This is a genomic window from Modestobacter sp. VKM Ac-2984, assembly GCF_026967985.1.
Taxonomy (GTDB): Bacteria; Actinomycetota; Actinomycetes; order Mycobacteriales; family Geodermatophilaceae; genus Modestobacter.
The window spans coordinates 1-57671 of sequence record NZ_JAPVBJ010000008.1 but is presented as its reverse complement, the minus strand read 5'-3'; the positions used below and the strand labels follow the sequence as shown (position 1 = coordinate 57671).

General features: G+C 74.7%; 53 protein-coding genes and 1 riboswitch. Of the genes, 25 read left to right on the top strand and 28 right to left on the bottom strand.

All coding sequences use genetic code 11. From position 1 onward, the window contains the following. Positions 1-132 precede the first annotated feature (132 nt). From sepH to O2W16_RS16255, 4 genes are all read left to right on the top strand, one after another. Entirely contained in the window at positions 133-1134 is a 1002-nt protein-coding gene (gene sepH, locus O2W16_RS16270) for a septation protein SepH (RefSeq protein WP_269159859.1), read from the top strand. A gap of 69 nt (positions 1135-1203) precedes the next feature. After that, positions 1204-3033 carry an ABC transporter ATP-binding protein gene (locus O2W16_RS16265; protein WP_269159858.1) on the top strand — a complete coding sequence of 610 codons (1830 nt, stop codon included), beginning with the start codon at positions 1204-1206 and terminating at the stop codon, positions 3031-3033. Beyond that, positions 3030-4898: an ABC transporter ATP-binding protein gene (locus O2W16_RS16260; RefSeq protein WP_269159857.1), complete on the top strand. Its 1869-nt coding sequence runs from the start codon at positions 3030-3032 to the stop codon at positions 4896-4898. Before O2W16_RS16265 ends, O2W16_RS16260 begins: the two co-directional genes overlap by 4 nt. A gap of 231 nt (positions 4899-5129) precedes the next feature. Further along, complete coding sequence (locus tag O2W16_RS16255; protein ID WP_269159856.1) at positions 5130-5603, top strand: general stress protein; 474 nt, start codon at positions 5130-5132, stop codon at positions 5601-5603. An 8-nt stretch (positions 5604-5611) separates the two neighbouring features. Here the strand turns inward: O2W16_RS16255 and O2W16_RS16250 are convergent, their stop codons facing one another. Both O2W16_RS16250 and O2W16_RS16245 read right to left on the bottom strand, forming a co-directional pair. Then, positions 5612-5821, bottom strand: coding sequence for a hypothetical protein (locus O2W16_RS16250; RefSeq protein ID WP_269159855.1), 210 nt, complete (start codon positions 5819-5821; stop codon positions 5612-5614). 53 nt (positions 5822-5874) lie between these two features. After that, complete coding sequence (locus tag O2W16_RS16245) at positions 5875-6684, bottom strand: TrmH family RNA methyltransferase (RefSeq protein ID WP_269159854.1); 810 nt, start codon at positions 6682-6684, stop codon at positions 5875-5877. A gap of 65 nt (positions 6685-6749) precedes the next feature. Between O2W16_RS16245 and O2W16_RS16240 the strand changes: the two genes are divergently transcribed. The 8 genes from O2W16_RS16240 (at position 6750) to O2W16_RS16205 (ending at position 15618) form a co-directional block, all read left to right on the top strand. Beyond that, positions 6750-7715: an NAD(P)/FAD-dependent oxidoreductase gene (locus O2W16_RS16240; RefSeq protein ID WP_269159853.1), complete on the top strand. Its 966-nt coding sequence runs from the start codon at positions 6750-6752 to the stop codon at positions 7713-7715. Between the two features lie 322 nt (positions 7716-8037). Further along, complete coding sequence (locus tag O2W16_RS16235; protein ID WP_269159852.1) at positions 8038-9291, top strand: sensor domain-containing diguanylate cyclase; 1254 nt, start codon at positions 8038-8040, stop codon at positions 9289-9291. An 88-nt stretch (positions 9292-9379) separates the two neighbouring features. Next, positions 9380-10099, top strand: a complete 720-nt coding sequence (locus O2W16_RS16230) for an ABC transporter ATP-binding protein (RefSeq protein WP_269159851.1) — start codon at positions 9380-9382, stop codon at positions 10097-10099. Continuing rightward, the gene (locus O2W16_RS16225; RefSeq protein ID WP_269159850.1) at positions 10096-10863 is read left to right on the top strand and encodes an ABC transporter permease; all 768 of its coding nucleotides are present in this window, start codon (positions 10096-10098) and stop codon (positions 10861-10863) included. The genes O2W16_RS16230 and O2W16_RS16225 overlap by 4 nt, the downstream gene beginning before the upstream one ends. Positions 10864-10937: 74 nt before the next feature. Beyond that, positions 10938-11507, top strand: coding sequence for a TetR/AcrR family transcriptional regulator (locus tag O2W16_RS16220; RefSeq protein WP_269159849.1), 570 nt, complete (start codon positions 10938-10940; stop codon positions 11505-11507). Positions 11508-11519: 12 nt separating this feature from the next. Further along, entirely contained in the window at positions 11520-12251 is a 732-nt protein-coding gene (locus tag O2W16_RS16215) for an ABC transporter ATP-binding protein (RefSeq protein ID WP_269159848.1), read from the top strand. Beyond that, the gene (locus O2W16_RS16210; RefSeq protein ID WP_269159847.1) at positions 12248-12934 is read left to right on the top strand and encodes an ABC transporter ATP-binding protein; all 687 of its coding nucleotides are present in this window, start codon (positions 12248-12250) and stop codon (positions 12932-12934) included. Before O2W16_RS16215 ends, O2W16_RS16210 begins: the two co-directional genes overlap by 4 nt. Beyond that, on the top strand, positions 12931-15618 hold the full coding sequence (locus O2W16_RS16205; RefSeq protein WP_269159846.1) for an FtsX-like permease family protein: 2688 nt from the start codon (positions 12931-12933) through the stop codon (positions 15616-15618). Before O2W16_RS16210 ends, O2W16_RS16205 begins: the two co-directional genes overlap by 4 nt. 1 nt (position 15619) lies before the next feature. Here O2W16_RS16205 and O2W16_RS16200 read toward each other — a convergent pair whose 3' ends face one another. The 6 genes from O2W16_RS16200 to O2W16_RS16175 form a co-directional block, all read right to left on the bottom strand. Next, the gene (locus O2W16_RS16200) at positions 15620-16444 is read right to left on the bottom strand and encodes a thioesterase family protein (protein WP_269159845.1); all 825 of its coding nucleotides are present in this window, start codon (positions 16442-16444) and stop codon (positions 15620-15622) included. A gap of 56 nt (positions 16445-16500) precedes the next feature. Continuing rightward, entirely contained in the window at positions 16501-17082 is a 582-nt protein-coding gene (thpR, locus tag O2W16_RS16195; protein ID WP_269160058.1) for an RNA 2',3'-cyclic phosphodiesterase, read from the bottom strand. After that, positions 17079-17369, bottom strand: coding sequence for a hypothetical protein (locus O2W16_RS16190; protein ID WP_269159844.1), 291 nt, complete (start codon positions 17367-17369; stop codon positions 17079-17081). Before O2W16_RS16190 ends, thpR begins: the two co-directional genes overlap by 4 nt. 360 nt (positions 17370-17729) lie before the next feature. Further along, positions 17730-19109, bottom strand: a complete 1380-nt coding sequence (locus tag O2W16_RS16185; protein WP_269159843.1) for an MFS transporter — start codon at positions 19107-19109, stop codon at positions 17730-17732. Next, the gene (locus O2W16_RS16180; protein WP_269159842.1) at positions 19106-19540 is read right to left on the bottom strand and encodes a MarR family winged helix-turn-helix transcriptional regulator; all 435 of its coding nucleotides are present in this window, start codon (positions 19538-19540) and stop codon (positions 19106-19108) included. The genes O2W16_RS16185 and O2W16_RS16180 overlap by 4 nt, the downstream gene beginning before the upstream one ends. Positions 19541-19597: 57 nt before the next feature. Then, the gene (locus O2W16_RS16175; RefSeq protein WP_269159841.1) at positions 19598-21151 is read right to left on the bottom strand and encodes an NCS2 family permease; all 1554 of its coding nucleotides are present in this window, start codon (positions 21149-21151) and stop codon (positions 19598-19600) included. A gap of 165 nt (positions 21152-21316) precedes the next feature. Here O2W16_RS16175 and O2W16_RS16170 point away from each other — a divergent pair, with 165 nt between their 5' ends. Continuing rightward, positions 21317-21526, top strand: coding sequence for a DUF2530 domain-containing protein (locus O2W16_RS16170; RefSeq protein ID WP_269159840.1), 210 nt, complete (start codon positions 21317-21319; stop codon positions 21524-21526). A gap of 96 nt (positions 21527-21622) precedes the next feature. Here O2W16_RS16170 and O2W16_RS16165 read toward each other — a convergent pair whose 3' ends face one another. Beyond that, the gene (locus O2W16_RS16165) at positions 21623-22444 is read right to left on the bottom strand and encodes a DUF3027 domain-containing protein (protein WP_269159839.1); all 822 of its coding nucleotides are present in this window, start codon (positions 22442-22444) and stop codon (positions 21623-21625) included. 206 nt (positions 22445-22650) lie between these two features. Between O2W16_RS16165 and O2W16_RS16160 the strand changes: the two genes are divergently transcribed. After that, positions 22651-23151, top strand: coding sequence for a DUF2771 family protein (locus O2W16_RS16160; protein ID WP_269159838.1), 501 nt, complete (start codon positions 22651-22653; stop codon positions 23149-23151). Positions 23152-23215: 64 nt separating this feature from the next. Here O2W16_RS16160 and O2W16_RS21715 read toward each other — a convergent pair whose 3' ends face one another. From O2W16_RS21715 to O2W16_RS16140, 4 genes are all read right to left on the bottom strand, one after another. Next, entirely contained in the window at positions 23216-23599 is a 384-nt protein-coding gene (locus tag O2W16_RS21715) for a cold-shock protein (RefSeq protein WP_269159837.1), read from the bottom strand. Between the two features lie 140 nt (positions 23600-23739). Then, positions 23740-25395, bottom strand: coding sequence for an AMP-binding protein (locus O2W16_RS16150; protein ID WP_269159836.1), 1656 nt, complete (start codon positions 25393-25395; stop codon positions 23740-23742). Then, positions 25392-25613, bottom strand: coding sequence for a hypothetical protein (locus O2W16_RS16145; protein ID WP_269159835.1), 222 nt, complete (start codon positions 25611-25613; stop codon positions 25392-25394). Before O2W16_RS16145 ends, O2W16_RS16150 begins: the two co-directional genes overlap by 4 nt. A 116-nt stretch (positions 25614-25729) precedes the next feature. Continuing rightward, on the bottom strand, positions 25730-26248 hold the full coding sequence (locus O2W16_RS16140; RefSeq protein ID WP_269159834.1) for a hypothetical protein: 519 nt from the start codon (positions 26246-26248) through the stop codon (positions 25730-25732). 66 nt (positions 26249-26314) lie between these two features. Here O2W16_RS16140 and O2W16_RS16135 point away from each other — a divergent pair, with 66 nt between their 5' ends. The 3 genes from O2W16_RS16135 (at position 26315) to O2W16_RS16125 (ending at position 31864) form a co-directional block, all read left to right on the top strand. After that, the gene (locus tag O2W16_RS16135; protein ID WP_269159833.1) at positions 26315-28573 is read left to right on the top strand and encodes a helicase C-terminal domain-containing protein; all 2259 of its coding nucleotides are present in this window, start codon (positions 26315-26317) and stop codon (positions 28571-28573) included. 141 nt (positions 28574-28714) lie between these two features. Continuing rightward, on the top strand, positions 28715-29998 hold the full coding sequence (locus O2W16_RS16130; RefSeq protein ID WP_269159832.1) for an SAM-dependent methyltransferase: 1284 nt from the start codon (positions 28715-28717) through the stop codon (positions 29996-29998). 180 nt (positions 29999-30178) lie between these two features. Next, positions 30179-31864, top strand: coding sequence for a DNA repair helicase XPB (locus O2W16_RS16125; protein ID WP_269159831.1), 1686 nt, complete (start codon positions 30179-30181; stop codon positions 31862-31864). A gap of 109 nt (positions 31865-31973) precedes the next feature. Here O2W16_RS16125 and O2W16_RS16120 read toward each other — a convergent pair whose 3' ends face one another. Both O2W16_RS16120 and O2W16_RS16115 read right to left on the bottom strand, forming a co-directional pair. Next, the gene (locus O2W16_RS16120; RefSeq protein ID WP_269159830.1) at positions 31974-33179 is read right to left on the bottom strand and encodes an aminotransferase-like domain-containing protein; all 1206 of its coding nucleotides are present in this window, start codon (positions 33177-33179) and stop codon (positions 31974-31976) included. A 109-nt stretch (positions 33180-33288) separates the two neighbouring features. Further along, the gene (locus O2W16_RS16115; protein WP_269159829.1) at positions 33289-33855 is read right to left on the bottom strand and encodes a GNAT family N-acetyltransferase; all 567 of its coding nucleotides are present in this window, start codon (positions 33853-33855) and stop codon (positions 33289-33291) included. Positions 33856-34083: 228 nt separating this feature from the next. Here O2W16_RS16115 and O2W16_RS16110 point away from each other — a divergent pair, with 228 nt between their 5' ends. Continuing rightward, positions 34084-35859, top strand: a complete 1776-nt coding sequence (locus O2W16_RS16110; protein ID WP_269159828.1) for a DEAD/DEAH box helicase — start codon at positions 34084-34086, stop codon at positions 35857-35859. Between the two features lie 181 nt (positions 35860-36040). Continuing rightward, positions 36041-36373, top strand: a complete 333-nt coding sequence (locus O2W16_RS16105) for a PspC domain-containing protein (RefSeq protein WP_269159827.1) — start codon at positions 36041-36043, stop codon at positions 36371-36373. A gap of 53 nt (positions 36374-36426) precedes the next feature. Here O2W16_RS16105 and O2W16_RS16100 read toward each other — a convergent pair whose 3' ends face one another. The 3 genes from O2W16_RS16100 to O2W16_RS16090 form a co-directional block, all read right to left on the bottom strand. Next, entirely contained in the window at positions 36427-39408 is a 2982-nt protein-coding gene (locus O2W16_RS16100) for an ATP-binding protein (RefSeq protein ID WP_269159826.1), read from the bottom strand. Between the two features lie 44 nt (positions 39409-39452). Further along, positions 39453-39584 carry a hypothetical protein gene (locus O2W16_RS16095; protein ID WP_269159825.1) on the bottom strand — a complete coding sequence of 44 codons (132 nt, stop codon included), beginning with the start codon at positions 39582-39584 and terminating at the stop codon, positions 39453-39455. A 146-nt stretch (positions 39585-39730) separates the two neighbouring features. After that, positions 39731-40273 (bottom strand): DUF7282 domain-containing protein, encoded by a 543-nt coding sequence (locus tag O2W16_RS16090; RefSeq protein WP_269159824.1) that lies wholly within the window; start codon positions 40271-40273, stop codon positions 39731-39733. 229 nt (positions 40274-40502) lie between these two features. On the opposite strand from O2W16_RS16090, the gene O2W16_RS16085 reads away from it, so the two are divergent. Continuing rightward, entirely contained in the window at positions 40503-41924 is a 1422-nt protein-coding gene (locus O2W16_RS16085; protein ID WP_269159823.1) for a glucose-6-phosphate dehydrogenase, read from the top strand. Between the two features lie 394 nt (positions 41925-42318). Continuing rightward, the gene (locus O2W16_RS16080; protein ID WP_269159822.1) at positions 42319-42945 is read left to right on the top strand and encodes an HD domain-containing protein; all 627 of its coding nucleotides are present in this window, start codon (positions 42319-42321) and stop codon (positions 42943-42945) included. Here the strand turns inward: O2W16_RS16080 and O2W16_RS16075 are convergent. Further along, on the bottom strand, positions 42917-43192 hold the full coding sequence (locus O2W16_RS16075) for a DUF4031 domain-containing protein (RefSeq protein WP_269159821.1): 276 nt from the start codon (positions 43190-43192) through the stop codon (positions 42917-42919). The two genes, O2W16_RS16080 and O2W16_RS16075, sit on opposite strands and share 29 nt — an antisense overlap. Positions 43193-43223: 31 nt before the next feature. Here O2W16_RS16075 and O2W16_RS16070 point away from each other — a divergent pair, with 31 nt between their 5' ends. Next, positions 43224-44219 (top strand): Gfo/Idh/MocA family protein, encoded by a 996-nt coding sequence (locus O2W16_RS16070; RefSeq protein ID WP_269159820.1) that lies wholly within the window; start codon positions 43224-43226, stop codon positions 44217-44219. On the opposite strand, the gene O2W16_RS16065 is transcribed toward O2W16_RS16070, so the two are convergent. The 4 genes from O2W16_RS16065 to thrC form a co-directional block, all read right to left on the bottom strand. Then, entirely contained in the window at positions 44177-45022 is an 846-nt protein-coding gene (locus O2W16_RS16065) for a DUF72 domain-containing protein (protein WP_269159819.1), read from the bottom strand. The two genes, O2W16_RS16070 and O2W16_RS16065, sit on opposite strands and share 43 nt — an antisense overlap. 219 nt (positions 45023-45241) lie before the next feature. Continuing rightward, a complete protein-coding gene (gene groL / locus O2W16_RS16060) occupies positions 45242-46873 on the bottom strand; it encodes a chaperonin GroEL (RefSeq protein WP_269159818.1) in 1632 nt (543 codons plus the stop codon). A 264-nt stretch (positions 46874-47137) separates the two neighbouring features. Next, positions 47138-47338 (bottom strand): cold-shock protein, encoded by a 201-nt coding sequence (locus O2W16_RS16055; protein WP_166753724.1) that lies wholly within the window; start codon positions 47336-47338, stop codon positions 47138-47140. 181 nt (positions 47339-47519) lie between these two features. Next, on the bottom strand, positions 47520-48821 hold the full coding sequence (thrC, locus tag O2W16_RS16050) for a threonine synthase (protein WP_269159817.1): 1302 nt from the start codon (positions 48819-48821) through the stop codon (positions 47520-47522). A gap of 12 nt (positions 48822-48833) precedes the next feature. Further along, positions 48834-48962: riboswitch (SAM riboswitch) on the bottom strand. A 59-nt stretch (positions 48963-49021) separates the two neighbouring features. Between thrC and O2W16_RS16045 the strand changes: the two genes are divergently transcribed. Beyond that, positions 49022-49843, top strand: a complete 822-nt coding sequence (locus tag O2W16_RS16045; RefSeq protein WP_269159816.1) for an HAD family hydrolase — start codon at positions 49022-49024, stop codon at positions 49841-49843. Positions 49844-49860: 17 nt separating this feature from the next. Here O2W16_RS16045 and O2W16_RS16040 read toward each other — a convergent pair whose 3' ends face one another. The 5 genes from O2W16_RS16040 to rarD form a co-directional block, all read right to left on the bottom strand. After that, a complete protein-coding gene (locus O2W16_RS16040; RefSeq protein WP_269159815.1) occupies positions 49861-50748 on the bottom strand; it encodes an ABC transporter permease in 888 nt (295 codons plus the stop codon). Next, positions 50745-53585: an alpha/beta fold hydrolase gene (locus O2W16_RS16035; RefSeq protein WP_269159814.1), complete on the bottom strand. Its 2841-nt coding sequence runs from the start codon at positions 53583-53585 to the stop codon at positions 50745-50747. The genes O2W16_RS16040 and O2W16_RS16035 overlap by 4 nt, the downstream gene beginning before the upstream one ends. A gap of 59 nt (positions 53586-53644) precedes the next feature. Next, positions 53645-55012 (bottom strand): LytR C-terminal domain-containing protein, encoded by a 1368-nt coding sequence (locus O2W16_RS16030; protein ID WP_269159813.1) that lies wholly within the window; start codon positions 55010-55012, stop codon positions 53645-53647. A gap of 206 nt (positions 55013-55218) precedes the next feature. Beyond that, positions 55219-55620, bottom strand: a complete 402-nt coding sequence (locus O2W16_RS16025; RefSeq protein ID WP_269159812.1) for a DUF3263 domain-containing protein — start codon at positions 55618-55620, stop codon at positions 55219-55221. Between the two features lie 153 nt (positions 55621-55773). Beyond that, entirely contained in the window at positions 55774-56685 is a 912-nt protein-coding gene (gene rarD, locus O2W16_RS16020) for an EamA family transporter RarD (protein ID WP_269159811.1), read from the bottom strand. A 63-nt stretch (positions 56686-56748) separates the two neighbouring features. Between rarD and O2W16_RS16015 the strand changes: the two genes are divergently transcribed. Then, positions 56749-57147, top strand: coding sequence for a DUF5313 family protein (locus O2W16_RS16015; protein ID WP_269159810.1), 399 nt, complete (start codon positions 56749-56751; stop codon positions 57145-57147). A gap of 44 nt (positions 57148-57191) precedes the next feature. Continuing rightward, positions 57192-57593 (top strand): Rieske (2Fe-2S) protein, encoded by a 402-nt coding sequence (locus O2W16_RS16010; protein ID WP_269159809.1) that lies wholly within the window; start codon positions 57192-57194, stop codon positions 57591-57593. The last annotated feature ends 78 nt before the right edge of the window (positions 57594-57671 follow it).

The window sequence follows — 57671 nt, the reverse complement described above, 5'->3', positions numbered from 1 at the left end:
ACGTGGCGGTCTCGGGCGCCGCTGTCGAGCCGACGCGCCGTACCGGGCGTGTCGGCGGCGCAGGCCCGCGGGTGCGCCGTTAGCGTTGCGTCGGTCTGCGAACCGCGCCGAACCCTCCTGGAGGTCGCTCCCATGCGCTCACTGCGCCTCGTGGCGCTCTCCGAGGACGGCGCGCACCTGGTGCTCGCCGCGGATGCGCCCGACTCCACCGACGACGAGCGCTTCGAGCTGCCCGTGGACGACCGGCTGCGGCAGCTGCTGCGTGCCGGCGCCCCGGCCCAGCCCCCGGCCCAGGTGGCCCACGACCTGCCCCCGCGGGTCATCCAGGCCCGGATCCGGGCCGGCGAGACCCCCGAGCAGGTGGCGCACGCCTCCGGCACCCGGGTCGAGCGGATCATGCGCTTCGCCCACCCGGTGCTGCAGGAGCGCGCCCGGGTGGCCGAGCAGGCCCGCGGCGCCCGGGTGCGACTGTCCGAGGGCACCCCCAGCGTGCCCCTGGAGCAGTTCATGTCCGAGCGGCTGCGGCTGCTCGGCGCCGACCTGGAGGCCGTCCGCTGGGACGCCCATCGCGCGGAGGACGGCACCTGGCAGGTGCAGGCGGACTGGGAGGCCGGCGCCAAGTCCGGCAGCACCCGCTGGAGCTACGACCTGCCCGCCCGCACCGTGACCCCGGTCGACGCCACGACGATGGACTTCGCCGAGGGCACCCGGCTGGTCCGGGTGGTCCCCGACGTCCCGGCCGGCCTGCCCGCCGCGCCGGTCTCCCGCCGGGGGATCTCCGTGCTCCGCGACGAGGAGGACGTCGAGGTCGAGGCGGCCGGTGACGACGGCGCCGAGCAGGACACCGAGACGGACGACGAGGCGCCGGAGGCGGTCACCGCGGACCCGCTCCCCGTCGACCCGCTCCCCGTCGACCCGCTCCCCGTCGACGAGGTGCCCGAGGACGACGTCGCCCTCCCCGGCGAGGAGCACCCGGCCGACGGGCCGCCGCGTCGCAGCGCCTACGACGCCGTCGACCCCGACAGCCAGGACACCGCGGTGCTGGGCAGCTTGCTCGACGGCGAGACCGAGGACCCGCGCGCCCGCATCCCCGCCTGGGAGGACATCGTCTTCGGGGTCCGCCGGAACCGTTGAGCCCGGCGGATCGGCTCGGCCCGTAATCCGTTCGTCCCCGTCGGTGCCCCGGCATAGCCTGACCCGGCCATGACCGAGTCCGCCGCCGCTGCCGCCGCCGATGACACCCGGGGCCGGCTCTCCGCGCTCACCCGGCTGCTGCCCTTCGCCCGCCCCTACCGCGGGCTCATCGCGCTCACCTTCACCGGCGCACTGCTCGCCACCCTCGCCCAGCTGGCCGTCCCGCTGCTCACGCCGGCCATCGTCGAGGGGCCGATCGCCCGCGGCGACCGTTCCGCCCTGATCCCGCTGCTCGCCCTGGCGCTGCTCTTCGGCGTCGCCGAGGCAGCCCTGTTCTTCCTGCGCCGCTGGGCGATGAACATCAGCAGCCTGCAGATCGAGCGTGACCTCCGCGACACCCTGTACCAGCGGCTGCAGCGGCTGCCGGTGGCCTTCCACGACCACTGGTCCTCCGGTCAGCTGCTGTCCCGGGCCACCTCCGACGTCTCCACCATCCGGCGCTTCGTCGGCTTCGGCGCCGTCTTCCTGATCGTCAACCTGCTCACCTGCGTCGTCGTCGGCGTGCTGCTGGTGGTCACCTACTGGCCGCTGGGCGTCGCGGTGCTGGCCACGACCCTGCCGCTGGTCTTCTTCGGGCTGCGGTGGGAGAAGCGGTACAACGCCGAGTCGCGGCTGGTGCAGGACGAGCAGGGCGAGCTGGCCACCGACGTGGAGGAGGCGGTCCAGGGCATCCGGGTGGTCAAGTCCCTCGGCCGCAGCGGGATGGTCTTCGGCCGCTACGACCGCAAGGCCCTGCGGCTGCGCGACCTGGAACTGGGCAAGGTCCGCACCCTGGCGCTGATCTGGTGCCTGTTCGAGTTCCAGCCCCAGATCACCCTGGCGGTGATCCTGGTGGGCGGGTCGCTGGCGGTCAGCAGTGGTGCCCTGACCGTCGGCGGGCTGATCGGCTTCGTCGCGCTGTTCACCGTGCTGCTGTGGCCGATCCTCTCCCTGGGCTTCCTGCTCGCCCAGGCCCAGGAGACGGCCAGCGCCTGTGACCGGATCGGCGAGCTGCTCGACGCCCCGCTGACCGTCACCGACTCCCCCGGCGCCCGGCCCGCCGCGGTGGGAACGCCGGCCCGGTTGCGCTTCGAGCACGTCGGGTTCCGCTTCCCCGGCGCCGGCGACCCGGTGCTCACCGACGTCGACCTCGAGGTCGAGCCCGGCGAGACGATCGCGCTGGTCGGTGCTACCGGGTCGGGCAAGACCACCATGACCGCCCTGGTCGCCCGGCTCTACGACGTCACCGGCGGTCGGGTCACCCTCGACGGGCACGACGTCCGCGACCTCCCGCTCGCCCAGCTGCGCACCGTCGTGGCCACGGCGTTCGAGGAGGCGACGCTGTTCTCGATGAGCGTCCGGGAGAACGTCACGCTGGGCCGGCCGGACGCCGGGGACGCGGACGTCGCCGAGGCGCTGCGGGTGGCCCAGGCCGACTTCGTGCACGACCTCCCCTGGGGCCTGGACACCCGGATCGGCGAGCAGGGCCTGTCGCTGTCCGGCGGACAACGGCAGCGGCTGGCGCTGGCCCGAGCGGTGCTCGGCCGGCCGTCGGTGCTGGTGCTCGACGACCCGCTGTCCGCCCTCGACGTGCACACCGAGGCGCTGGTCGAGCGCGCGCTGCGCGAGGTGCTCGCCGAGACGACCGCCCTGGTGGTCGCCCACCGGGCGTCGACCGTGCTGCTCGCCGACCGGGTGGCCCTGCTGGAGGAGGGCCGGATCACCGCCGTCGGGCGGCACACCGACCTGCTCGCGCAGGTTCCCGCCTACCGGGCGCTGCTCTCCTCGGAGTCCGAGCTGGCCGGCCTGACCGATCCGGGGTTCGCCGATCCCGACCTGAGCGGGGTGGGCTGCCCATGACCACCCCGGGCACCGGCGCAGCCGTGACCACCACCACCGGTGCACCGGCCGACGCGCACGCCGACTGGCGAGGCGTGGCCGGCGAGGACGCCGACGACCTCGACACCTCCGCCAGCTCCTTCCTGCGCGGCCGCTCCCGGCGACTGCTCGGCGAGCTGCTGCGCCCCCACCGGCGGGTGCTGTGGCAGCTGCTGGCCGTGATCGTCGTGCAGAACCTGGCCTGGCTGGCCGGCCCGCTGCTGATCGGGATCGGCATCGACGTCGCCGTCCCGGCGCTGCTGGACGGTGACCCCTGGCCGCTGGTCTGGATCACGGCGGCCATGGTCGCCGCGGCCGTGCTGGACGCCGCACTGCGCTACCGGTTCCTCATCGGCTCCGGGCGGGTCGGCCAGGCGGTGCTGCTCACCCTGCGGCGGCGGGTGTTCACCCATGTCCAGGGGCTCCCGCTGTCCTTCCACGAGCGGTACACGTCCGGCAAGACGATCAGCCGGCTCACCAGCGACGTCGAGGCGCTCGCCGAGCTGCTGGACGAGGGGCTCGACGGGCTGCTCACCGCCCTGTTCAGCGTGGTGTCCATCGGCGTCCTGATGTTGGTGCTCGACCTGCCCCTGGGCCTGGTCGCGCTGCTCGGCCTCCCGGCGCTGTACCTCGTCGGCCGCTGGTTCCAGCGCAGCTCCACGGTGGCCTACCGGCGCACCCGGCAGAGCATCGCCGCGCTGATCGTGCAGTTCACCGAGACCTTCGGCGGCATCCGGGCGGTGCAGGCGTTCCGCCGGGAGCCGCGCAACGACGGCCTGCACGCCGAGCTGAACGAGGCCAACCGGCAGGCCCACCACCGCGCCTTCTGGCTGATCGCCGTCTTCGTGCCGACGGTGACCATGATCGGCAACCTGGTCACCGTCGCGGTGCTCGGCTACGGCGCGGTGCGGGTGATGGACGGCGACCTGGAGGTCGGCTTCCTGCTGTCGTTCCTGGTCTACCTGCGCCGCTTCTTCGACCCGCTGCAGGACATCGCGATGTTCTACAACAGCTACCAGTCGGCGAGTGCGGCGCTGGAGAAGCTGTCCGGCGTCCTGGAGGAGCGCTCCAGCGTGCCAGAGCCGGCCGATCCGCTGCCGCTGCCCTCGCCCACCGCCGGGGAGGTCGTCTTCGACGGCGTCCGGTTCGGCTACGGCGGCGCGACCGTGCTCCCGCAGCTGGACCTGACGATCCCGGCCGGGCAGACCGTCGCGCTCGTCGGGGCGACCGGCGCGGGCAAGTCGACCCTGGCCCGGCTGGCCGCCCGGTTCTACGACCCGGGAGCCGGTCAGGTGCGGCTGGACGGCGTCCCGCTGGACCGGCTCGCCGACGCCGACCTGCGCCGGGCGGTGGTGATGGTGACCCAGGAGAGCTTCCTGTTCTCCGGGTCGATCGCCGACAACATCTCCTTCGGCAAGCCGGACGCCACCCGCGCCGAGATCGAGGCGGCGGCCCGGGCGATCGGGGCGGACGCCTTCATCCGGGCGCTGCCGGAGGGCTACGACACCGAGGTCGCCAAGCGGGGCGGCCGGCTGTCGGCCGGTCAGCGCCAGCTGGTCAGCTTCGCCCGGGCGTTCCTCGCCGACCCCGCGGTGCTGGTCCTCGACGAGGCCACCAGCTCCCTGGACGTGCCCAGCGAGGTGCTGGTCCAGCGGGCGCTGCAGACGCTGCTGGCCGACCGGACGGCGCTGATCATCGCCCACCGGCTCTCCACGGTGGAGATCGCCGACCGGGTGCTGGTGATGGAGGCCGGCCGGGTGGTCGAGGACGGCTCCCCCGCCGAGCTGGTGGGCGGCGCCGGCCGGTTCGCCGACCTGCACCGCGCCTGGGCCGACAGCCTCGTCTGATGAAGGGGGAAGGACCCCGTCCTCCTCACCCCTCGCACGCTCGGGGCGAGCCTCTGGACGGGGCCTGACCCACCACCAGCAAGCTCGCGGCGGGACCCGGGAGGGGGCCGGAGGAACAGGGCGTCGCGGGTGATCGTTCCGGGTAGTACGCCGGTCGTCGTCCTGATGGATGCGAAGGGTGGCCGGAACGTCCGGCCTCCGCCAGCAGGCCGGCGCGGAACGGAGACAGACATGTCAGCTTCGGTGTCCATGCCGCTCGGCGGCGTCCAGGTGGGGTCCTACGAGGACTACCAGCAGGCCCAGCGGGCGGTGGACTTCCTCTCCGACGAGAAGTTCCCGGTCGAGAACGTGACGATCATCGGCACCGACCTGCGGATGGTCGAGCGGGTCACCGGCCGGCTCAGCTGGGGCCGGGCGATCGCCGCCGGCGCGGCCAGCGGCGCCTGGTTCGGGCTCTTCGTCGGTCTGCTGCTGGGCATCTTCGCCGCCGACGGCGGCGGCTGGATCGGCTCGGTGCTCACCGGCCTGTTGATCGGGCTGGTCTTCGGCGCGGTCTTCGGGGCGGTCGGCTACTCCACCAGCCGCGGGCAGCGCGACTTCACCAGCACCAGCAAGGTGGTGGCCAGCCGCTACGACGTGATGTGCGCGCCGCAGCACGCCGAGCAGGCCCGCGCCGAGCTCGCCAAGCTCTCCCTGCGCGGCTGATCCACGGATCACATGCCGGTCGAGCCGAAACCGGAGCGCTGCCCCTGCCCGTCCGCGCCCCGGTAGGCGTCGACGTTGCCGTGCACGGCGGCGCGGCGCAGACCGGCTCCCACGTCGCCGGACAGCCGGGCCCGGCGGGCCTTCGCCCGGTGGTCCATCAGGGCCATCGCGGCGAGCAGCGCCACCAGCAGGGCCCCGGTCACGATCCAGAACGTCATGGCGGAACGGTAGGGGTCGGAACGGCGCAGCGCGAGCCCCTCGCCGCGAGAGCTCAGCGCAGGGTGGCGAAGGCAACCGCTGCGGCGGCGGCCACACCGAGGGAGTCCACTCCGCTGCGCATCGGGATCCGGGCGCGCACCCGGGCAGCCGTCTTGACCGCGGGGGTGAGCCCCGGGCCCTCGGCGCCGAGCAGGACGGCGGTGCGCGGGTGGGCGGCGAGATCGACGTCGCCCAGGTCGACGGCGTCGGGTGCCGGGGTCAACGCCACCGTGAGGTAGCCGGCGGCGTGCAGCCGGTCCAGGTCGGTGGGCCAGTCGCCCAGGACCGCGATCGGCAACGACAGCACGTGCCCCATCGACACCCGCACGCACCGCCGGTAGAGCGGGTCGGCGCAGGTGGGGTCCAGCAGCAGGCCGTCGACCCCGAGGGCCATCGCCGACCGGGCGATCGAGCCGATGTTCTCGTGGTCGTTCAGCCCCTCCAGCACCGCCAGCCGGCGGGGTGCGGCGGGGTCGGGGCCGGTCAGCAGGTCGTCCAGGTCCGCCGGGGGGAGCCGGTCGGCGGAGGCGAGCACCCCGCGGGTCAGCCGGAAGCCGATGACGTCGGAGAGCACCCACCGGTCGGCCTCGTAGGCGGGCACGTCGTCGGGGAGCTGCAGGTCGGCCACCCGGCCGGGGATGCCGAAGACGCTGCGCACCGGGTAGTCCGAGGCGAGCAGCCGCTGGACCGCCGGCACCCCCTCCACGATCACCGGCCCGGTGCCGCGTTCGGTCCCGGGCTTGCGGTCGCCGGCAAAGAGGTCGCGGAAGTCGGCCACCCGCTCGTCGGCCGGGTCGGTGATCAGCACAGGGAGGACGGGCACGCCGACGATCATCCCCGGCGGTCCCCGGCGCGCACGATCCGGTGGGGGCCACCAGGATCGACCGGGTGACCAACACGGAGACCACGACCGTCGTCGGCGGCGGCATCGCCGGCATCGCCTGCGCCCGGGCCCTGGCCGACCGGGGGCTGCCGGTGCAGGTCCTGGACCGGGGTCGCCGGCTCGGTGGTCGGATGGGCGGCCGCACCCTGCACGGCCGCGCCGTCGACCTGGGCGCCTCCTACTTCACCGTGGGCGAGGACGACGGGTTCGCGCGGGTCGTCGCCGGGTGGGTGGACCGCGGCCTGGCCCGGCCGTGGACCGACACGTTCGCGGTCGCCGGGCCGGACGGCATCGAGCGGACGACGTCCGGCCCACTGCGCTACGGCACCGCCGGCGGTCTCCGCGGCCTGGTCGTCGACCTCGCCGAGGGCCTGGACGTGCAGCTGGAACGGGCGGTCACCCGGGTCGGCGCCGACGGGAGCCCGACGGTGGACGGCGACCCGGCCGCCGCCGTCGTGCTCGCGATGCCCGATCCGCAGGCGGCCCGGCTGCTGGACCCGGGGGCGGGGATCGCCGGGAACCTGCAGGACGCCGAGTGGCAGCCCACGCTCGCCGTCGCCGTCGGCTTCCCCGAGCGGAGCTGGCCGGCCGACCTGCACGGCGTCTTCGTGCACGACTCCCCCGTCCTGGACTGGGTCGCCGACGACGGCGATCGGCGCGGGGACGGCGCTCCGGTGCTCGTCGCACACACGACGCCCGCCTTCGCCGCCGCGCACCTGGCCGAGCCCGACCGGGCCACCCCCGTGGTCCTCGCCGCCCTGCGCGCCCTGCTCGGCCTGTCGGGCGAGCCGGAGTGGACGCACGTCCACCGCTGGACGTTCGCGAAGCCGACCGCCCCGCGGGAGGCGCCGTTCGCCCTGGTCGACGGTGTCGCTCTGTGCGGCGACGGGTGGTCCGCCCCGTCGAGGGTGGAGAGCGCCTGGCGTTCCGGGGACGCCCTGGGCAGCGCCCTGGCCGACGCGACGGGCTGACCGGCCCCGCCGACCTGTCCGAGTGCGTGCGGGGGCGGTCCTGCAGCCGCCCTCGTCGGTGCGGGAGGAGGTGCCGCACACCCGTATCGCCGCCAGCAGGCCTTGCGGGTGCTGGCATCGTGGTCGATCGTGCCGCTGCTCCTGATCACCACGCTGGACGCCGGTGCCTGAGCTCGGCTCTCCCCCACCCGAGGGAGGCCCACCTTCCCGGGGTGCAGCCGCCGTGCTCCGCTGCCGACCTGGTGGCATGGCGCCGCAGCGGACGACAGGTCGGGGGGGCACCCCTGCCCGGTGGTCGGCGTTCGGCCGCCTCGCTGCCGGGATGGCCCTCCTGGGGATCGCCGTGGGCGCCGTCTTCCCGCTGTTCGCCGAGCTGCTGGGCGTGCCCGCCCGGTACGCCGCCGACCCGACCTTCCGCGCCGCCTGCCTCGCCGCCGGGCTGGTGCTCGGCGCGGCCAACTGGCTGCTGGCCCGGCGGGTCATCGGCAGCCGGCTGCGGTTGCTGGCCGACCGGATCGCCGACGTCGCCGACGCGGTCGGCAACCCGGTGGGCACTGCCCAGGCCTCGACCCTGCCGGCCGCCGCGCTGGCCGTCCCGGTGGGCTCGACGGACGACCTGGGCACCACCGCTGCGGCCTTCAACGCCCTGCTGGCGGCCCTGGACCGGGAGCGCCGCTTCCGCTCCGTGGTGCAGGCCACCAACGACGTCCTGGCGCTGCTCACCCCGAGCGGATCCGTCTCCTTCGTCTCCGACTCGGTCTCCGACGTGCTGGGCTGGTCGCGCGAGGAGCTGCTGGGCCGACAGGTGCACGAGCTGCTGCACCTGGAGGACGCCGACCTCTTCACCGCCGACGGTGCGCCGATCACCAATGCCGACGCCCCGTCCCAGGTCTTCCTCGTCCAGGCCCGGCACCGGGACGGCGGCTGGCGGCACCTGGAGGTCAGCTCCTCGGACCGGCGCGACGACCCCGTCATCGGCGGGCTGCTGGTGACCGCTCGGGACGTGACCGAGCGGCTGGAACTACAGCGCCGGCTGGCGTTCCAGGCGACGCACGACGGGCTGACCGGCCTGCCGAACCGGGCGGCGCTGCTCGCCCGAGGGGCCGAGCTGCTGGCCGCCCTGACCCCGCTCGCGGTGCTGCTGCTGGACCTCGACCGGTTCAAGGAGGTCAACGACACCCTCGGGCACAGCTACGGCGACCGCCTGCTCGCCCAGGTCGGACCGCGGCTGCAGCCCCTGCTGAGGGACGTCGACCTGATCGCCCGGCTCGGTGGCGACGAGTTCGCCGTGCTATTGCCACGGGCGACGGCGCAGGACGCCTGCAGCGCGGCGCGCCGGCTCTGCGACGCCCTCGGCACCCCGTTCCCGGTCGACGAGCTCGCGCTGGACGTCGGTGCCAGCATCGGCGTGGCCGTCTCCGGCGACGTCCCGACGGAGATCGGCGCCCTGCTCCGCCAGGCCGACGTCGCCATGTACGTGGCCAAGGCGCGTCGGAGCGGCGTCGAGCTGTACGACCTCTCGACCGACCAGCACGACCGCAGGCGCCGCCTGCTCACCGAGCTCGGCCACACCTGATCCCCCGGGACACCCAGCCCGGTCTTGCCGCGACCGGACAACTCATCTAGCGTTGAGTTCATCAGCCGTTGAGTTTTCGGAGGCGATCGTGGACGCCGTCACCGTCACCGACCTCGTCGTGCACCGCGGTGCCCGACCGGTCCTGCACGAGGTGGGGTGCTCGGTCCCGTCCGGGCAGGTCACCGGCCTGCTCGGGCCCAGCGGCAGCGGCAAGAGCACGCTGCTGCGCGCCCTGGTCGGGGCCCAGCGGGTCCGGTCGGGCACCGTGACCGTGCTCGGCCACCCCGCCGGCTCGCCCGCGCTGCGCTCCCGGGTCGGGTACGTCACCCAGGCGCCCAGCGTCTACGCCGACCTCACCGTGCGGGAGAACGCCCGCCACTTCGCTGCGCTGTACGGCCGGGGGGCGGTGGCCGCCGATGCCGCGATCGCCGACGTCGGGCTGGCCGAGGCGGCCGGCCAGCTGGTCGGGGACCTCTCCGGCGGCCAGCGAGGCCGGGCGTCGCTCGCCTGCGCCCTGGTCGGCGAGCCGGACCTGCTGGTGCTCGACGAACCGACGGTCGGGCTGGACCCGGTGCTGCGGGTCGAGCTGTGGACCCGGTTCCACGCCCTCGCCGCGGCCGGCACGACGTTGGTGGTCTCCAGCCACGTGATGGACGAGGCCGGGCGCTGCGACCGCCTGCTCCTGCTGCGGGACGGGCGGCTGCTCAGCGACTCCACCCCGACCGAGCTGCGCGCCCGGACCGGCACCGACGACCTGGAGCAGGCCTTCCTCTCCCTGGTCCGCGCCACCGAGGAGGCGACGGCATGACCACCATGATCTCCCCCCGGCTGACCTCGGCCACCGCCGGCCGGGTGCTCCGCCAGCTGCGGCACGACCACCGGACGGTGGCGATGCTGCTCGTGCTGCCCAGCGCACTGCTCGGGCTGCTGTACCTGCTGTGGGCCGACGTGCCCACCGCACCCGGGCAGCCGGACACCTTCGACCGGGTCGGGCTGACCATGCTCGGGGTCTTCCCGTTCGTGGTCATGTTCCTGGTGACGAGCATCGCGATGCTGCGGGAGCGCACCTCGGGCACGTTGGAGCGGCTGCTCACCACCCCGCTGTCCAGGCTGGACCTGCTGCTCGGCTACGGCCTCGCCTTCGGCCTGGCCGCCGCCGCACAGGCGGTGGTCACCGTGACGATCGCGACCACCGTCTACGACCTGGACGTCACCGGGCCGCTGTCCCTGGTCGTGCTCATCGCCGTCGTCGACGCCGCGCTCGGCGTGGCGCTCGGGCTGCTGGCCAGCGCGTTCGCCCGCAGCGAGTTCCAGGCCGTACAGCTCATGCCGGTGGTCGTCCTCCCCCAGTTCTTCCTCTGCGGGCTGCTGGTGCCGCGGGACCAGCTGGCCGGCTGGCTGCAGGCGGTCAGCGACGTCCTGCCGCTGAGCTACGCCGTGGCGGCCCTCCAGGAGGTGGGCGCCTCACCGGAGGCGACGGGCACCATGTGGGTCGACGTCGGCGTGGTGGCCGGCGCGACGCTGCTGGCCCTGGGGCTCGCGGCGGCCACCCTGCGGAGGAGGACCAGCTGAGCGACCCGGCAGCACGGCCACGGCGCACCCGCCCGACCGGACGTCGTCCCGGCAACCCCGACACCCGGGAGGCGGTGCTCGCCGCAGCCAGGGAGGCCTTCGCCGAGCGCGGGTTCGACGGCGCCTCGATCCGGCTGATCGCCACCGCGGCGGGGGTCGACCCGGCGCTGGTGCACCACTACTTCGGCAGCAAGGACAAGCTCTTCCTCGCCGCCATCGAGGCCCCGGCCGACCCCGAGGAGCTGCTGCCCGAGCTGCTCGCCGGCGGGCCGGCGGACCTCGGCGCCCGCGTCGTCCGGCTGCTGCTGCAGGTGTGGGACGGCCCCGGCCGGGCGGCGGGGCTCGCCCTGGTCCGGTCGGCCGTGACCAACGAGTGGACCGCGCGGCTGCTCCGGGAGTTCCTGGTCTCCCAGGTGCTGGGCCGGGTGGTCGGCACGCTCGGACTGCCGCGCGCCGAGGGCGAGGCGCGGGGCTCCCTGGTCGCCTCCCAGCTGATCGGGGTGGTGATGGCCCGCTACGTGCTGCGGGTGGAGCCGCTGGCATCGGCGTCGGCGGAGGAGCTGGTGGCCGCCGTCGGGCCCACCATCCAGCGGTACCTGACCGGCGACGTCGACCTCCCCGGGGTGGTTGCACCCACCACCTAGGCTCTCGCCTCGATGACCAGCGACGACGGCTCCTCCTCCGCCGCGGACCGGCTGTCCACCGCGCCGGACGCGCCGCCGGCCGCCGTCTGCCGGCGGGTCCGCAAGACCTACCGGACGGCGACGGAGTCGGTGACCGCGCTGGACGACGTCACCGTGGACATCCCCCGTGCGCAGGTGACCGTGGTCGTCGGTCCCTCGGGTTCGGGCAAGTCCTCGCTGCTGCGGCTGCTGGCCTGCATCGACTCCCCCGACGCCGGGGAGGTGCTCGTCGCCGGCCAGCGGGTCGACCGGCTGGGCGCCCGGGCCCGCCGGGCGCTGCGGCAGCGGCAGGTCGCCTACCTCTTCCAGCGCCCCGGGGAGAACCTGCTGCCCTACCTGGACGCCGTCGCCCAGGTCCGGCTGGCCGCGTCGCTGCGGGGCGCCCCGGTCACCGCAGCCGCGGCGCTCGCCCTGCTCGACCGGCTGGGGCTGCGTGAGCGCGCCGACCACCACCCCGCACAGCTCTCCGGCGGGGAGCAGCAGCGCCTGGCGGTGGCCTGCGGCGTCGTCGGGGAGCCGGCGCTGGTCGTCGCCGACGAGCCCACGGCCGAGCTGGACACCGCGGCCGCCGAGCGGGTGCTCGTGGCGATGGAGGACCTCGCCGCGGCCGGGGTCGGGTTCGTCATCTCCTCCCACGACCCGCGGGTGATGGCGATCGCCGACGGCTTCGTCCGGCTGGACCACGGCCGGCTGGTCGCCTCGTGAACGCGCGGCTGCAGCCGGCCGGAGGGCTCACCGGCACGGGGCTGGTCAAGCGCTTCCGGCGTGGCGCGGAGACCGTCTCGGCGCTGGCCGGGGTCGACCTGGCGGTCGGCTCCGGGGAGTTCGTCGCCCTGGTCGGCCCGTCCGGGTCCGGGAAGAGCACCCTGCTCGCCCTGCTGTGCGGCTGGGAGACCGCCGACGAGGGCGAGCTCGCGTACCTCGGCCCGCTCGCCGGCCGCCGTCCCGAGGGCTTCGGCTGGCGGGACCTGGCGCTGGTGCCCCAGGCACTCGGGCTGGTCGCCGACCTCAGCCTGGCCGACAACGTCCTGCTGCCCGCCCGGCTGAGCGGCACCCTCGCCGCCGAGGAGGCCCGCGCCCGGTCGCTGCTGACCGCCTTCGGGGTCGACCACCTCGCCGACCGCTACCCGCACCAGGCCTCCCTCGGGGAGCAGCAGCGGGTCGCCGTCGCCCGCGCGCTGCTGCTGCGCCCGGCGGTGCTGCTGGCCGACGAGCCCACCGCGCACCAGGACCGCGGGCACGCCGACCGGCTGCTCGACGCCGTCACCGACGCCGCCCGCGAGGGGTCGGCGGTGCTCATCGCCACCCACGACGAGATCGCCTGGGCCCGCGCCGACCGGGTGCTGTCCATGCGCGACGGCGTGGTCACCGAAGGCGCCCCCTCGTGAGCCGGCCACCGCTGTGGCGGCTGGCGCCGTGGACCCGCGCCCCGTGGCTCGGTCTGCGCCAGCCGGCCGCTGTCATCGCCGTGCTGGTGACCTCGGCGATCCTCGCCTGCGCGGTCGCCTCGGCGCCACTGTTCCTCTCCTCGGCCCGCTCGGCGGCGCTGCAGCAGCAGCTCTCCCAGCGCTGCGACGAGGTGGCCCGCCCGCAGACCGGTGTCAACTCGGCTCTCGTCGACCAGCAGGGGCAGCCGCAGGACGGCGGCGACGGCAGCACCCGGCCGCAGCTCGACGAGTCGCTGCTGCAGGCCTGGGCGGACGCCGGACTGCCGGCCGAACCGGTGCTGGCCACGGCCTGGATCGGCTCGTCCTCCCCGGCCTCCGACGGCGCCCTCGCCCGCGGCCCGGACGGCGCTGCGCTGGCGCAGCCGGTCACCCTGTTCCACCGCCCGACCGCGCTGGACAACGTCGAGGTGGTCGAGGCCGGCGACGGGCCAGGGGTCTGGGTGCCGGTGAGCGTCGCCGAGCAGGACGACCTCTCCGTCGGGGACCAGCTCGCCTTCGGCACCCAGCAGGCACCGGTCGCCGGGATCTACCAGGACCTGGCCGTCGCCAACCCCGACGACCCCTACTGGTGCGACTACCGGCTGCTGTTCTCCAACGAGGCCTCCGCGAACCGGGCCCCGCCGGCGATGCTGCTGGTCACCGACGAGAGCACCTTCTACCGGCTCGCCACTGCCGCGGCCGGCGGGGCCGTCCGGCTGCAGCAGGTGCCGGTGGACGCCTCCTCGCTGTCGGTCAGCGACGTACGCGATCAGCGGGAGACCCAGGAACGGATCGTCGCAGCCAGTGGCCTGGCGCCGCAGTTCGAGCCGGGTGTCCGCGCGGTCGCTGTGCCCAACGACCGGCTGCCCGACGTGCTGGAGCGTGCCGGGCTGATCGAGTCCGGGCTGCGCGGCCCCGTCGTCCCGGTCGCGGTGGCCGGGGCGCTGCTCGCCCTGGTGCTGGTCGCCTCCGCCGGCAGCTTCTGGGCCGACCGACGGGCCACCGAGGTGCGGCTGCTCGCCGCCCGCGGGGTCGGCCCGGTGCCGCTGGCCGGCAAGGCTGCGCTGGAGCTGGGGCTGCCCGCACTGGCCGGGGCGGCCCTGGGCTGGGCGGCGTCCCGGGTGCTGATCGCCGGCCTCGGCCCCTCCGACGACCTCGACCCCTCGGCCACCACCACCGCCGCCTGGGCCGGGGTCGCCGCCTTCGCGGTCGGCCTGGGCGCGGCCTCGGCCGTGGCCGGGCTGCGGGCCCGCGGCACCGCGGAGCGACCGCTCGGGGCCGCCCCGCGCTGGCCGGCCCGGGTGCCGTGGGAGCTGGCCCTGCTGCTCGGCGCCGGCTGGTGCTGGCTGCTGCTCCAGTCGCGCGACGCGGTGGTCAGCGTGGCCTACGTGGCCCAGGTCAACGGGCTGCTGGTCGCCTTCCCGCTGCTGGCGATCGCCGGCACGTCCGTCCTGCTCGGCCGGTGGGTCACCGCGCTGCTGCCCCGGCTGCGCCGCTGGGCCGGCCGTCGCTCCCCCGCCGTCTTCCTGGCCGTCAACCGGCTCACCGCGGCCCGGCTGGCCACCGCCACCCTGCTGGTCGCGGTCACCCTCCCGGTCGCCGTGCTGGGGTACACGGCGACGCTGACCGCCAGCTCGCAGACCACCCTGGACGCCAAGGTCGGGGTGCAGATCGGCGCGGCCGCGGCGGCCGCCACGGTCACCCGGTTCGAGGTGACGCCGGCGCTCGAGGCGGCGGGCACCCACGTCGTCCGCTACGACGGCAGCGCCGTGGCCGGCGACGACGGTCGAACGGACGTCCAGGTGCTGGCCGTCGACCCCGACGACTTCGCCGACACCGCCTTCTGGGACGACTCCTTCGCCGACCGCCCGCTCGCCGAGCTGCTGGCCGCGCTGACCGGCCCGGAGGTCGACGGGCGACTGCCGGTGGTCGCCGCCGGGCTGCCGGCCGGCGACCCCGACCTCCGGCTGGGCAGCACGGCGGTGCCGGCCGAGGTGACCGCCACCGCGCGGGTGCTGCCCGGTCGCCGCAGCGGCGACCCGGTCGTGCTCGTGGCGGCCGACCGGCTGCCGGAGATCACCCGCAACGCCGGCGCCGCGCCGGCCGCCGAGCTCTGGACGAAGGGCGACCTCGGTGCCGGGATCGACGCCCTGACCGACGCCGGCGGGCAGAACATCCGGGTGCCGACCCCCGGCGGGGTGCAGGAGAGCGCCAACTTCCTGGGCATCACCTGGACCTTCGGCTACCTCTCCGCGCTCGCCGTCTTCGTCGGGGTGATCGCCGTCGGCGGGCTGCTGCTGTACCTGGAGGCCCGGTCGCGCAGCCGCGTCTCCGGCTACGTGATGGCCCGCCGACTGGGGCTCTCCCGGGGTGCGCACCTGCGTTCGCTGGTCGTCGAGCTGGTGGGGGTGGCGGTCGCCGGGTTGCTGCTCGGTGCGCTGCTGGCGGCCGGGGCCGTGGCGCTGGTGTACCGGCGGCTGGACGTCGACCGGGTGCGTCCGCCCACGCCGCTGCTGGACGTCCCCTGGTCGGCGATCGCCGGGACGGCGGTGGCCACCGTCGTCGTCGCCGGCCTGGCGGCGCTGTACGCCCAGCGGGCGGCCGACCGGGCCGACCCGGCGAGCGTGCTCCGCGAGGACGCCTGAGTCAGCTGCGCGGCGCGCGGGCGAGCTGGCGGCTCTGCGCGACCAGCCGGCCGGTGGAGTCCCAGATCCGGTAGTCCTCGTCCAGCCAGCCGCCGGCGATCTCGTTCGCCCGCGCCTCGACCAGGCACCAGCCCGGCGCCGGCAGCGCGCGGATGAGCACCTGCAGCTGCACCGTCGGCGCCCAGCCGAACACCCCGATCGCCCAGGAGGTCGGCGGCAGCGCGTCGGCGAAGGTGACCAGCGCCAGCGCGTCCGGCTCGCGGCCGTCGGCGAAGCGCAGCCAGGCCCGCATCATCGGCTCCTCGGCCGGCTGCCCCAGCGCCCAGCCGGCGGTCAGCGGGTCCAGCCGGACGTCGACCCGCTGGGTGAGCCCCGGCACCGACACCGACGACGGGGCCAGGTGCGCGTTCTCGGCGATGGAGACGCAGTCCTGCACGGGGGTCGCGGTCGGCATCGGTGAGGAGAAGGTCGCGGCGTCGGCCGTGAGCGTCGCCGTCGTCGCCTGGACGGTCACCGCGGGCCCGGCGGCGTCGGCCAGCACCACCGCCGAGTGGGCCAGCGTCCGCCCGGCCGGTCCCGGGGTGACGGTCAGCGTCGCCGGTCCGGCCGCGGCGGCGTGCAGGTAGCTGGCCGACAGGGCGACGGGGTGGGGGTGCGGCGACTCGAGCACGGCGGCCCGCGCGGCGACGGCGAGCAGGTACCCGCCGTTCAGGATGCCGCCACCGACGTCCCAGCCCGGGTCCAGCTCGGTGGTCAGTCCGCCCCCCTCGGTCCGGGCGACGGCGGTCGCGGTGTCGAAGGCGGAGCGGGGATCGGTCTGCGGCACGACGGACAGCGTGCCAGGCCCGCCACCGGCGAGCGGGAGGTCCGTCCCCCGTCGGCTCAGCCGACGGGCCAGGCGGCCACCCGCTCGTAGCGCGGCTCGGGCCCGAGGTGGCTGCGCCACAGCACCACCTCGGTCACCGGCCAGACCGGCCCCCGGTACCCGGCGAGCCGTTCGGGCAGGTCGCCGTCGGCCGGCTGCCCGGGTCGCCACCGCCCCACCGTCAGGTGCGCCCGGAACGGCCGGTCCTCGACGGTCAGGCCGACGCCGCGAACGGCGGCGGCCAGCCGGCCGGCGAGCGCGGTCAGCTCCGGCACGTCGCCGGCCAGCCCGGCCCAGCACACCGCAGGGCGACGGCGCGACCCGAACCGGCCGGCACCGGCCAGCTGCAGGGACAGCGGCGGCGTGCCGGCGACCGCGGGGGTGACCGCCGCGCGCAGCGGCGCCAGCAGCGGGGCCGGCACCTCGCCGAGGAACACCAGGGTCAGGTGCCACCGGGAGGTCGGCGTCCAGCGGGGCGCGCCGGGGGCGGACCGCAGTGGCTGGAGCGCCCGGTCCAGATCAGCCGTGGCAGCAACGGGCGGGTCGACGGCGAGGAAGAGCCGGCCGGCCGAGGAGGCCCGGGGTGCCGACTCGGTCAGCCGGTCACCACCAGCCCGGCGGCCTCCAGTGCCCCGAGGAGCCGGATCCGCTCGAGCTCACGGACCTCCGGGGGCACGGCGGTCAGCTGCTGGGGCACCTCGAGCAGCACGGCGGCCTCCACGAGCAGGTCGTCGTAGGCGGCCAGCAGGCCACGGCGCCGCTCCATCGGCATGCCCCCCGGGACCATGGCGAGTTCCCGGGCGAGCCGGCGCAGGTCGGCGGCGACCCGTTCCAGCGGCCGACGCGGCCGCTCGACCGACCCGGTCGCCACCGCGGCACGCGGCACGCGGCGACCTGCAGGGTGGGAACCGGTGGGGCGACGACGGGGCGGGAGCGCAGGCGGGAGGGGGGCCGCCGGGCGATCGACGGACTCGGTGACGGTCCGGGCACGGCGTCGAGCCGCGAGGTCGGCCTGCAGCTGACCCGTGGCCCAGCGGAGCAGTAGGACGAGCAGGGCCACGCCCACGACCAAGAGGGCGACGGTGCCACCCAGCTGCAGCAACGACGCCCCTACTTCCGCGGAGACAGACCCTCCCTCGGGCACGAGCCGACGGTACGTCGCACATCCCGCTGTGACAATGCGAACGCTGAGCGCAACCGCGTCGCATACTGAGCGCTGATCGCTCATCACCGCAGTGTGACGAGATCAGCGCGCCTGATCGCAGGTGACGGGCTCCCCGGGCACCTGTTCATCGGCCAGTGCGGCCAGCGCGGCGGCGCGGGTCGGCGTCGTGGCGGCCGCGACGTGCAGCTGCATGCTCGGCGGGCGGACGTGCAGCTCCAGCCGCACCTGACGGCCCCGGGAGAGCACCGCACCGGCCGCGACCGCCACCACCACGACGACCAGGCCGCCGCCGATGAAGCCCCAGGGCGCACCGAAGCGCTCGGAGATCCAGCCGATCAGCGGCGCACCGACCGGCGTCCCTCCCATGAAGCACATGAAGTACAGCGCCAGCACCCGGCCGCGCATCCGCGGCTCCACCCCCAGCTGCACGAAGCTGTTGCAGGCCACGCTGAAGACCAGCGCCGCGGCGCCCGTCGGGATGAGGACGACGGCGAAGGCGTAGTAGTCGCCCATCAGCCCACTCGCGATCAACAGCAGCCCGAAGGCGATCGCGGAGACGATGAGGAACCGCTGCAGCGGCCGGGTGCTGCGCCGCGTCGACAGCAGCGCCCCGGACAGGGAGCCGACGGCGAAGGTGGTGGAGAGCAGCCCGAACGCACCGGCGCCCAGGTCGAAGACCTCGCGGGCCATCAGCGCGATGGTGATCTGGGAGTTGAACCCGAAGGTGCCCACGACGAAGGCGAGCAGCATCGCCAGCTGCAGGTCCGGGTGCTGCCGGGTGTAGACCAGCGTCTCCCGCAGCTGCCCGCGCGAGCGGGCGACCGGGGTGCTGCGGCTCAGCTCCCCGACCCGCATCGCGGCCAGCGAGGCGATGGTGCAGGCGAACGTGGCGGCGTTGACCAGGAACGCCGGCGCGGTGTCCCCGCCCGACACCGCGATCAGCGCACCGGCCACCGCGGGCCCCACGAGCCGGGCACCGTTGAAGACCGTGGAGTTGAGGCTGACCGCGTTGGCCAGCAGGTCCGAGCCGACCATCTCCGAGACGAACGACTGGCGCACCGGGACGTCCAGCGAGGAGACCACGCCCAGCCCCAGGGCCAGCAGGTAGACGTGCCACAGCACGATCGAGTCGGTGGCGACCAGCAGGCCCAGCCCCAGGGCGAGCACGCCCATCACGGCCTGGGTCAGCATCAGCACCCGGCGCTTGTCGTACCGGTCCGCCAGCACCCCGCCGTAGAAGCTGAAGAAGAGCGTCGGCCCGAACTGCAGGGCGGTGGTGATGCCCAGCGCGACACCGCTGTCCCCGGACAGCTGAAGCACCAGCCAGTCCTGGCCGATGCGCTGCATCCAGGTGCCGGTCTGGCTGACCAGGTTCGCCGAGACGTAGAGCCGGAAGTTCCGGACACGCAACGCCCGGAACATCCCGGCGCGGGTCTTGGGGTCAGGAGCCGTCGAGGTCACCCACTGGCGAGCTTCTCCATGATCACCGCGGCCTCGCGCAGCACCGCGCGGTCCTCGGCCGACAGCTCCTGGAGCCGACCGGCCAGCCACGCCTCGCGGGCCCGGACCTCCTCGCTCAGGAGCTCCTCGGCCGCCGCGGTCAGGTCGATGACGACCTGCCGGCCGTCGGTGGGGTGCGGGGTGCGGGTGACCAGGCCCCGGGACTCCAGCGCGACGACCACCCGGGTCATCGACGGGGGCTGCACCCGCTCGTGCGCCGCGAGCTCACCCGGGCTCATCGCGCCGTGCCGCTTGAGGGTCGACAGGGCGGCGAGGTGGGTCAGCGTCACCGAGGTGTCCACCCGCTGGTTGCGCAGCCGCCGGGAGAACCGCATGACCGCCAGCCGCAGGTCGTGGGCGAGCGCCGCGGTGTCCAGCGTCGTCCGAGCCACGTCTGCCACCTTAACCGGAGTAGAAAGCCTGCCTAACGAACTGCGACGGGAGAGCCGTTACAGCAGCTGCTGGATCGGGTCGAGCGCGAAGTAGACGACGAAGACGGCGGCCACCACCCACATGAGCGGGTGCACGTCACGGCGACGGCCGACCGCCAGCCGCAGCAGCACGAAGCTGACCACCCCGGCGCCGATGCCGTTGGTGATCGAGTAGGTGAACGGCATCAGCGCGATCGTCAGGAACGCGGGGATGACCAGCGACATGTCGTCCCAGGACAGGTCGCGGATCTGGCTGATCAGCATGGCGCCCACGATCACCAGCACCGGCGCTGCGGCCTCGGAGGGCACCACCTGCACCAGCGGGGTGAAGAACGCGGCCACCAGGAAGACGACACCGGTGACGACGCTGGCCAGCCCGGTCCGGGCGCCGTCCCCGACGCCGGCGGCGCTCTCGATGTAGGTGGTGTTCGAGGAGATGCTGGAGGCACCGCCGGCGGCGGCGGCGAGCGAGTCGACCAGCAGGACCGGCTGGGAGCGGGGCAGGTTGCGGTCCTCGTCCAGCAGGTCACCCTCGGCGCCCACCGCGGTCACGGTGCCGACGGTGTCGAAGAAGTCCGCGATCATGATCGAGAAGACGATCAGGAGGGCGGCGAGGACGCCGATCCGCTCGAACCCGCCGAAGAGCGAGAAGTTGCCGATCAGCGACAGGTCGGGAAGGCCGAACCAGTCGGCGGGCCACGACGGCACCTGCAGCGCCCAGCCACGCGGGTCCAGCTCGTTGCCGTCGGGGCCCACCCGCGGACCGATGTCGGCGATCGCCTCGACCACGATGGCGAACACCGTGGTGATCACGATCCCCAGGAGCAGGCCGCCCCGGACCTTGCGGACGACCAGCACGCTGGTGAGCAGCAGGCCGACGACGAAGGTGAGCATCGGCCACCCGGCCAGCTGGCCCCCGACTCCGAAGCTGATCAGCGGCGCCCCGGGGCGGATGACCCCGGCGTCGGCCAGCCCGATGAGGGTCAGGAAGAAGCCGATGCCGACCGCGATGGCGATCTTCAGCTGGGCCGGGATCGCCTCGAACACCGCCCGCCGGAAACCGGTCAGCACGAGCACGGTGATGAGCAGGCCCTCGAGCACGACCAGCCCCATCACCTCGGGCCAGGTGAGCTGGGTGGCCGCGTAGACGGCGACGATCGCGTTGATGCCCAGGCCGGTGGCCAGCGCGAACGGGTAGCGACCGACGATGCCCATCGCGATGGTCAGCACACCGGCGACGAAGGCGGTGACGGCGGCGACCGAGGCGAACGGCAGCGTGTTCCCGTTCACGTCCGCGCCGGACAGGATGATCGGGTTCAGTACGACGATGTAGGCCATCGCGAAGAACGTCGTGAACCCACCGCGCACCTCACGGGCGACGGTGGACCGGCGCTCGGTGATCGAGAAGTAGCGGTCCAACCCGTTCTTGGGGCGCACCTTCGGCCCGGGGCTGCGCCGCGGGCCGGTCACGACCTCGGCGGGGGTCCCCGCGTCGGCGGGCGCGGCGCCGACTGCGGTCGCACCGGTGCCGCCGGCTGACTTGCGGGGGCGGCTGCGGGACTTGTCGGGCATGGGTGGACCCCCGGGGACGGCGACCGGCGCGGCTCCGGCGGGGTCGACGTCCCCGGCGGGCCGCCCGATGCGGGTGGCATCGAGCGGCGACAGCGTGCCACACCGCCCGGGCGCGTCGGACGGACCGCCGTTCCGACCTGCGGCGCAGCGGCCTAGGGTCGGGGCGTGCCCGCTCCGACCCGGCCCTCTCCCCCGCCCCTGAAGGTCGACACGGTGCGGGTCGTCCTGGCCGGTACCGCCCTGTGGGCGATCGCCCTGGTCGTGCTGCTCTTCCTCGGCGACCGGGTCGACCCGGTCTGGACCTGGACCTGCGTCGCCGGCGTCGTGCTGCCCGGCCTCGGCCTGTTGATCATGCGCTGGCAGGGCCAGCGCTGACACCGCGGCGCTGATCTCTGCGTTGCACGCCGAGTGGACGCTGTGCACGTGCCGCAGCACGTGCACAGCGCACGAAGAGCGGGCAACGCGCCGCGCTCAGATGACGTCGAAGTCCGCGGTGTCGTAGCGGGCCGTGGGGATGAACTCGGCCGGCTCGCCGTCGGTCCGCTCCAGGCTGGCCTGGCTGTGCGCACCGCAGCCGTAGTCGGCGGTGACGACGCGCCCGTCGGCCGGGGCGTAGGCGTTGCTGCACGCGCCGAGCGACAAGCGGAGCGAGCCGGCCAGCGGCAGGTAGAAACCGCAGGTCGCGCACGGACCGGGGGCGTGCCGGGCCATCGACGAGCGCGGCCCGAAGTCACCGTCGCGCCAGCGCTGCGCGGCCTCGATGCGCCCCTCGGGGGAGAGCACCCGCTCCCGGCCGATGCCCAGCTCCTCGGCGACGATGCGGCCGGCCGGGTCCTCGGCGGAGTCGTCGTCGGCCAGGTAGGCGGGCACCAGGCGGGCGTCGTCCTCGGTGGAGGGCAGCACGTCGCCCACTGACAGGTCCCCGGGCCGCAACCGCTCGTGCCACGGCACCCAGGCCGGTGCGAGCAGCGCCGAGTCGCCCGGGAGCAGCACGACCTCGTCGAGGGTGACCTCGTCCGCGCCGGGCACCGCGGCCAGCGTCACGGCCCAGTGCCACCCCGCGTAGCCGGGCAGGGTGGCGGCGAAGGAGTGCGTGCCGACGACGCCGAGCGCCGGGTCGGCCTGCTCTGCCAGCGCCTCCGGGGTCGCCCCCAGGTGCTCACCGACCGCCGCCGGGTCACCGGCCACCTCGATCGCGGCAGCCCGGGCCTGCTCGACCGCAGCGGCCAGCACCTCGTCGGGAGAGCGGCCAGGGGACGCGGCGGTGAGAGCTGAGTCGGACACGTCCCCCATTGTCGCCGATGACGGCAAGGCCGCCCCGGCCAGGGAGGTCCGTCCGCCCCGCCGGGCGCACAGGCGGCTGCGGCACCATGGACGCCGTGCCCGACTCCCCCGCCCCGCGCGCCCGACGGCGGCTGCGGTCGCCACGACGCGGCCGGGGACACCGGGTCGAGACCGCACCGCCGGGTCATCCGCACCGTCGATCAGGAGGCAACGACGTGAACGGCGCAGGACGGGCAGCGGGGACGGCACTGCTGAGCGGGGTGCTGCTGCTCGCCGGGTGCGGGGACTCCGGCGGAGCCGCTGCCGGCGCCGGCGGGACCGTCCCCTCGATCACCGTGCAGGCCGGAGGGGACGAGATCACCGTCGACCCGACCCAGTACTGCCTGGACGGTGAGGGCCAGCGCTACCGGACCGACCCCACGTACGTGGAGGTCGCGCCGGACACCGAGATCGTGCTGCAGGTGCCCGACGTGGTGGCCGACGCCGGCTGGAGCGTCCAGGTGTTCGACCAGCAGCTCGAGGAGCGGATCGGCGAGATCGACGTGCCGGCGGGCACCACCGTGTTCGACGAGATCAACACCTCCGACGTCGTGCCCCCGACCTACTACCTGGTGGTCGTGGAGGACTCCGACCCCGACGCCTGCTCGGGGCTGTCCGGCGCCTGGCCGGTGGGGTTCATCCGCGCCGACGGCGTCGCCGGGACGACCACCGGCTGACGGCCCCGCTGCAGGGCCCCGCCGCGAGCCTGCGAGTGGCGGGGCCCTGCAGCGGGGCCCTTTCTCAGACGTCGAGGTCGGTGGCGACGGCGCGGAGCACCGCGGCGACCTTGCGAGCCGTCGGCTTGTCGGGGTGCCGCCCGTGCCGCATGCCCTCCGAGACGTCGTCCAGCAGCTTGATCAGGTCCTCGAGGATCGGCACCAGGTCGTCGGGCTTCTTGCGGGTGCCGGCGACCGCGGACGGCAGCGGGTCGAGCACCTGGACCTGCAGGGCCTGGTCCCCCCGGCGGCCCTGGACGATGCCGAACTCCACGCGCTGACCGGGCTTGAGCTCGGTGGTGCCGGCGGGGAGCGCGTCCTTGTGCACGAACACGTCGGGCCCGCCGTCGTGTGCGAGGAAGCCGAAGCCCTTCTCCGGGTTGAACCACTTCACCTTGCCGCTGGGCACGTCGATCCCTCAGTCAGTCGTTCCGGGTCCCGGCCGTCGCGACCGGTGGCGTCGGCAGCCGCGATGGGCCGCTCGTCCCCCAGGTTAGTCGCGCCCGGCCACCCCGCAGCCAGCGCTTTCCGCGCCGGGAGGGGCCCTCCTCAGGCGAAGCGGTGCGCGGCTTCCGCCTGCAGGCCCAGCTCCTCGATCGACACCTCGCGCATCTCGATCTTGCGCACCTTGCCGGTCACCGTCATCGGGAACGCGTCGACGACCTTCACGTACCGGGGCACCTTGTAGTGGGCCAGCTTGCCGGCGCAGAAGGCCCGGAGCGCCTCCGCGGTGAGCTGCTCGGCACCGTCGCGCAGCCGCAGCCAGACCATCAACTCCTCGCCGAACCGGGCGTCCGGGACGCCGATGACCTGCGCCTCGACGACGTCGGGGTGGGTGAAGAGGAACTCCTCGATCTCGCGCGGGTACACGTTCTCCCCGCCGCGGATCACCATGTCCTTGATCCGGCCGACGATGTTGAGGTAGCCGGCGTCGTCCATCACGGCGAGATCGCCGGTGTGCATCCACCGGGCGGCGTCCAGCACCTCGGCGGTCTTCTCCGGCTCCCCCCAGTAGCCCAGCATCACCGAGTAGCCGCGGGTGCAGAACTCGCCGGTCTCCCCCCGCGGGACGGTCAGCCCGGTCCGGGGGTCGACCACCTTGACCTCCAGGTGCGGGTGCACCCGCCCGACGGTCGACGTCCGCCGCTCGAGGTCGTCCTCGGCGCCGGTCTGCGTGGACACCGGCGAGGTCTCGGTCATGCCGTAACAGATGGTCACCTCGGCCATCCCCATCTCGTCGACCACCCGTTTCATCACCTCGACCGGGCACGGCGAGCCGGCCATGATCCCGGTGCGCAGGCTGGACAGGTCGTAGGAGGCGAAGTCCGGCAGCGCCAGCTCGGCGATGAACATGGTGGGGACGCCGTAGAGCGAGGTGCACCGCTCCTCCTGCACCGCGCGCAGGGTCGCCGCGGGGTCGAACCCGGGCGCCGGGATGACCATCGTCGCCCCGTGCGAGGTGCAGCCGAGGTTGCCCATCCCCATGCCGAAGCAGTGGTAGTAGGGCACCGGGATGCAGACCCGGTCGGCCTCGGTGTAGCCGCAGCCCTCGCCGACGAAGAACGCGTTGTTGAGCAGGTTGTGGTGGGTGAGCGTGGCGCCCTTGGGGAAGCCCGTCGTCCCGGAGGTGTACTGGATGTTGATCGGGTCGTCGGGTGAGAGCTGCGCGGCCCGCTCGACGAGCCGGGCGCGGTCGCCCGCCCGGCCGGTGTCCAGCAGCTGCTGCCACTGCGGGTCACCGAGGAAGACGACCTCGCGCAGCGCGGGGCAGTCCGCGCGGACCTCCGCGACCATCGCGCGGTAGTCGCTGCCCTTGAACTCCGGCGCGGCCACCAGCACCGAGATGCCCGACTGGCGCAGCACGTAGGACAGCTCGTGGGTGCGGTAGGCGGGGTTGATGGTGACCAGGACGGCGCCGAGCTTCGCCGTCCCGTACTGCACGACGACCCACTCGGCGCAGTTCGGCGCCCAGATGCCGACCCGGTCGCCCTTGGCCACGCCGAGGGCGTCCAGCCCGAGCGCGCAGGCGTCGACGTCGGCGACCAGCTCGGGATAGGTCCAGCGACGACCCGTGGCGCACTCCACGAGCGCCTCGTGGTCGCCCACCCGCGCTGCCGTCCGGTCGAGGTCGTCCCCGATCGTGTCGCCCAGCAGGGGCACCGTGGAGGTGCCGCTGCTGTAGGACGGCAGCGCGGGAGCCGTCACCGGCCCTCGCCCGCCATCAGGCCGGCCCGGTTGGGCTTGTCCACCGGGTGGGCGTAGCGCAGCCGCTCCGGCGGGAGCGGGAAGGCGTGGTCCTCACCGAACGGGGAGAGACCGCCGGCCATCTCGCTGACCAGCTCGGTCACCGGCGGACCGTCGCCGCTCAACTGCCCCCAGGTCGGCTCGACGAGGTGAGCGTGCTTCGCCTTGCGCTTGGACATGACGCCTCCAGTTGCTCTGCCGGGCCAGGGAGTGCTGCCCGGGTGTCTCGTCCGCCATCTTCCCGTGTCCCACCCGGCTCACGCACGCCACGGGGTCACCGTGTCGCTGGGAGGGGTCACCGCCCGTCGGTCCGCCGGGCGCCGTAGACCGTGCCGGCACCGTCGGCGGTGAGCAGCCACTCCCGCGGGGAGACCTCGGCGTAGCGCACCTCGGCGCCGTCCAGGCGCTGCACGGCACGGGTGCGCCAGACGGCCGTGGACACCAGCTGCAGCCGCAGCGGCTCGTCGACCAGCTCGTCGTACCCGGCCGGCTCGACCTGCAGCAGCGCCGGGCCGGCGATCCGCAACCGCCCGTGCCGCCACGGCTCGCGGGCCAGGGCGGCGGTCCACCGGCGGGCACGCAGCCAGGCGCCCAGCCCGATGACGGCCACGACGACCCCGCCCACGACGAGCAGCACGGCCATCAGCCCGGCGAACGGCGGCCGAGCACCGCCGTCGGCGGTGATCCGGACGACGGCGGCCCCCAGCAGCCACCCCAGGACGACGGCGACCACGCCACCGACCAGCCAGCGCAGTGCGCCGGCCCGGAGCGCGGCCAGGTCGGTCCGGGTCTGCGGGTCGTCGAGGGCGGGCACCCCGGGATGGTGACAGAGCCCGGCCGCCCGAGCAGGCACGCCGGCCCGCGACGTAGCGTGGAGCGGATGCCCCCGGACCAGCCCGCCACGCTCGCCGCCTGGCTGCGCACCCGCACCGACGAGCAGCTGGGCGCCCTCCTGGTGGCCCGGCCCGACGTCGCGCGCCCGGCGCCCTCCGACGTGGTGGGGCTGGCGACCCGGCTCGCGGTGCCCGTCTCGGTCGACCGCGCGCTCGACGAGCTGGACGCGGCGACCCTGCAGGTGCTGGACGCGGTGCTGCTCTCCGCCACCGACGGCGTCCCGCGCACCGAGCTGGCCGGACAGCTGCCCGACGTGCCGGCCGAGGTGGTCGACGCCGCGGTCGAGACGCTGACCACCCGGGCGCTGCTCTGGGGCGACGCCGACCTGCACGCCCCCGAGCCGGTGCGCCGGGCGGTCCGCTACCCCGCCGGGCTCGGCCGCCGGGCCACCGACCTGCGGGTGCCCCTCCCCCGCGACCTGCCCGGCACACTGGCCGACCTGGCCCCCGACGAGCGCACGGTGCTCGATCGGCTGGCCGGCGACCGCCCGGTCGGCCACCTCCCCGACACCACCGCCGGGTCGCTGAGCCCGGCCCGCCGGTTGCTGCAGGCCGGGCTGCTGGCCCGGATCGACGCGGTGAACGTGGAGCTGCCCCGGGAGATCGGCCTGGCGCTGCGCGGCGACCGCCCCCTCGGCCCGCCGCGGCTGCGGCCGGAGCCGGAGGTCAGCGAGCGCGACCCGGCGATCGCCGACCGGCAGGCCGCCGGTGCCGTGCTCGAGGTGCTCAGCCGGGTGAACGACGTGCTCACCGCGCTGGAGGAGGAGCCGGCCGGGCTGCTGCGCAGCGGCGGGCTGGGCGTGCGGGACCAGAAGCGGCTGGCCAAGGAGCTGCGCATCGGCGAGGCCGACCTCGGCTTCCTGGTCGAGGTCGCGCACGCCGCCGGCCTGCTGGACGTCGGTGGCGCGCAGCGCGACGAGTGGCTGCCGACCCGCGGGTACGACGCGTGGCGGGAGCAGGACCTCGCCGACCGGTGGGCGCTGCTGGCCGCCGGCTGGCTGACCAGCGTCCGGCTGATCTCGCTGGTGGGCCAGCGCGACGTGGGCGGCAAGGCGGTCAACGTGCTCTCCCCCGACGTCGTCCGGCAGACCGCGCCCACGCTGCGGCGCTCGGCGCTGGGCGTGCTGGCCGAGTTCCCGCCCGGGCAGGGCCTGACCGCGCCGGAACTGGTCGCGCTGCTGCGCTGGCGCACCCCGCGGCGGGCCGACCGGCTGGCCCCGGTGCCCGACCTGCTCGCCGAGGCCGAGCGCCTGGGGGTGCTGGTCGGCGGGGTGCTGAGCAGCGGCGGGCGCGGCCTGCTGACCGGCGGGGAGGACGCCGCCGCGGACGCGATGCGCGGGCTGCTGCCCGCCCCGGTCGACCACGTGCTCGCCCAGCCCGACCTGTCGCTGATCGCCCCCGGGCCGCTGGTGGCCGACCTGGCCGGCACCCTCGCCGTCGTCGCCGACGTCGAGTCCTCGGGCGGGGCCACGGTGTACCGCGTCTCCGACGGCAGCATCCGGCGGGCGCTGGACGTCGGCTGGTCGGCCGGCGAGCTGCAGGACTTCTTCACCCGGGCCTCTCGCACGCCGGTGCCGCAGGCGCTGGAGTTCCTGATCGACGACGTGGCCCGCCAGCACGGCCGGCTGCGGGTGGGTGCGATCGAGTGCTACGTCCGTTCCGACGACCACGGCCTGGTCTCCCAGGTGCTCAGCGACCGGCGGACCGCGGGTGCGGAGCTGCGCCGGCTGGCCCCGGGCGTGCTGGTCAGCGGGCTCGGCGCCGACGAGGTGCTCACCGTGCTGCGGACGGCGGGGTACGCGCCGGCCGGGGAGTCGTCCGGTGGCGCGGTGCTGACCCGGCCGAAGGCGCCACCGCGGGCGGCCGGTCGCCGTCCCGGCGCGGCCGCGGCGATCGCCCCCCGCCCGCTCGCACCCGACGACGTCGCGGCGACCGTGCGGGAGATCCGGGCCGGGGACAGCGCCCTCGCCGCCCGCCGCACGGAGCCGGTGCGCCAGGTGCCCGGGGTGACGACCGCCAGCACGCTGGAGCTGCTGAGCCGGGCGGTGCGCGACGGCGTGCCGGTCTGGCTCGGCTACGTCGACGCCCAGGGCAGCGGCAGCCAGCGGATGGTCCAGCCGGTCTCACTGGCCGGTGGATTCCTGCAGGGGTTCGACGAGGGGCGCGGGGAGAGCCGCACCTTCGCCGTGCACCGGATCACCTCGGTCGCCCTGGCCGACGCCGAGGACGCCGCCGCGCCGTCCTGATCTCTGTTCCCTTGATCGGGTGAGTCCGGGATGATCAAGCATCCGCCCGGCGTTGCGCGGATCGGTTGGCGTGTGCAACCAGCTGCCGGGCAGCAGATCCCGGACCTCCGCTGGTTGCCGCCAGGGTTGAGGAGCGTGGAGATGACGAGGCAGCGAACGGTGGCCGATCGGCTGGCGGCGGCACTGGGAGCGGTGCTGGGGACGGCGGAGCCGCCCCTGCGCCTGCGCGGGTGGGACGGCTCCCTGGCCGGGCCGCCCGGTGCGCCGGTGCTGGCGATCCGCTCCCGGCGGGCGCTGCGCCGGCTGGTCTGGTCGCCCGGCCAGCTGGGCCTGGCCCGTAGCTACGTCGCCGGGGACATCGACATCGAGGGCGACGTCTTCGCCACCTTCGCCGCCCTGCGCTCGGCCGGCCGGCTGGCCGAGACCGGTCCGATGGCCCCGCCCACCTGGCGCGAGCGGCTCGGGCTGCTCGGCACCGCGCTGCAGCTGGGGGCCATCGGACCCGAGCCGGCCCCGCCGGCCGAGGAGATCGACCTGGGTCGGGCCGGCCGGCGGCACTCCCGGTCCCGCGACGCCGCGGCGGTCTCCCACCACTACGACGTGGGCAACGACTTCTACTCCCTCGTCCTGGGCCCCTCGATGGTCTACTCCTGCGCCGTCTGGGAGACCCCGGAGACCGGCCTGGACGCCGCCCAGGAGGCCAAGCTCGACCTGGTCTGCCGCAAGCTCGGGCTGACCCCGGGGTCGCGACTGCTGGACGTCGGATGCGGTTGGGGTTCGATGGCCATCCACGCCGCGCAGCGGTACGGCGCCGACGTCGTGGGGATCACCCTGTCGGAGGAGCAGGCCCGGATGGCCCGCAAGCGGGTCGCCGAGGCCGGCCTGACCGACCGGATCGACATCCGGGTGCAGGACTACCGGGCCGTGGACGACGAGCCGTTCGACGCGATCAGCTCGATCGGCATGGCCGAGCACGTGGGCCGGGCGCAGATGCCCGAGTACGCCGCCCAGCTGCGCGCCCTGCTGCGCCCCGGCGGCCGGCTGCTCAACCACGCGATCAACTGGAACGACGGCACCGCCACCACGGACCCGGACAGCTTCATCTCCCGGTACGTCTTCCCCGACGGCGAGCTGCTGGGACTGGGCGAGACGGTCGGGCTGCTGGAGTCCGCCGACCTCGAGGTGCTCGACGTCGAGGCGCTGCGCCAGCACTACGCACTCACCCTGCGCGCCTGGGTGCAGCTGCTGGAGCAGAACTGGCACGCCGCCGTCGCCGCCTCCAGCGAGGGCCGAGCGCGGGTGTGGCGGCTCTACATGGCCGCCTGCGCGCTCGCCTTCGAGGCCGGCGACATGGGCGTCAACCAGGTGCTGCTGCAGAAGACCGGCGGGGAGCAGCCGCCCCTGCGCCGCACCGCCTGGACCTGACCCGCGCGGATCGCACGCTCTCCGAACGCTCTGCACGCGTTGCAGCACGTGCGGAGCGTCCGGAGAGCGTGCAGTGCGGCGCACTCCCCGGCCCGGAAGGTCGTGCCGGCCCTCGGCGTTACCGTGGACAGTCCGGCGCGGTCGTCTGCGCCGGAGCCCCCGAACAGAGGATGCGCACGCGTGAGTGACGGCCCCCTGATCGTCCAGTCGGACAAGACCCTGCTGCTCGAGGTCGACCACCCGTCGTCCAAGGAGTGCCGGGCGGCGATCGCCCCTTTCGCCGAGCTGGAGCGCTCCCCCGAGCACGTGCACACCTACCGGGTCACCCCGCTGGCGCTGTGGAACGCCCGCGCCGCCGGCCACGACGCCGAGCAGGTCGTCGACGCGCTCGTCCGGTACTCGCGCTACCCGGTGCCGCACGCCCTGCTGGTCGACATCGCCGACACGATGGACCGCTACGGCCGGCTCACCCTGGCCAACCACCCGGTGCACGGGCTCACCCTCACCAGCACCGACCGGGCCGTGCTGGAGGAGGTCGTCCGCAGCAAGCGGGTGGCCCCGATGCTCGGGGCCCGCATCGACGCCGACTCCGTCGTCGTGCACCCCTCCGAGCGCGGCCGGCTCAAGCAGGCGCTGCTGAAGATCGGCTGGCCGGCCGAGGACCTCGCCGGCTACGTCGACGGGCAGGCCCACCCGATCGAGCTCGACCAGTCCGACTGGCACCTGCGCGACTACCAGCAGCAGGCCGTGGACGGCTTCTGGGCCGGTGGCTCGGGCGTCGTCGTGCTGCCCTGTGGTGCCGGGAAGACGCTGGTCGGCGCCGCGGCGATGGCCGAGGCCAAGGCGACCACGCTGATCCTGGTCACCAACACCGTCTCCGGGCGGCAGTGGAAGCGCGAGCTGATCGCGCGCACCACGCTGACCGAGGAGGAGATCGGCGAGTACTCCGGGGAGCGCAAGGAGATCCGGCCGGTCACCATCGCGACCTACCAGGTGATCACCACCCGCCGGAAGGGCGAGTACCGGCACCTGGACCTCTTCGACGCCCAGGACTGGGGTCTCATCGTCTACGACGAGGTGCACCTGCTCCCCGCGCCGATCTTCCGGCTCACCGCCGACCTGCAGTCCCGCCGCCGGCTGGGCCTGACCGCGACGCTGGTGCGGGAGGACGGGCGCGAGGACGACGTCTTCTCCCTGATCGGGCCCAAGCGCTACGACGCCCCGTGGCGGGACATCGAGGCGCAGGGGCACATCGCGCCGGCCGAGTGCGTCGAGGTGCGGGTCAGCCTGGACGACGAGGAGCGGATGACCTACGCCGTCGCCGAGCCCGAGGAGCGCTACCGAATCGCGGCGACCGCGCAGTCGAAGCTGCCGGTGATCCGCCGGGTGCTGGAGCGCCATCCCGACGAGCCGTCCCTGGTGATCGGCGCCTACCTGGACCAGCTCGAGGAGCTGGGCGCTGCCCTGGACGCCCCGGTGATCCAGGGGTCGACGACGAACAAGGAGCGGGAACGGCTGTTCCAGGCCTTCCGCACCGGCGAGATCCGCACCCTCGTCGTCTCCAAGGTCGCGAACTTCTCCATCGACCTCCCCGAGGCCGCGGTCGCGGTGCAGGTGTCGGGCACGTTCGGCTCCCGGCAGGAGGAGGCCCAGCGGCTCGGCCGGGTGCTGCGCCCGAAGGCCGACGGCCGCCAGGCGCACTTCTACACCGTGGTCAGCCGGGACACCCTGGACAGCGAGTACGCCGCCCACCGGCAGCGCTTCCTGGCCGAGCAGGGCTACGCGTACACGATCGTGGACGCCGCCGACCTGGCCGGCCCGGGCGAGGTCAACGGCCCCGACTGGGTCGACGAGCCCGCCGACTGAGCAAGGACCCGCTCGCTCCCCAGCGAGGGGGCCGCATCGAGGAACGCCCCGTTGCCGGGACCCCGTCCGGGGACCCAGCGACGGGGCGTTCCTCGTTCGCCGCGAGGCCTCAGCAGCCGCGCAGGACGGTGCCCAGCCGGGCCATGCCCTCGGCGATCCGCTCCGGCTTGTGCGTGGTGAACGACAGCCGCAGCGTCGCCCGGTCCGGGATGCCGGCGTAGAAGGAGGCCCCCGGCACGAACGCGACGTCGGCGGCGAGCGCCCGCGGCAGCAGCTCGGCGGTGTCCACGCCGCGGGGCAGCCGGACCCAGACGAACATGCCGCCGTCCGGCTCGGTCCAGGTGCTGCCGGCCGGCAGGGCCGCCGGCAGCGCGTCGACCATCGCGTCCCGCCGCCGCCGGTAGGCCGTCCGCAGCCGGGCGAGGTGGGTCTCGACGTCGGCCGTGCCGAACCACACCGCCGCGGCCGCCTGGTCGATCGTCGAGGTGTGCAGGTCGGCCGCCTGCTTGGCGACGGTCAGCGCCGGCAGCAGCCGGGACGGCGCGCGCAGCCAGCCCAGCCGCAGCCCGGGAGCGGCGATCTTGGAGAAGCTGCCGACGTGGACGACGTGGCCGTCGGCGCCCGGCTGGGCGGCCAGCGGCGCGACGTCGGCACCCCGGTAGCGCAGCTCTCCGTAGGGGTCGTCCTCGACCAGCCAGACCCCGTGCCGCTCGGTGAGCGCCACGACCTCGGCGCGCCGGTCGGCGGGCATGGTCCGGCCGGTCGGGTTGGCGAACGTCGGGACCAGGTAGACCAGCGCCGGCCGTTCCCGCCGGATCGCCTCCTCCAGCGCGTCGGGGTCCATGCCGTCCCCGTCGGTGGCCACCGGGACGACGCGGGCGCCGGCCAGCTGGAAACACTGCAGCGCGGCCAGGTACGTCGGGTCCTCGACCAGCACGACCGCCCCCGGGTCGACCAGCGCGGTCGCCAGCAGGGTGAGGGCCTGCTGCGAGCCCGAGGTGACCAGCAGGTCGTCGACGGAGCTGAACATCCCGCGCGCGCTCAGCCGGCCGGCCACCCGGGCCCGCAGCTGGCGGTCGCCCTCGGTCGGGGCGTACTGCAGCGCGCGGCGGGCGTGCGGGCTCCACAGCACGGCGTCGTAGGCGGCGCGGACGCCGTCCAGGTCGAACAGCTCGGGGGCGGGCAGCCCACCGGCGAAGGAGATGACCTGCGGCCGGTCGAGCAGGGCCAGCAGCTCACGGACCGGGGAACTGGCGACCCCGGCGAGCCGCTGGGCGAGCGCAGGGACGGGCGGGGCGAGGACGGCAGCAGACACGAGGGCTCCAGGAGGCACGGCGCAGTGAGGGGAAGTGGCGCTGGGGGGCGGGGGGTGTCCCGCCCGGATCCGCGCCGAGGGGCCTCCTGGTCAAGGGGCCACCCCCACCTTACGACGCGCCGGGCGCCTCCGTCAGCGTCAGGGACATGAGCAACTCGTCACGCCGGTCCTCCGGGGTGACCGCCAGGGCGCCGGGCCAGCGACCGATCACCTGCCAGCCGAACCGGGCGTAGAAGGCCTCGTACCCGGTCCCGCCCCGCACCTCCAGCCGCAGCCGCAGCCGGTCCAGGCCGAGGTCCTCCCGGGCGGCGCGGCCGAGCTCGGTCATCAGCGCCCGCCCCGCACCGCTGCCCCGAGCGGACAGCGCGGTCATCACCCGGGTCACCCGGCCCCAGTGGGCGCGCACCGGGTCGGCGTTGGTGGTGAGCAGCAGCCAGCCGGCCAGTTCGCCGTCCCGGCGGGCGACCAGCAGCCGGCCGGCGCCGAGGCCGGCCACGGTGTCGTCCACGGCCGCGCGGACGACGTCGTCGGTGACCGGCAGCTGTTGGGCGAACCCGACCGCTCCCCCGGCGTTGGCGACGTCCCGCCAGCACGCCGTCAGCTCGGCACGCAGCTGCTCCGACACCGCCTCAGGGCAGGGCAGCCAGGACAGGGACAGGTCGGTCCGATCACGCACCGGCGGAGTCTCCCAGCGACCGCCGGGACGGTGGGGAGCGGCGGGACCGGTGGGGCGTGACGGGCCGGTCCCGCCCGAGCATGACGAGCGCCACAGTCAGCCGGGCGATCCGACGAACGTCCAGCTCAGCGGCCTGGCAGCGGTTCCCCATACGCCCTGCCGCACGGGGCGCGCCGGAGGTACCCGGTTGGGCGTGTTGCTCCCCCGCCGACCAGAATGGGCCCCGACATGGCGACTGCGACACAGGCGGCGGCCCGGGCCCCGCAGACGAACAGCCGACCGCTCCGGGCCTGGCAGCAGGCGGCCCTCGGCAAGTACGAGGAGGAGTCCCCGAAGGACTTCCTGGTCACCGCGACGCCGGGTGCCGGGAAGACCACGTTCGCCCTGACCCTGGCCGCCCGGCTGCTCGCCAAGCGCGAGGTCGCCCGGGTGATCGTGGTCTGCCCGACCGACCACCTGCGCATGCAGTGGGCCGACGCCGCCGACGCGATGGGCATCGTGCTCGACCCGAACCTGACCAACGCCGTCGGCCCGGTGCGCGCCGGCACGCAGGGCTACGTGACCACCTACGCCCAGGTCGCCGGCAAGCCGATGCTGCACGCAGCGCGTGCGACCACGGTCAAGACGCTGGTCATCCTGGACGAGGTGCACCACGCCGGCGACGGCCTGTCCTGGGGTGAGGCGGTCGAGGAGGCCTACGGCCGGGCGGCCCGCCGGCTGTGCCTGACCGGGACGCCGTTCCGCACCAAGGCCGACGAGCGCATCCCCTTCGTGAAGTACGTGGAGGACGGGTTCGAGGGCCAGGGCGGCCTGATGTCGACGGCCGACTTCACCTACGGCTACAAGGAGGCGCTGGCCGACAGCGTCGTCCGTCCCGTCGTCTTCGCGGCCTACACGGGCACGTCCCGCTGGCGGAACTCCGCCGGCGAGGTCGTCGCCGCGTCGCTGAGCGAGGCCGGCACCCGCTCGGTGGAGATGCAGGCGTGGCGCACCGCGCTGGACCCCAAGGGCCAGTGGGTGCCGCACGTGATCGCCGCGATGGACGACCGGATCACCCACCTCCGCGAGGAGGGCGGCATGCCCGACGCCGCCGGGCTGGTGCTGGCCAGCGACCAGGACGACGCCCGTGAGTACGCCAAGATCGTCCGCCGGGTGACCGGCAAGGCGCCGGAGCTGATCCTCTCCGACGACCCCAAGGCGTCGAAGAAGATCGAGAAGTTCAACAAGGGCGGCGCCCGGATCGCGGTCTGCGTGCGGATGGTCTCCGAGGGCGTCGACGTGCCGCGCGCCGCCGTCCTGGCCTGGATGACCTCCTACCGGACGCCGCTGTTCTTCGCCCAGGCCGTCGGCCGCGTCGTGCGTGCCCGGGCGCCGCACGAGTCGGCGACCGTCTTCCTCCCTGCCGTGCGCCCGCTGCTGTCGCTGGCCGCGTCGATGGAGGAGCAGCGCAACCACGTCATGCCGCCGCCGAAGAGCCAGCCCGACGAGGAGCTGGAGGCGCTCGACCTGCCGCCGCGGGAGCCGCGCGAGGGCGAGATGAAGCAGTGGGAGGCGCTGGAGGCCGACGCCCGGTTCGCGCACCTGCTGTCCAGCGGGACGGCGCACACCGGCGAGGGCTCCCCTGCGGTGGTGCCGCTGGAGGCCGACGCGGAGGACTTCCTGGGCATCCCCGGGCTGCTCACCCCGGCGCAGACCGCCGAGCTGCTGGCCAAGCGGGACGACGAGCTGCGGATCCGGATCGCCGCCTCGCACGCACGGGGGGACGACGACTTCATGGTCGTCGAGGACCACCCCGAGGAGGAGGAGGCCGGCCGCTCCTGGCGCGACGCCACGGAGCTCCGCCGGGAGATCAACCGGCTGGTCAACCGCGTCGCCGCGAAGACGTCCCAGCCGCAGGCCGTGGTGCACACCCAGCTGCGCCAGTCGGTGCCCGGGCCGCCCTCGGCCTCGGCGTCGGTCGACGTCCTCCGCGCCCGCCGCGAGCGCCTCCGCACCATGCTCTGACGGGCGCTCCCCCGCTCGACTGAGCAGTTGTGGTCGCTCGGCCCGGCGTGTCGCCCCGTGTCGACGACCACGACTGCGCACTCAACCGGCCGGCACCCCGACCGACGCTCAGCGCAAGACCAGGGACGGATCCGGGTCTTCCCCGATGCCGCGGGGACGCCGCAGCGCGCAGGCTCAGGTCATGACCGAGACCGCGCGCACCGAGGCCATCCAGACCGAGACCCCGGGCACCGAGACCGTCCGCCCGCCGCTGCGGCGGAGCCGCACCGACCTCTGGCTCGGGGGCGTCTCCAGCGGGCTGGCCCGGCACACCGGGATCGACGTACTGCTGTGGCGGGTGGGCTTCGTCGCGCTCACGCTGGCCGGTGGCTCGGGGGTGGCGGTCTACCTCGTGCTCTGGCTGCTGATGCCGGCCGCACCCGCCGGTCCCGCCGACCGCACCAACCTGCTCGACGAGTGGGTCGAGCGGCTCCGCGCCCGGTTCACCCGGCCGAACGCGGACATCGCGCGTTGATCATCGGCGAACGGCTGGGTGACACGCCGCCGGGCGCAGCCGTTCGCCGATGATCAACTGTGGGAGGGGAGCAGGCCGCGGGCGGCGGCGAGGGCGACCGCCTCGGTGCGGCCGGAGGCGCCGAGCTTCGCCAGGATGTTGCTGACGTGCACGCTGGCGGTCTTCTCGCTGATGAACAGCTCCGCGCCGATCTGCCGGTTGGTGCGGCCCTGGGCGACGAGCGCCAGCACCTCCGTCTCGCGCGGGGTGAAGACGGTGGTCGCCGCCGTCGGCACCCCGGGGAGCTCCAGCCGCCCCCGGCGGGCCAAGGCCTCGATCGCCGTCCGCAACGGCCCCGCCGCCAGCTGCACGGCCACCTCGTGCGCGGCCACCAGCTCGGCCGCCGCGGCAGGTCGCTCGTCGCCGGCGAGCAGCGCCTCGGCCAGCCGGAACCGGCAGCGGGCCTGCTCGTACACGTGCCCGTAGCCGAACTCCTCGACCGCCTGCCGCCAGAGCTCCACCGCGGCCTCGCCGCGCACCCGGGCCAGTTCGGCCGCCAGCCGCGTGCCCCAGGCGCGCGCCTCGATCCCGGTCGGGTACTGCACCGCGGCCGCCGACCGGCCGGTCTCGGCCAGCTCCGCGGCCTCCGCCACCCAGCGGGCCACGGCCGCCTCGTCCCCGGTCCGGCGGGCCGAGGTGGCCGCGTCGGCGACCGCCGCCAGCGCAGTGGCCACCAGCCGCACCGAGGCGAGCCGCTCCTCCCCCCACAGCTCCCGCAGCCGGCGATCGGCCCAGCGGGCGCGCTCCCCCGCCGTCGCCGCGTCCCCGGCCTGGCCGGCCAGCTCGATCTCCGCCGCCACCGTGGCCAGCATCAGCAGCACGTGGTTGTCCCAGCGGGCGGCCGGCCCCTGCGCCCAGCCCAGCCGCTCCCCGGCCCGCGGGTCACCCCGCCCGACCAGCACCAGCAGCCCGTCGGCGCGCACGTGGGCGGCCATGTCGGGCACCCGGGCCAGCGCGTCGGCCGCGGCCAGGCTGCCGTCCCAGTCACCGAGGACGTAGCGGGCCAGCACCTGCAGGTGCCGCAGCTCGGCGCCGTAGAACGACCACTCGACGCCCAGCGCACGGGCTCGGGCCAGCCCGGCGGTGGCGAGCTGCAGCGCCTCCCTCACCTCCCCGGCGTCGTGCGCGGTGATCGCCTGGCTGAACCACACCCGCATCTCGACGTCGGCGTCGCCGGACCGCTGCGCGCGTGCCCGGGCCTCCGCGAACCGGGCCCGCACCGCGGCCCGGTCCCCGGTGCCCGACCCCCGGGCCAGCGACACGGCGGTGTCGGCCCACGCGCTGTCCAGGCCGAGGGCGTCGGCCGCGGCCAGCGCCTCCTCCGCGGCCGTGTCCGCCTCGGCCACCAGCCCCAGGCTGTAGCTGGTGCGGGCATGGGTCGCCGCCGCCCAGGTGCGCACCACCGAGGGCGGCTGGGCCGGCACCAGCTGCATCGCCACGCTGCTCTCCCGGTGGGCCTCGGCCGCCTCCTCGATCCGGCCGAGCACCTGGGCGAGGGTGTAGTGCACCCGGGCCCGCGCCTCGGGGTCGCCGTCGGCGCCCAGCAGCTCCTGGGCCGAGCGCAGCAGCGCCACGGCACGGTGCAGGTCCCCGACCGCGCGGGCCGCCGCCGCGGTGTCCAGCAGCACCGCCCACTGCGGACGACCGGCCCGCTCGGCCGCCTCGGGCACCGCCGTCCACAGGGCGAGCACCGCCTCCAGGTGCTGCAGCTGCTCGGCCGGGGCGCCCACCCGGCGGGCGGCGTCCGCCGCCTCCAGGGACGCGGCCAGCGCACCGGGCAGGTCGTTGCTCTCCCGCAGGTGGTGGGCCCGTTCGGCGGCCGTGCCCGCATCCGGCTGGGTGGCCAGGTGCGTGGCGACGGCGGCGTGCAGCCGCACCCGCTCCCCGGGCAACAGATCGGCCAGCACCGCCTCCCGCAGCAGGGCGTGCCGGAACCGGTAGCGGCCGTCGTCGGAGACCACCAGCAGGTGGTGGTGCACCGCCTCGGTCAGCGCCTGCTCCGTCTCCTCCGGGCTCTTCCAGGAGACGGCGGCGACCAGCTCGTGCCGCACCTGGCGACCGGCGACGGCGGCCACCCGCAGCACCTGCTGAGCGGCCGGGCTCACCTGCTCGACGCGGGCCAGCAGGACGTCGGACAGCCCACCCGGGAGGACCTCCCCGGCCCGCCCCGCGGCGACCAGCTCCTCGGCGTAGAAGGCGTTGCCCTCGGCTCGGGCGACGACGTCCTCGACGGTCGCCGCGGAGGTCCGCCCGGAGTCGGCGGCCAGCCGGCGGACCAGCTGCTCCACGTCGGCGTCCGGCAGCGGGTCGAGCTGCAGCCGCTCGACCCCGGGGAGCCGGACCAGCTCGGCGAGCAGCGGACGCAGCGGGTGCCGGCGGTGCAGGTCGTCGGCGCGGTAGGAGGCGACGACGGTGACCGGTTCGCCGACCTGACGGTCGACCAGCCGGGCCAGCAGGTAGCGCAACAGGTCCCGGCTGGACCGGTCGGCCCAGTGCAGGTCCTCCAGCACGACGAGAAGGGGCTGCTGGGTGGCCAGCTCGCCGAGCAGGGCGGCCACCGATTCGAACAGCTGGAGGCGGCCGTCGTCCTCCGGCGGGCGGAGCACCGACCGCGGCAGAGAGCGGCCCAGCTCCGCAGCGGCGCTGTCGGGCACCAGGGCACCCGGCCCACCGGTGAGCGGGCCGGCCAGCACCGGGTGCCGGGCCAGCACCGGCGCCAGCTCCGGGTCGGCGACGACCGGCCGCAGCAGGTCGACGAAGGGCAGGTACGGCAGGCCGACGTCGCCGAGGTCGACGCAGTGCCCGGTGAGCACGCGTGCGCCGCGCACGGTGGCCTGGCGGCTCAGCTCGTCCAGCAGCCGGGTCTTGCCGACCCCGGCATCACCGGCCACCAGGACGGCGGACGGACGCCCCTCGACCGCCTGGTCGACGTGCGTCATCAGCCGGGCCAGTTCGGTGGCCCGGCCGATGAGCGGGGGGTCCTCCCAGCGCGGCACGGCGCCGATGGTGGCAGAGCCCACCGACAGCGGCGCCGGGCCGGTCAGCGGGGCCGCCGCCGGCTGCCGAACCAGGAGCCGCGGCGGCTCCCGTCCCGCCGGGACGCCGCCCGGACCAGCTCCTGCCGGTAGGCGATCTCTGCTTCCAGCGCCGGGTTCGGATAGTGCATCGCCATGACCGTCTCCTCGTGTCGTCCTGGTCGAACGAGGAGAACGGTCGTCCTGAGGGGGTGCCCGGCACATCGGGCGACCACGCAGTCCTGGGCCGGCCCGTGACCGGCCGGCGTCTGAGGGGCCTCAGCCGGTGTCCCCGGGCCAGCGGTCAGCCCACGGTGTACGTGGCTTCCGCCTCGACGACGTCGCCCGGCTCCTCGACCTCGTCGTCGGTGGCGTCCACCGGTGCGGGCACCGGCTCGTCGACGGCCGGGTCGAACTCCCCGTCGGCGTCGGTGTCCGCGTAGAGGGTGGCGGTCAGCTCGGTGTCCTCGGTCAGCGCCGGGTCCAGCTCCACCGCGACGTCCGGGGTGGTGCCCACCTGCAGCCGCGTGGCGCCCAGCACCTCACCCTCGGCACTGATGACGACGAACCCGCCACCGGGCGCGTTCACCGTCGAGACGACCACGTCGTCCCCGGCGCCGGCCTGGTCCTGGAACTCCAGGCCGGCCATGGTGCCGCTGCCCGACTCCCCGCCCGGCGCCATCGTCGTCGCCCCCGAGGTGGCCGGCGACGACGGCGGCGCGTCGCCGGCCGGCGCACCCTCGCCGCCCGAACAGGCGGACAGGACGAGGACGGCGGGGACGGCCCACAGGGCTCGGCGGGACATGGTCATGCCCGGCGTCGTGCCCCGCTCCGCGAGGGACGACACGCGGCGTACGGCAGTTCACGGCACGCCGTGCTCGGCTCGGTTCCCTCCTGGCCGCAGCCGTTCAGCACGAGGGGAACAAAGCAGCGCTGCGCGTGGTCTCATGCAGAACACATGCCCACGGTGCGCGTACACGGACCGTGGGCACATCACCAGGACACCGTGCACCGGCGCACGGGCCGACGAGGACCGGACCACCGCGTGGTCCGGCCCGTGCCCGAGAGGAGCCCCCGTGCCTGACGACGGGACGACGAACGACCTGACCCCGACTGTGTTCGTGCTCTACGGCGCGACCGGCGACCTGGCCCGCCGGATGGTGCTGCCGGCCTTCTTCGAGCTCGCCCAGCACGGGCTGCTGCCCGACGACTGGCGGCTGATCGGCAGCGGCCGCGGCGAGCGCTCCGACGAGGAGTTCGTCGAGCACGTCCGCGGCAGCCTGGAGGAGTTCGGGCCGGACCCGGACCAGGGCCCGTGGGAGGAGTTCTGCGGCCGGCTGCGGTTCGCCGGCGGCGGCTTCACCGCCGACGACCCCGGGGAGCTGGTCGACGCGGTGGCCGACGCCCGCAAGGAGCTCGGCGAGGACGCCCAGCTGGTGCACTACCTCTCCCTGCCGCCCAAGGCGTTCACCGACTACACCCACGCCCTGGGCGCGCACGGGCTGGCCGAGGGCGCCCGCGTCGTCTACGAGAAGCCCTTCGGTGACTCCCCCGAGGCCTTCCGTGAGCTGGACGCCGTCGTCCACTCGGTGCTCGACGAGGAGCAGGTCTTCCGGATCGACCACTTCCTGGGCAAGGAGGGCACCCAGGACCTGCACGTGGCGCGGTTCGCCAACACGCTGTTCGAGCACATCTGGAGCCGCGAGCACGTGGCCCAGGTGCAGATCGACGTCCCCGAGGACCTCGACGTGGCCGACCGCGCCGACTTCTACGACGCCACCGGCGCGACCCTGGACATGCTGGTCACCCACCTCTTCCAGGTCGCCGCCGAGGTCGCGATGGAGCCGCCGGTCAGCTTCTCCGCCGACGACATCCTCTCCGCGCGCGAGTCGGTGCTGAAGCACTTCCGCCCGCTCGCGCCGGAGGACGTGGTCCTCGGGCAGTTCGAGGGCTACCGGGAGCTGGACGGCGTGCCCGACGACAGCCAGACCGACACGTTCGTGGCGGCCCGGCTGTTCATCGACTCCGGCCGGTGGCGCGGCGTGCCGTTCCTGCTGCGCACAGGCAAGCGACTGTCCGACAAGCAGCAGCGGGTGAGCCTGGTGCTGCACCGCCCGAAGGGCCCAGTGCACGACGTGCCGCCGAACGGCAACGTCATCTCGCTGTCCCTGGCCGGTGCCGGTTCCCTCGACGTGGACATCATGGCCAAGCGCCCCGGCCCGGACCTGGCGATGGCCCCGGCGCGGGTGTCGCTGGACCTGTCGAAGGTGCCCGGGGGCCGGCCGCTGGCGCCCTACGTCTCCCTGATCCACGACGTCCTGGTCGGCGACCGGTCGCTGTTCACCACCAGCGAGGGCCTGGCCCAGACCTGGCGGGCGCTGCAGCCGGTGCTGGACCACCGCCCCGAGGTGCACTCTTACGCCCCGGGTTCCTGGGGGCCGGTGGCGGCCAATGCGCTGGCCGGCGAGCACGGCTGGCTGCTGGGCAAGACCGAGTAGAAGGTCGAAGGACCCCGTCCTCCTCGCCCCTCGCACGCTCGGGGCGAGCCTCGGGACGGGGCCTGACCCCCACCGCTCGCAGGCTCGCGGCGGGCCCCTGCACGGGGGCCTGAGCGCAGAACGGCCCCTCTCCTACGGAGAGGGGCCGTTCTGCGTTGAGGTCCGGACCGGACGCTGGTCGCCTCGCGGCGGTTTGCACATCCGCGGCTCCAGCCCCCGACCGAGGTCGGAGCGGTATTCCACGGCGGCAGTTATCTAGTGGAGCCCGGGGACACAGGTCGCCCGGCCCGGACGTCCTCCACCGTACCCGTGCCGTCCGGCCAGACACACGTGGCGAGGACCTCAGTCCGAGCGACTGGCCGGGGCACCCCGACGGCGTGCCAGACTCCGGCGCATGAGCGGCGTGGACTTCGACGCGTGGACGGCGCTGGTCGACGACTCCCCCACCTCGCGCACCGAGTGGGCCGCCGTCGTCGGCGCCTGGTCCGAGCCGCACCGCAGTTACCACGACCTCGCGCACCTGGCGGCGGTGCTCGGCATCGTCGACGAGCTGGCGGGGCACGCCGTCGACCCGGTCGCCGTCCGGCTGGCCGCCTGGTACCACGACGTCGCCTACGAGCCGCAGCGCAGCGACAACGAGGAGGTCAGCGCCGCGCGGGCGCGGATCGGACTGCTGGGGCTGGTGGACGAGGCCAGGGTCACCGAGGTCGAGCGGCTGGTGCTGCTGACCGCCGGGCACGACCCCGAGCCGGACGACGCCAACGGCGCGGTGCTCTGCGACGCCGACCTCGCGGTGCTGGCCAGCCCGCCGGCGGCCTACGCCAGCTACGCGTCCGCGGTGCGCGCCGAGTACGGCCACCTCTCCGACGCCGACTTCACCGCCGGACGGATCGCCGTGCTGGAGCAGCTGCTCGCGCTGCCGGAGCTGTTCCGGGTGCCGGTGGCGGCCGAACGGTGGACCGCCCCGGCCCGGGCGAACCTCACCGCCGAGCTCACCCTGCTGCGCGCGCGTTCTTCCTGATCCGCAGGCCGGCGGCGAGCAGCCGCTGCAGCAGCTCACGGGAGCCGACCGGTTCGGCGCCCGCGGCGACGGCCTCGGCGTACAGCTCCTCGGGGACGTCGTAGTGGTCGCCCTGGAACGCCCGGCGCGGGATGCCCAGGTGCTCGGCCACGAAGGCGTGCAGCTCGTCGTAGCCGGTGTCGCTGACCAGGTGCGACCACCGCCGGCCCCGCCACGGCCAGACGGGGGTGTCGATCAGCAGTGCCACTCCGACAGTGTGCCCCGGCTACGGTCAGGGCGTGACTGAGGAGATCCGCTGGGGAGTCGTCGGGCCGGGCCGCATCGCCGAGCAGGTGGTGAAGGACTTCGCCCACGTCGAGGGCGCGCGGGCGGTCGCCGTCGCCTCCCGCTCGCTGGAGCGCGCGCAGGCCTTCGCCGGCCGGCACGGCATCGACCGGGCGCACGGGTCCTACGCCGAGGTCCTGGCCGACCCGGACGTCGACGTCCTCTACATCGCCACCCCGCACCCGCAGCACCACGCCGTCTCCCTCGGCGCCATCAAGGCCGGCAAGGCCCTGCTGGTGGAGAAGTCGTTCACCGCCACCGTCGCCGGGGCCACCGAGGTGGTGGACGCGGCACGCGGGTCCGGCGTCTTCGCGATGGAGGCGATGTGGACGCGGTTCCAGCCGGCCGTCGTCCGGGCGTGCGAGCTGATCGCGGACGGGGCGATCGGCGAGGTCCGCTCCGTGCAGGCCGACCTGGGCGTGTCCCGTGCCTTCGACCCCACCGACCGGCTGTTCGCCAAGGAGCTCGGGGGCGGCGCGCTGCTGGACCTCGGCGTCTACGTCGTCTCCTTCGCCCAGATGCTGCTCGGCGACCCGGACACCGTGACCGCCACCGGCTCGCTGTTCGAGACCGGCGTGGACGCCGAGGCCTCGCTGCTGCTCGGGTACGCCGACGGCCGGTCGGCGACGCTGATGACCTCGCTGCGCAACGCCCTCCCCGGGCAGGCGCGGGTCTTCGGGACGGCGGGCTGGATCGACGTCCTCCCCCGCTTCCACCACCCGCAGACGATCGTGCTGCACCGGGCCGGTGCGGAGGCCGAGGAGATCACCCTCCCCCAGCTCGGCGGCGGCTACTCCCACGAGCTGATCGAGGTCACGGAGTGCCTGCGGGCCGGGCGGACCGAGAGCGCGGTGATGCCGCTGGCCGACACCCTCGCCGTGCAGTCGGTGCTCGAGCAGGCCGCTGGTCAGCTGGGCGTGACGTTCGTCGAGGACCCTGCCGCCCTCTGATGGGCCGGCGTCCTGGGTGGCGGCTTCGGCGGCCAGGCCGCGCCGCTGGCCTGGGCCGCCGTGGGCACCCGCGTGTGCGTGCCGCCGGCGGCCCGGACGGCGTCGGCGAAGGTGACCGCGTCACGGGTGGCGGCGCCGCCGGGGTCGTTGTTGAAGTACGTCAGGACGTCGTCGTCGGCATAGGTGTCCTGGACCCGCTCGGCCCACAGCTGCAACGTCTCCGGGCGGTAGTCCCAGCCGTCGGCGCCGGTGTGCAGCCGCAGGTAGCCCCACTCGGCGGTCCGCCACAGCGGGGCGATCGGCTGCTCGGCGCGGTCGGCCCAGCACAGCGCCGCCTGGTACCGCTCGAGCAGGCCGCGCACCTCGTCGGTCCACCAGCTCTCGTGCCGCGGCTCCACCGCGACCCGGGTGCCCGCCGGGAACTGGCCGAGGCACTCGCTGAGCAGCTCGACGTCGGCCTGCAGCGTGGGGGGCAGCTGCAGCAGGACGACGTCCAGCCGGTCGCCCAGGCCGGCCACGCGGTCCATCAGCCGGGCGACGGGCTCGGCCGGCTCCCGCAGCCGCTTCAGGTGGGTGAGGAACCGGGATGCCTTCACCGACCACCGGTGGTCCGGCGGGGTGCGTTCCCGCCACCGCTCGAAGGTGGCCCGCTCGGGCAGCCGGTAGAAGGCGTTGTTGCTCTCCACGGTGGCGAAGTGCTCGGCGTGGTGTTCCAGCCAGAGCCGTTGCGGCAGCACTGGCGGGTAGAAGCGGCCGCGCCAGTCGCGGTACTGCCAGCCCGACGTCCCGATCACCACCGTCACCGCAGCCGCCTACCCTGCTCCGCCGCGGGCGACTCGCACGGATCGGTGATCACCACGGGCTGAGCGCGGCCTCCCCGACCCGGTGACCGCCACCAGCCGTGGTGATCACCCGGCGAGCGGGCCGGGAACGCCGACAGGGGCGGCCCCGCGAGTGCGGGACCGCCCCTGCCGGGCAGTGCTGGTGGTGCAGTGCTCAGCTGGACGCTGAGCGGTGTGGACTCAGAAGTCCATGCCGCCCATGCCGCCGTCGCCGCCACCGGCCATGGCCGGGGCGTTCTTCTCCGGCTTGTCGGCGATGACGGCCTCGGTGGTGAGGAAGAGCGCCGCGATGGAGGCGGCGTTCTGCAGCGCCGAGCGGGTGACCTTGGCCGGGTCGATGATGCCGGCCGCGATCAGGTCCACGTACTCGCCGGTGGCGGCGTTGAGGCCCCAGCCGGTCTCGGAGTTGCGGACCTTCTCCGCCACGACGCCGCCCTCGAGGCCGGCGTTGATGGCGATCTGCTTCAGCGGGGCCTCGAGCGCGACGCGCACGATGTTGGCACCGGTCGCCTCGTCGCCCTCGAGGTCGAGCTTGTCGAACGCGACGGCCGTGGCCTGCGCGAGAGCGACGCCACCACCGGCGACGATGCCCTCCTCGACGGCGGCCTTGGCGTTGCGCACCGCGTCCTCGATGCGGTGCTTGCGCTCCTTGAGCTCGACCTCGGTCGCGGCGCCGGCCTTGATGACGGCGACGCCACCGGCCAGCTTGGCCAGGCGCTCCTGGAGCTTCTCGCGGTCGTAGTCGGAGTCCGACTTCTCGATCTCGGCGCGGATCTGGTTGACGCGACCCTGGATCTGGTCGGCGTCACCAGCGCCCTCGATGATGGTCGTCTCGTCCTTGGTGGTGACGAACTTGCGCGCCCGGCCCAGCAGGGACAGGTCGGCGGTGTCCAGCTTGAGGCCGACCTCCTCGCTGATGACCTGACCACCGGTGAGGATCGCGATGTCGCCCAGCATGGCCTTGCGGCGGTCACCGAAGCCGGGGGCCTTGACGGCGACCGACTTGAAGGTGCCGCGGATCTTGTTGACCACCAGGGTCGCGAGGGCCTCGCCCTCGACGTCCTCGGCGATGATCGCCAGCGGCTTGCCGGACTGCATGACCTTCTCCAGCAGCGGGAGCAGGTCCTTGACCGTGGAGATCTTGCTGTTGAGGACCAGGATGTACGGGTCCTCGAGCACGGTCTCCATGCGGTCGGTGTCGGTCACGAAGTAGGCCGACAGGTGACCCTTGTCGAAGCGCATGCCCTCGGTGAGCTCGAGCTCAAGGCCGAAGGTGTTGCTCTCCTCGACGGTGATGACACCTTCCTTGCCGACCTTGTCCATCGCCTCGGCGATGAGCTCGCCGATGGCGGGGTCAGCGGCAGAGATCGAGGCGGTGGCCGCGATCTGCTCCTTGGTCTCGACGTCCTTGGCGGTCGAGAGGAGGTACTCCGAGACCGAGGCGACGGCCTTCTCGATGCCCTTCTTCAGGGCCATCGGGTTGGCGCCGGCGGCGACGTTGCGCAGCCCCTCGCGGACGAGGGCCTGGGCGAGCACGGTGGCGGTGGTGGTGCCGTCACCCGCGACGTCGTCGGTCTTCTTGGCGACCTCCTTGACGAGCTCGGCCCCGATCTTCTCGTACGGGTCCTCGAGCTCGATCTCCTTGGCGATGCTCACACCGTCGTTGGTGATGGTGGGAGCGCCCCACTTCTTCTCCAGAACGACGTTGCGGCCCTTCGGCCCCAGGGTCACCTTGACGGCGTCGGCGAGGATGTTCATGCCCCGCTCGAGACCGCGGCGAGCCTCTTCATCGAACGCGATCATCTTGGCCATGTGGTGATGTCCTCCATGCGTGGATCGCTGGCTGGTCAGGTCCGGCGCCCGCGACGGACGACACCGTGGCGTGAACGCTCCTGCGGTCCACGTGCCGGTGCCTCACCGTTCCGACCTGGTTGGCACTCAGGTAGCCCGAGTGCCAGCCCAAAGTCTGGCACTCGACCCAGGCGAGTGCAAGAAGGGGGGGTCGACGCCCACCGGTCAGGGACGCAGCGAGGCCCGGCCCCCGACCGGGGACCGGGCCTCGTGGTGCTGACCGGATCAGGCGCTCTGCACCGCGTCCGCCTGCGGGCCCTTCTCGCCCTGGACGACCTCGAAGCTGACCCGCTGGCCCTCTTCGAGGCTCTTGTAGCCGTCCATCTGGATGGCCGAGTAGTGGACGAAGACGTCCTGGCCGCCGTCGACGGCGATGAAGCCGAAGCCCTTCTCGGCGTTGAACCACTTCACGGTGCCCTGTGCCACGTGTGCTCCCACGTTCCGTGCGGACGACCCCTGGAGACTCGAGGAGCCGGGTCTCGCTCTTCCGCCCGCCGAACACGAACGTGGAACTCGAACCGCGCGGAACGGTACAGGAACGGGTGTCCCAGCTCACGGACACAGCCCTGCACATCCCCCGCCCGTGTGATAGGAGCGAGCGCACCTGCTAGGCGATGAGGCCGGCCTCGCGCAGCGACTTCAGCGACGGCTGCACGTGGTGCGAGGGGCCGACCACCGACAGCAGCGGGTCGAGGGTCTTCAGCCCCTCCCCGGTGTTGAGGACGACGACCTCCTGCGTCGGGTCGATCAGCCCCTTGTCGACCAGCTGCCGCAGCACCGCGGTGGTCACCCCGCCGGCGGTCTCGGCGAAGACGCCGGTGGTGCGGGCCAGGTCCCGGATGCCCTGCACGATCTCGTCGTCCCCGACCCGGCCGACCGAGCCGCCGGTGCGCCGGATGGCGTCCAGCGCGTACGGGCCGTCGGCCGGGTTTCCGATGTTCAGCGACTTGGCGATCCCGGTGGGCTTGACCGGCTTGACGACGTCCCAGCCGTTGTCGAAGGCGGTGGCGATCGGGTCGCAGCCGGCCGACTGGGCGCCGAAGACCTTCCACTCGGTGTCGGCGACGATGCCGGCCGCGACCAGCTCCCGCCAGGCCTTGTCGACCTTGGTGAGCAGCGAGCCCGACGCCATCGGGATGACCACCTGCGCCGGGATCCGCCAGCCCAGCTGCTCGGCGATCTCGTAGCCCATCGTCTTGGAACCCTCGGCGTAGTACGGCCGGACGTTCTGGTTGACGAAGGCGGTGTCCTCGAACTCGTCGGTCTCGGCGAGCTCGCTGGTCAGCCGGTTGACGTCGTCGTAGGACCCCTCGACGGCCACCAGGGCCTGGCCGTAGACCGCCGACTGGGTGATCTTGCCCGGCTCGAGGTCGCTGGGCACGAAGACGAAGGAGGGCAGCCCCATCCGTGCGGCGTGCGCGGCGACGGAGTTGGCCAGGTTGCCGGTCGAGGCGCAGGCGATCTTGGTGTAGCCGAAGCTCTTCGCCGCGGTCGCGGCCAGGCTCACCACCCGGTCCTTGAACGAGTGGGTCGGGTTGGCCGAGTCGTCCTTCACCCAGAGCCCACCGGTGAGGCCGAGCTCGGCGGCCAGCCGGTCGGCGCGCACGAGCGGGGTCATGCCCGGGTCGAGGCTGACCCGGGCGGCCGGGTCGTGCCCCACCGGGAGCAGGGCCACGTAGCGCCAGATGTTCTGCGGCCCGGCCTCGATCTGCTCACGGGTCACCGCGCGCATGAGCTCGGGGTCGTAGTCGACCTCCAGCGGGCCGAAGCACTCCGCACAGGCGTGCTCGGCGATGAGCCCGAAGGTGGCGCCGCAGTTGCGACAGACCAGGCCACGGGCCGGGTTGGGGGCGATCTGTCCACCGGCGCTGGAGTCTGCCTGGGCGGAACCGGGAGCGGTCAGGGTCATTCGACGACTACCTCCTCATCTTCCCCGCGCCGGGCCGTCGAGCCGCGCGGGACGGAATTGGCACCTCACGCTGCGCATGCGCGCAGGTCGCGGTTGCCGGGGCTTCAGCGGGCCGTGTCCCTCTGCCCCTCTGGATGAGTGGAACGGAGGTCACTCTACCCGGGGTCCGTCCGCCGGTGCGGCACCGCCAGGATGGAGCGGTGGCCACGCGCATCGTCTACACCGATCTGGACGGCACGATGGTGGGCCCGCGCGGCTCCTTCTGGCACACCGCCGACCGGGAGCTGACCGCCTCCCCCGCCGCCGCGCTGCTCGAGCTGCACCGGGCTGGTGTGGCGCTGGTGCTGGTCAGCGGCCGCACCCACGCGCAGCTGCTGGAAGCCGGCAGGATCTTCGCCGTCGACGGCGCGATCGCCGAGCTGGGCTCGCTGGTCAGCTGGCACGGCGGCCGGGAGACCCACCTGCTCACCGGCGACCTGCCCGCGCAGTTCGCCGGCCGGACGCCGATGGACGTGCTGACCGAGCTCGGCATCGTCGACGCGCTGGTCGCCGCGCACCGCGGCCGGCTGGAGTGGCACGACCCCTGGCACGCGACCCACTCCGCCGACGCCCTGCTGCGTGGCCGGGTCGACGCCGCAGCGGTCGACACCTGGCTGGCCGAGCGGGGGTGGGGCTGGCTGACGCTCAACGACAACGGCGCGGTCCCGGCCACCGCGCGGATGACGCTGGACGCCGAGGCCCTGCCGCCGCACGTCTACCACCTGATGCCGCGGGGGATCTCCAAGGGCGCCGCGATCAGCTGGGACCTCGCCCGCCGCGGGCTGACCGCCTCCGACGCCGTGGCCGTCGGCGACAGCGTGAGCGACCTGGAGATGGCCCCGGCGGTCGGCCGGCTGTGGGTGACCGCGAACGGGGCTGCGGTCGATGGCATGGCGGCCCGGCTCGACGCCGTCCCCAACGCCCGGGTCACCGACGCCCCGATGGGCGAGGGCTGGGCCCAGGCGGTGCTGGCCAGCCTGTAGGCCCGCTCAGCAGGGGATCAGCTGGTGACGTCCTTGCGGGAGAACTGCCAGAAGGCCAGCGCGGTGAAGACCGCCGAGTAGACGAGCCCCTGGATCACGCCGCGGAACAGGTCCCCGGAGTCGACCGGGGTCTGCAGCAGGTCGGTCCAGGCGTAGTTGAACGCGGTCGGGAACCAGTCGCGGATCCCGCCCAGCTGCTCGACCTGCTCCAGCACCGCGAACACGACCGTGCTGAACACCGCCCCGCCGACCGCGGCCAGCGGCGCGTCGGTGACCGTGGACAGCCAGAACGCCAGGGTGCCCACCACGAGCAGGTGGACGGCGAGGTAGCCGACCATCCCGGCCAGCCGGAGCAGCGCCGTCCCCTGGTCCAGCGCGACCCCGATCGGGGTCTGCACGTCGCCGAAGCCGAAGGCGATCCCGCCGGCGACCACGGCGACGACGACCAGCAGCACCATCGCGCCGACCGACAGGACCAGCGCGGCCAGCCACTTCTGCCGCAGCAGCCGGGCCCGCGGCACCGGCGTGGCCAGCGCGTAGCGCAGCGACCCCCAGGACGCCTCGCTGGCCACCGTGTCGCCGAAGAACAGCGCGAAGACGACGACCAGGAAGAAGCCGGTGGTGGCGAAGAGGGTGAACAGGGTGAGGTTCAGCCCGCTCGACGAGGCGACGTCCACCAGGTTGATCCGGCTGTTCTCCTCCGCCTCCTCGGTGCCGCCCAGCTGCAGGGCGCCGATCAGGATCAGCGGCAGCGCCGCCATCAGCGCGAACACACCGAGGGTGCGGCGGCGCTTGAACTGACGGCGCAGCTCGACGCCCAGCCGCAGCGTCCGCTCCGGCCGGTACCCCGCCGCCGCTCCCGTCGCCTGCGGCGCCGCCGCGACCTCGGACCCAGCTCGGCTCATGACTCCCCCACCAGTGACAGGAACGCGTCCTCCAGGCGGCGGCGCGGCGTGAGCTGGTCGACCCCGATGCCGGCCTCGACCAGCGCGGTCAGCGCGACCGCGCGGGTGGTCGGACCGAGGTCCACGACCAGGCCCTCCGTGCTCCGCTCCACCTCACCGACCCCGGGCAGCCCGGACAGGACGGCGACCGCCCGGTCGGTGTCGGCCGGATCGGCCAGCCCGACCAGCACCGCTCCCCCGGTGCCGACGATCTCCTCGACCGTGCCCTGGACGATCTTCTGCCCCTTGGCCATGACCACGACGTGGCTGCAGGTCTGCTCGATCTCCGACAGCAGGTGGCTGGAGATGATCACCGTGCGGCCGGTCTCGGCGTAGGACCGCAGCACCTCGCGCATCGCGTGGATCTGCGGCGGGTCCAGCCCGTTGGTCGGCTCGTCGAGCACCAGCAGGTCGGGCAGGCCGAGCATCGCCTGGGCGATGGCGACCCGCTGCCGCATCCCCTGGCTGTAGCTGCGCACCCGCTTGTCCAGGGCGACGCCCAGCCCGGCGATCTCGATGGCCTCCTCCAGGTGGGCGTCGGCCAGCGGCCGGCCGGTGGCGGCCCAGTAGAGGGTGAGGTTGTCCCGCCCGCTGAGGTGCGGCTGCAGGCCGGTGCCCTCCACGAACGACCCCAGCCGGGACAGCACGGGCGCACCGGGCCCGGCGGCGTGGCCGAACACCTCGATCCGGCCCTCGGTCGGGCGGATCAGCCCCATGAGCATCCGCAGCGACGTCGTCTTCCCCGCCCCGTTCGGGCCGAGCAGGCCGAGGACCTGGCCGCGGCGCACCTCGAAGGAGAGGTCCCGGACGGCGACGAACCCGTCCCCGTAGGCCTTGGTGACCCCCTCGAAGCGCAGCGGCACGTCCTCCCCGTCCGGCGCGGACACCGACACGCGCCGCCGCCGGCGCCGGCCGACCAGGACGGCGGCCAGCCAGCCCAGCGCCCCGAGCGCGGCCAGGACGGCGAGCAGCACCCACCAGCGGGCCGAGCCGGCGGTGGCCTGCACCTCACCCGGCACCACCGGGGCGGCCAGCTCCGCACCCTCGGCCAGGCCGACGGTGGAGACCTCCGAGGACGCGGGCAGGGCGAACGCCTGGTCGGTGGAGGAGACGACCACCCGCAGGGTGTGGCCGGCCTCGAACCGGTGGACGATCGGCGGGAGGGTCACCGGCACCTCGGACGGGGCCGCCGGGTCGGTGGACAGCCCGGTCAGCTCCAGCGGCGCGACCAGTCCGCTGGGCAGGGTCGTCGTGCCGTCGGGCGCGACGTCGTAGAGCTTGGCGAACATCGTCGCCGTCCCGTCCGGCGCCGACACGGCGAGGGTGGTGGTCGGCGCCCCGACCACCTCGATGGCCTCGGTGAGCTCCGGGCTCTCGAAGGCGGCGAACTGCCCCGGGATCTCCAGCGTGGTCCCGGCGAGTGCGGCGCCGACGGAGCCGAGGCCGGGGATGGTGGTGAGCGCGGCCGGGCTGCCGCCGGCCGGCGTGACCACCGGCTGGGTGGGGCCGGCCAGCTCGAGCACCCGGCTCTCGACGGGCTCGCCGTCGGCCAGGCCCGGGTACTCGTCGACGGAGACCGTCTGCGAGCCGCCCTGGACCCGGCCGACCCCGCTGCCCAGGCCGGTGGGGGCCGGGTAGCGGAAGCCGCCGGTGTCGCCGTCGGCGCCGGCGAGGTGGATCTCGAACCAGTCGGCGACCTCGTCCCGCAACTCCGCGGTGACCCGGCGGGAGGGCGAGACGTCGTGGCCGCCGGCGAACCAGACCATGCGGACGTCCGTGCCGGTGGCGGCGATGCCCCGGGCGTTGGCGTCGGCCTCGCCCAGCCCGAACAGCGAGTCCTGGGTGCCCTGCAGCAGCAGCGTGGGTGCGGTGATCCGGTCGAGCACGCCCGCCGGGCTGCTCCGCTCCAGGACGGCAGCGACCTCGGGGCTGAGCTCGCCGGTCGAGGCGGCCGTCTCGTAGGCCGCGCAGATGTCGGCCCGGAAGCGCCCGCAGGTCAGCGCCTGCACGGCCGCCGGGTCGAGGCCGTCGGCCAGGGGCGCCGCACCGTCGCCACCGACCCCCGGGCGCCCGTCGCCGGTGGGCAGCGAACCGCTGCCGAAGAACAGCCCGGCCCAGGTCCGCTTGAAGACCCCGGCGTCGTCGGTGCGCGGCACGTCGGCGGGGGTGCCGGCGCCGACGACGGCGGCCTGGTCGGGGAAGAAGGCCGTGGTCAGCGAGTTCCAGGTGATCTGCGGCGCGATCGCGTCGATGCGCGGGTCGTAGGCGGCCGCCAGCAGGGAGACCGCACCGCCGTAGGACGCCCCGGCGACGCCCACCCGCGGGTCACCGGCGGCGTCGAGGACGACGTCGTCCCGCGTCGCGAGGAGGTCGATCAGGGTGCTGACGTCGGCGACCTCGTAGCGCGGGTCGTTGAGGCCGATCTGCCCGCTGCTGGTGCCGAAGCCCCGCGCGGACCAGGTCAGCACCACGAACCCGCGGCGGGCCAGCTGGCGCGCGTCGGCAGCGACCGACTGCTTGCTGCCGCCGAAGCCGTGGGCGAGGAGGACGGCCGGCGCGGGGCCGGGCGTGTCGGGCAGGTACAGCGTGGTGTCCAGCTCGACGGCGTCAGCGCCCTCGCCGGAGGGGACCCGAGCCTCCTCGGTCGTCACGTCCTCGGCGGCCCGGGCGGGCCGGTCGGTGCCGGCGAGGACGACGGCGAGGGCGGGGAGGGCCAGCAGGAGGACGATCAGGGCGGCGAGCACCGGCTGGGCGCCGAGGCGCGAGCCGATCCGCGCCGGCCCGGGAGCGGTGCGCACGTGGGCGGCAACGGACGGCACGGTCCCCGAGTTCCGCGAGCCGGCCGCGTCGCGGTGGGTCAGGGCCGCCAGTTGCCGGTGGCGACCACGACGAGGCCGGGGTCGGCGACGCCGGGGACCTCGAAGTAGCGCGCGACGGGGCCGGTGACGTCGGGGAACTGCTCGACCAGCTGGGCCGCGGCCTGCTGCTGCACCGTGTCGCCCTCGCTGTAGTAGACCGTGGTGGTCGCCACGTCGCTGACCGGCGAGCCCGCGGTGCCGATCACCTCCCAGCCGGCTGCGGCGAACTGGTCGCCGATGCTGCCGGCCAGCCCGGTGATGCTGGTGCTGTTCAGCACCGTGACCGGCGCGAACACCGGCCCCACCGGCTCCGCGGAGACCGCCTCCGGCGCCGGCACGCTCTCCGGCACCGACGAGACCGCGGGCGCCGGTTCGCTGGCGGTCGGCAGCGGGGTCTGCGCCGAGGTCTCCTCGGTGCCGGGCCCGGTGAACGTCCAGACGCCCAGCACCACGAGGGTGAGGACGACGACGGCGAGCAGGCCCTGCACCCCGCGGCGCGGGCCACGGGGCACCTCGTCGGTGTGCAGGTCCCCGGGGCCGGGGCGGGCCGGCACGGCCTCGGGGCGGGCCGGCGGCGCAGCGCGCCGTCCCTCCTTCTTCCGGGCGGCCTCGGCGGCCTGCCGCTCCAGCCGCGCGGCTGCCCGGCCACCCACGGGGACGTCGACGGCCCGCCGCGCCGGACCGGACGGCGGCCCCTGCTCCGGTGCCGGCTCGGCCCGGGGAGTGCGCACGTCGGCGCGCCGGGGCACGGCCGGGGTGGGCGTGGGAGTGCGCCCGGCGGGGGCGCTCCCCCGCCCGGGCAGCTGTGGCGCACGCAGGGGGGCCACAGGCGCTGCCGGGGCGGCCGGTGCGGCGCCCCACGCCGACTCCTCCGGCACCGCCCCGGAGACCCGCTGGGTGACGTCCGCCGGTGGTGCGCTGGGCTCGGCGGCCCAGGCCGGCATGCCCGTCGTCATCGGGGCCACCGTGGAACCGGTGGACTCGACGCGCCACGCCGCGGGCTCGGCGCGCTGCCCCGTGGGCTCGGACGCCGGACGCGCGGGCTCGGACGCCGGACGCGCGGGCGCCGGCAGCGCGCGGCGGGGCTCCACGGCGGGGACGACCGGGGAGGAGTCGAACGGAGCGGGCGGGGTCGGCGTGGCGGCGGTCAACGGGCCCGAGACCGGCGGCACCGGCCGCGGCGCGGGCGTCTGGGGACCGGCGACCGCGGGGCGGCCCTCCGCGGTCGCGGGGTCCGTCCGCCGTCGTCCGCCGACCGGGGGCGGTGCGCTGGGCCGGCCGGCCGGGCGGCGGAGCAGCGGGTCCTCACCCGCGGGCAGCAGGCCCTCCCGCCGGCGCTCGGCCCGGCTCTGCCGCGGCAGGGTCATCGCCGTGTCGCTCTCGGGTCCGGGACCCTGGGGGGCGCGGGGGGTCACCGGACGGGGCGCGGGCTGGCCCGGCTGCGCGTGCTGGCGGCCGGACCCGGTGGGGGGCTGGATCGCGGGGTCGGTGCGCCGGCGACCCGGACTCGGGGTCGCCTCGGACGGACTTCCCTCACCGAACGGCGCCGCATGCCTCCCCACAGTGAGACAGGCTAGTCGCGACGGAGGTCCGTGCCCAGGACCCTGCCGGAGCGCTGACGCTGCCGCCCGGCCCGCATCCGGCGCAGCCGACGCACCAGCAGCGGGTCGGCGACGAGGGCCTCCGGACGGTCTATCAGGGCGTTGAGCACCTGGTAGTAGCGGGTGGACGTCATCCCGAAGCGCTCCCGGATGGCTGCTTCCTTGGCACCCGGGAAGCGCCACCACTGACGCTCGAAGGCCAGGATCTCCCGCTCTCGCGCGGGCAGACCGACAGTCGTGTCGTCCCCGTGCGTCCCGCTCGTCACAGCAGCCCCGTCGGCTGCGGTCCCCGGCGCCGTCCCGGGGTCGGTCCCGACTGCTGCCGGACACTCGTCCGCCGCCGGCTCGACGGGCTGCACGGGGTCCTCGCTCATGGTCCTGCCTCCATGGTCCTGCCTCCGGGGGAAGGGGGTCGGCCGGGCCTGCGCCTGGCACCGGCAGGGGTGGTCCGGACCCCTCGACGGTAGTCGCGTCACCGCGGCTGCGGAGCAGGACACCCGGGCGCGTCGCCAGCCCGTGCAGACCGGTCAGATGCCGGCCGGGAGCGGGGCGGCGGCCCGCCGGTTGCTGTGCGCGTTGCGCAGCGTGTCGACGGTGAAGACGGCCAGCGCGAGCCAGACGACGGCGAACCCGACGAGCCGGGCCGGCGGCATCGGTTCGTCGTAGACGAAGACGCCGATGGACAGCTGCATCAGCGGCGTGACGTACTGCAGCAGGCCGATCGTCGACAGCGGGACCCGGCTGGTGGCGGCGGCGAACAGCAGCAGCGGGACGGCGGTGGCCAGCCCCGAGCTGGCCAGCAGGAGCGCCTGCCCCAGGCCCGCCGTCCCGAAGGCGGCGTCGCCCTGCGCGCCCATCACCGTGATGACGGCCAGCGCCGGCAGGAACACCACCGCCGTCTCCACGAACAGGCCGGGCGCGGCGTCGACCCGGACCAGCTTCTTCATCAGGCCGTAGAGGCCGAAGCTGACGGCCAGGGCGAGCGAGATCCACGGCGGGTGGCCGTAGTCGACGGTCAGCACCAGGACCGCCACCACGGCGATCCCGACGGCGACCCACTGCAGCCGGCGCAGCCGCTCCCGGAAGACGAGCACGCCGAACAGGACGCTGACCAGCGGGTTGATGAAGTAGCCGAGTGAGGCCTCGACGACGTGCCCCGAGTTGACCGCGTAGACGTAGATGAGCCAGTTCGCCGCGATCAACACGGCGGCGACCGAGAGCACGAGCAGGGCACGCCGGTCGGTGACCACGGCCCGCACCTGGGTCCAGTTCCGCCGGACGGTCAGCAGGAGGCCGACGAACAGCAACGACCAGACCACCCGGTGCGCCACGATCTCCAGCCCGCCGGCCGGCTCGAGCAGCGGGAAGTAGAGCGGGAACACACCCCACAGGGAGTAGGCGCCGAGCCCGGCGAGCACCCCCACGCGCCGTTCGTCCACCGGCGCACCGTACGCCCGCGGCCACCGCCCTCCTCCGCGCCCCACGGGCATACCGTGGGCGACGTGCACGCGGGACGCCCCAACCCGGCCCAGTGGCTCTGGTACGCCTACGGCGGTGGCCTGCCGCCCTCGCTGTCGGACTGGGTGCTCGAGGACACGACCCGGCGCACCTGGGTGTGGCGGCACCTGGCCCGCGCCATGGTGCAGCTGGCCCCGGTGCTGCTGCTGTGCCTGCTGGTCCCGCCCGTCCCCTTCGACATCCGGCTCACCGCGACCCTCGGCGGGGTGGTCATCGGGTTGCTGTTCTCGGTTGCCTACATGACCGAGACGACCGAGCACCGCGCGGTGAAGGCCGGCTGGCCACCGGGGACGACGGCCGCGAGACGCGCCGAGCGGGCCGAGCGGGAGCGGATCGAGCGCCAGGCCCGGTACCGCTCGGGCGGTGCCGGCAGCTTCGACTGACGGCGGCCCCCCGCCCGCGGGACACGGCCGGGGAGGATGTCGCCGTGCACCCCTGCCTCTCCCGCCGGTCGCTGCTCGTCGCCGGTGGTGCCGCACTCGGCGTCGCCGCCTGCGCCCGCGGGCCGCAGTTCCCCGAGGTGACCGGTGCCGGACCGGGTGACCCGGTGGTGGCGCTGGCCGACGTGCCGGTCGGCGGCGGCTACGAGGTGTCGCTCGACGGACGGGCCGTGCTGGTCACCCAGCCGTCGGCGGGCACGGTGGCCGCCTTCGACGCCGAGTGCCCGCACGCGGGGTGCACGGTGCGCGCCACCGGCGACGGACTGGCCTGTCCCTGCCACGGCTCGGCCTTCGACCCCGCCACCGGCCAGGTGCTGCAGGGGCCGGCCACCGAGCCGCTGACCGCGGTCGGGGTGGCGGTGCGGGGCACGGACGTCGTGCTCACCTGACCGACGCTCCTATGGATCGTCAAGCGGGTGAGGGGGCGGCTTCGAGGCGGCGGTAGAGCTCGCGGGCGATGTAGCGCT

Excerpts from the sequence above, each read along its gene's own strand:
- sepH (WP_269159859.1), top strand. The coding sequence starts at position 133 with ATGCGCTCACTGCGCCTCGTGGCGCTCTCCGAGGACGGCGCGCACCTG.
- O2W16_RS16265 (WP_269159858.1), top strand. The coding sequence starts at position 1,204 with ATGACCGAGTCCGCCGCCGCTGCCGCCGCCGATGACACCCGGGGCCGG.
- O2W16_RS16260 (WP_269159857.1), top strand. The coding sequence starts at position 3,030 with ATGACCACCCCGGGCACCGGCGCAGCCGTGACCACCACCACCGGTGCA.
- O2W16_RS16255 (WP_269159856.1), top strand. The coding sequence starts at position 5,130 with ATGTCAGCTTCGGTGTCCATGCCGCTCGGCGGCGTCCAGGTGGGGTCC.
- O2W16_RS16250 (WP_269159855.1), bottom strand. The coding sequence starts at position 5,821 with ATGACGTTCTGGATCGTGACCGGGGCCCTGCTGGTGGCGCTGCTCGCC.
- O2W16_RS16235 (WP_269159852.1), top strand. The coding sequence starts at position 8,038 with ATGGCCCTCCTGGGGATCGCCGTGGGCGCCGTCTTCCCGCTGTTCGCC.
- O2W16_RS16225 (WP_269159850.1), top strand. The coding sequence starts at position 10,096 with ATGACCACCATGATCTCCCCCCGGCTGACCTCGGCCACCGCCGGCCGG.
- O2W16_RS16215 (WP_269159848.1), top strand. The coding sequence starts at position 11,520 with ATGACCAGCGACGACGGCTCCTCCTCCGCCGCGGACCGGCTGTCCACC.
- O2W16_RS16175 (WP_269159841.1), bottom strand. The coding sequence starts at position 21,151 with ATGCCCGACAAGTCCCGCAGCCGCCCCCGCAAGTCAGCCGGCGGCACC.
- O2W16_RS16165 (WP_269159839.1), bottom strand. The coding sequence starts at position 22,444 with ATGGGGGACGTGTCCGACTCAGCTCTCACCGCCGCGTCCCCTGGCCGC.
- O2W16_RS16145 (WP_269159835.1), bottom strand. The coding sequence starts at position 25,613 with ATGTCCAAGCGCAAGGCGAAGCACGCTCACCTCGTCGAGCCGACCTGG.
- O2W16_RS16135 (WP_269159833.1), top strand. The coding sequence starts at position 26,315 with ATGCCCCCGGACCAGCCCGCCACGCTCGCCGCCTGGCTGCGCACCCGC.
- O2W16_RS16130 (WP_269159832.1), top strand. The coding sequence starts at position 28,715 with ATGACGAGGCAGCGAACGGTGGCCGATCGGCTGGCGGCGGCACTGGGA.
- O2W16_RS16110 (WP_269159828.1), top strand. The coding sequence starts at position 34,084 with ATGGCGACTGCGACACAGGCGGCGGCCCGGGCCCCGCAGACGAACAGC.
- O2W16_RS16105 (WP_269159827.1), top strand. The coding sequence starts at position 36,041 with ATGACCGAGACCGCGCGCACCGAGGCCATCCAGACCGAGACCCCGGGC.
- O2W16_RS16095 (WP_269159825.1), bottom strand. The coding sequence starts at position 39,584 with ATGGCGATGCACTATCCGAACCCGGCGCTGGAAGCAGAGATCGCCTAC.
- O2W16_RS16080 (WP_269159822.1), top strand. The coding sequence starts at position 42,319 with ATGAGCGGCGTGGACTTCGACGCGTGGACGGCGCTGGTCGACGACTCC.
- groL (WP_269159818.1), bottom strand. The coding sequence starts at position 46,873 with ATGGCCAAGATGATCGCGTTCGATGAAGAGGCTCGCCGCGGTCTCGAG.
- thrC (WP_269159817.1), bottom strand. The coding sequence starts at position 48,821 with ATGACCCTGACCGCTCCCGGTTCCGCCCAGGCAGACTCCAGCGCCGGT.
- O2W16_RS16040 (WP_269159815.1), bottom strand. The coding sequence starts at position 50,748 with ATGAGCCGAGCTGGGTCCGAGGTCGCGGCGGCGCCGCAGGCGACGGGA.
- O2W16_RS16030 (WP_269159813.1), bottom strand. The coding sequence starts at position 55,012 with ATGACCCTGCCGCGGCAGAGCCGGGCCGAGCGCCGGCGGGAGGGCCTG.
- O2W16_RS16025 (WP_269159812.1), bottom strand. The coding sequence starts at position 55,620 with ATGAGCGAGGACCCCGTGCAGCCCGTCGAGCCGGCGGCGGACGAGTGT.